The sequence below is a fragment of the Streptomyces griseoviridis genome (assembly GCF_005222485.1).
Classification (GTDB): domain Bacteria; phylum Actinomycetota; class Actinomycetes; order Streptomycetales; family Streptomycetaceae; genus Streptomyces; species Streptomyces hintoniae.
On record NZ_CP029078.1, the window covers coordinates 4117183 to 4173668 of the forward strand.

The following is a 56486-nucleotide window of genomic DNA, read 5'->3' on the forward strand; positions in this document are numbered from 1 at the left end:
CCCACATGACCGTCCGGCCGGATCAGCGCCGTGCGGATCTCGGCCCACGCCCCCTCCCGCTTCGCCAGGCGGAGCGCGTGGCGGCGGGTACCGGCCGGGATCATCCGGTCCTCCCCGGCGACGGCGGAGCCGCCCGCGCCGCCCATCCCAGCGGCCTCGGCGACCTGAGCCACCTGCGCCACCTCAGCCGCCCCAGCCGCGGCCTCCGTCCCGCCCGTGAAATCGAGCAGCACGTGGGTGCCCTCCCGTAGCAGGGCGAACAAACTTGTGCCGTCCTCGAAGGGCAGGTCGGGAGCGCGGGTGCCGGTCAGCGGGTGCGCCGGGGACGCGGGCGGGTAGTGGACGTCGAGCGCCGCCAACTGCTCCGCCAACCCCCTTGCGAACTGCGGCTGTTCGCTCATCGCCGTCGAGAGGTGGTCCCGCAGCGCCTGGGTCTCCACCGACCAGGCCGCCATCAGCGCGGTCTGCGCCCGGGTGGACGCCAGCAGCCGGGCACCCACCGGGTGGCGCTCCCCGTGGTAGCTGTCGAGCAGGCCCTCGGACGCCGTCCCGCGCACCGTCGCCGCCAGCTTCCAGCCGAGGTTCGTCGCGTCCTGGAAGCCGACGTTGAGGCCCACCCCGCCGGTCGGGAAGTGCATGTGCGCCGCGTCGCCCGCGAGCAGCACCCGGCCCTTCCGGTAGACCTCGGCCTGCCGGGTCGCGTTGCCGAAGCGGGAGATCCAGTACGGGTCATGGATGCCGAAGTCGGTGCCGAAGACCCGCACCACCCTCGACCTCATCTCCTCCAACGTCAACTCACCCGGATACGCCGAGACTTGGTCCTCCGGTGCCAGGCCGACGAAGCGGGTCAGACCGCCCGGCATCGGCACCGCCATCACCCCGCCCTCCGCGCCGAACCGGCTCACCGCGCCCCCGGCCGACGACAGGTCGGCCACCACGTCACCGAGCCACCCCCACAGGCTCGCGTCCGTGCCGGGGAAGTCGATGCCCGCCGCCGCCCTGACCGCACTGCGGGTGCCGTCGCACCCCACCACGTACCGGGCCTCGACGACGTGGTCACCGGCCGGGCCCGCCACCTCCACGCGGACCGCGTCGGGCCCCTGCGTCAGGCCCGTCACCCGGTGGCCGCGCAGAATCCGCGCGCCCCGGGACCGCGCGTGCGCCTCAAGGAGTTCCTCCGTGCGGGCCTGCGGCAGGAACAGCGTGAAGGGGTAGGGCGTGTCGAGGCTCCGGAAGTCGAGGCGGCTGTCCAGCGCCCCGAAGTGGCCGGTGGGCAGCGGGAATCCGGCGCCGACGAACGCGTCCGCGAGGCCGCGCATCCCCAGGATCTCGACCGTCCGCGGGTGGACGGTGAGCGCCTTGGAGTACGGGTCGCGCTCGCCCCTCGCCTCCAGAACGGTCACCGGCACGCCCTGGAGCCGCAGCTCCGCCGCCAGCCACAGGCCCGTGGGCCCCGCCCCCACGATGACGATCTCTTCCGTCGCGTCCATCACACACTCACCCTTTCTTGGTCGCTGACCAATTACCCGAGCCAGTAAAATAGGTCAATGACCAATAAGCAAGTCCCGTCCGCCGCCGCCCCGGCCCCCCGCACCCGGCTGACCCCCGCCACCGTCGTGGCCGCGGCCCTGCGGCTCCTCGACGACGAGGGCCTCGACACGGTCACCACACGGGCCGTCGCGGACCGGCTCGGCGTGCGCATGAACACCGTGCTGTGGCACGTCAAGACGAAACGGCGGCTCCTGGAGCTGATGGCCGACGGCATCGCCGGCACCATCACCTACGACGGGCTGCCCGAGGACCCGGCCGAACGCGCGCTGGAGCTGATCCGCCGCTACCGGCGCTCACTCCTCGCCCACCGGGACGGCGCCGCGCTGGTCACCGGCACCTACGCGGCCGAACCGCACACCCTGCGCTTCGCCGACACCGTCATCGGCGCCCTCACCGAGCACACCGGCTCGGTGGAGACCTCGGCGCGGACCTGCTTCGCCCTCATCTACTTCACCCTCGGCCTCACCCAGGAGGAACAGGCGATGGCCGACGCGGACCCCGGCCGACTGGACGAAGCCGTCACCAGCGGCCACTACCCCGCCCTGCTCGCCGCCCGCGCCGCCCTCGCCCAGGGCACCTTCCCCGACCGCTTCGAGGACGGCATCCGACGCATCCTCGGCTGACGGCGAGGCGGTACGGGCGCCAACGCCGGACGCCGTCACCGCATGCCGGGGCCGGGCGCCGGCTTCCTGCCCCGCGCGCCCGGCCCCGGCGTCACGCCGCCCGCCGACTCCTCAACTCGCCGTGCAGGTGAGCCCGTTCACACTCCCCCCGCCCGGCGCCGCGCCGAACCCGAAGCTCGCCGAACCGCCCACCGCCAGCGCGCCGTTGTGCGCGGCGTTCGTCACCGTCACCGCCGCGCCCGTCTGGGTGTACGAGCCGTTCCACAGGCTGGTGACCTGCTGCCCGCCGCTGAAGGTCCAGCCCACCTTCCACGACGTCAGCGCCGTCGTACCGGTATTGGTGACCTTCACGTCGCCGTTGAAGCCGCTGCCCCAGTCGCTGCTGACCGTGTACGACGCCGAGCAGGCCGCGCCCGTGCCGCCGCCACCACCGCCGCCACCGCCACCGCCGCTGGGGAAGCCCGCCGCCTTGATGCTCGCCAGGTAGCCGTCCTTCACCGTGTCGACCGTCTGCCAGTCGTCCTTCAGGATGCCGCCGGTGTCACCGGAGTTGGGGTTCCAGGACCAGAACGTCCAGTGGAAGGAGTCACCGCCGTACGTCGACGTCGGCCGCAGGTACGCCACCAGCGCCGCCAGCCACTTCTGGTCCACCGTCGACTGGAGCGTGGTCCCGAACTCCCCCACCCAGACCGGCGCGATGTTCTGCTTGAAGATGTAGCCCCAGTACTTGTCCCAGACGCCCGGCATGTTGTTCGGGAACGTCGGGTCGCTGAACCAGCTCTGCTGGGCCACGCTGGTGGCGTAGTCGTGCGCCGAGTACACCACCCGGTTGGCGACGCTGAGTTGGACCGGGTACTGGCCCACACCCATCAGGTTGCCGCCCCACCAGCCGGAGACGCCGTTGAACGTCTGGACGCCCTCGACGAAGATCAGCAGGTCGGGGTTGACGGACAGCACCGCGTTGCCCGCCCGCTGGGCCGCGAGCCGCCAGTCCGTCGCCGTGTCGCCGCAGCCCCAGCAGGCCGGATCGTGCGGCTCGTTGTGGATGTCGATGCCGACGACCGTGGTCTGGCCCGCGTAACGGGTCGCCAGCGCCTTGAGGTTGGTGACCCACGTCGACTCCGGTACCGACGCCGTGTACCAGAGCGCGGACTGGCCGGCGGCGTCCGGGCGGTGCCGGTCGAGGATCACCTTGAGGCCGTCCTGACCCGCGTACGCCACGATCTTGTCCATCACCTGGAGGGAGTTGAGGCCCTGGAGGTCGGCGTTCTTGCCGCTGGAGAAGTCGATGCTGTTGGGGACCGCGCCGCTCTTGAAGATGTCGTCGCTGTAGGGCAGCCGGATCGTGTTGTACCCGAGCGTCCGCATCTGGTCGATCATGCTCTTGTAGTCCCGGGACCACAGGCCGTGGACGACGTTGTTGCTGGTCTCGAAGCCGAACCAGTTGATGCCCGCGATCCGGACCGGCTGCCCGGCCGCGTCCAGGATCTGCCGGCCGCTGGTGTGCCAGTACCCGGCGCCCGCGTCCGCCCGCGCCACCGCCCCGGCCGGGTCGGTCGCCGCCCCGGCCGGTGGGGCGCCAGGGCCGAGGCCGAGGGACAGCGGGAGCAGGAGCGCGGCCGCGCAGAGCAATCTGCGCGCGCCGCGGAGGGCGTTACCGCCGAACGTGGAGCTGCGTGACATGTCGCTGCTTCCTCTCCGGAGTGCGGGTCCGGAATGCAGATGGGAGCGCTCCCACCACCCGCCGAGTCCATGGAAGCCAGCTATCAGGGACACGTCAAGGACTACGGCGTCACTTGCGACGCGTCAGCCGTCGCAGGCCGAGGAACGCCGCGACCACGGCCGCCACCGCCACCAGCCCCGCCACCTTGAAGTCACCCACGCCACCAGCGCCGTTGTCCCCGGACGCCTGCGAACCACCGTCCGAGGAAGGCGACTTGGCGGAGCCCGCGCCACCGGGCGCGTCCTTCACCTGGACCGGGCTCTGCGCGCCCTCGCTGCCGAAGAGGAGCTTCGTGCCGTCGACGGAGTACGTCACCGACTCGCCCTGCCGCTGGAGCGGCACCTCGAGACGGCCCCCGCGCTTGATCTCGCCGCCGTTCCAGTCGTACCAGATCCCGCCGAAGTAGCCGCGCACGGCGAGCTGTTCGCCGTTGGGGGAGATCGCCGCGTCGGTGGCCCACAGGTCGACCGGGGCGATCGGGCGGAAGATGTTGGCGCCGGTCGCGGAGAGCGTGGCGGGGCCCTGGTAGAGGTGGCCGCCGTCCTCGTCCTTGTCGATGATGTAGACACGGCCGGTCTTCGGGTCGACGACCATCGACTCGGCGTTGCGCGCCCCGTCCTCGTACTTGACGACGAACTGGGTGGCCCTGACCGTCTGGTCCTGAAGCGTCTTCGGCTCGGGCAGCCGGTAGATCCACACGTACGGCCAGGTGCCGCCGAGGTTGTCGCCGATGTCACCGACGTAGATCTGGTTGTCGGGGCCGATGGAGATCGCCTCGACGTCGCGCGGGGAACCGATGCCGCTGAGGGTGACCCTGGCCACCGTCTCGCCGGTGCGGCCGTCGACGGCGTAGATGTACGGGCCGTCGCTGCTGTCGTTGTGGGTCCAGTAGACGCCGGGGTGCAAGCGCGAGGCGGCCAGTCCGCTCGACTCGGCGATCCGGGGGTCCTTGATGGTGAACCCGCCGTCCCCTTCGGCGGCGGCCGGGGTGGCGGAGACGCCGAACAGGGACCCGGAGACTGCGGCAAGCACGGCGAGTACGGCGAACGGTCGGCGCATGGGCCAAGCCTGCCACTGCCGGCCGCCGCCCTCGGCCACGGACCGCCCCTGCCGCCGCCCGCCACCGGCTCCACCCGCCCGCATGTACGTTTCCTCCCGCTCTGCTCCCGTCCGGGTGTCCGGCCTCACACCCCGGCGGGACGGCCGGTCGTCCATCATGAGCGGATGCTCAGGTTCATGCCCGTCGGCGACTCCATGACGATCGGAAGCGCGGGTGACCACACCTGGCGGTACCGGATCTGGCAGCACCTGTGCGCCACGCACGACGGCCCGTTCACCCTCGTCGGCCCGCGCGAGACGCTCTACGACCCGTCCACCGACGCGCCGACCTCGTACCGGTACGCCGACCCCGGCTTCCCGCGCGGGCACCTGGCCGGCTGGGGCGAGGGCTGGACCCACCTGGCCCCGCTGATCGGCGACGCCGTCCGCGAGACCCGCGCGGACGTGCTGCTCGTCTCCCTCGGCCTGATCGACCTCGGCTTCTACACCAACCCCTGGCAGACGGCACAGAACGTCCGCGCCTTCGTCGCCGGGGCCCGCGCGGCCGCGCCGCGGGTCCGGATGGTGGTGCTGCCGGTCGTACCGAACATCCGGTGCGCCGCGGACGACTCCTTCGCCGCCGAGGTCGCCCTCTTCAACGAACTCCTCGCGAAGGCCGTCGCCGACCTGGACGAGCCCCGCTCACCGCTGCTGCTGGCGTCGGTCCCGCCGTCGTACGACCTCCACCGGCACACCTACGACGGCACCCACCCGAACCCGGCGGGCGAACACCAGATCGCGGCGGCCTTCGCGAACGCCCTGCACCAGGGCTGGGGGGTCGGAGCCGGGTACGACGGGTAGGGGCAGCCCCGGGACGGCGAGCACCGCGGCCGACCGTGCCCGAGGCATATGCGGCGGTAGCCGTGTCCCGGGCGACCTTCGTATCGTTGTACCGCGCGGTGGCACTTGTGCATGGTGCCGCCGGGGAAGAGCGCCACGATGGCCGTCCTTGAAGACAGGATCGCGATGGCCGATACCAACAGCCCCAGCTTGGACGAGTGGTTCGAGCGGCTGGAACGGATGCCCGTCCCCGAAGGATTCAGGGTCGAGATCGTCGGGGGCAGCGTCCACATCACACCGCAGCGGGACTCTCACTGGGAGATCATCCGCCGGACGGTACGGGCGGTCGAGGACAGGTTCGGGATGGACGTGCGCGTCTTCTCCGACGTCCGCATCGACTTCCCCGGGAACGACAACGGCTTCTGCCCCGACGTAGCCAAGCTCCGCGCCTCCGCCGAGAAGGACGAGCGGGGCCGCTGGAGCCACGAGGACGTCGAGTTCGTCGCCGAGGTGATCTCCCAGGGCACCGCCGCCAACGACTACGGCCCGAAGAAGACCGCCTACGCCGTCGCCGAGGTCCCCGTCTACCTCGTCGTCGACCCGTACCAGGGCCGCTGCTACGCCCACACCGACCCGAAGGACGGCGACTACGCCACCTGTACCCGGGTCGACTTCGGCGGTGGCGTCGACCTGACCGGGACCGTCGTCGACCTCATCCTCGACACCGCCGACTTCCCGCGCGAGTGACCGTGTCCCTTGCCTAGAGCGCACTCCACGACGTTGGCTTGGTGACCATGAAGTACACGCAGCTGGGACGTACCGGACTCGAAGTCAGCCGCCTGGTCCTCGGCACCATGAACTTCGGGCCGCAGACCGACGAAGCCGACAGCCACACGATCATGGACGCGGCGCTGGACGCGGGCATCAACTTCTTCGACACCGCCAATGTGTACGGCTGGGGCGAGAACAAGGGCCGCACCGAGAGCATCATCGGCACCTGGTTCGCCCAGGGCGGCGACCGGCGCGACAAGGTCGTGCTCGCCACCAAGGTGTACGGGAACATGGGCCCCGAGGGCGACGCCTGGCCCAACCACCACAAGCTCTCCGCGCTGAACATCCGGCGCGCGGTGGACGCCAGCCTCAAGCGGCTCCAGACCGACCACATCGACGTCTACCAGTTCCACCACGTCGACCGTCAGACCCCGCTCGACGAGATCTGGCAGGCCATCGACGTCCTCGTGCAGCAGGGGAAGATCCTCTACGTCGGGTCGTCCAACTTCCCCGGCTACAAGATCGCCCAGGCCAACGAGATCGCCGCCAGGCGCGGCGGCACCATCGGCCTCGTCAGCGAACAGTGCCTGTACAACCTGGCCGAACGGCGGGCCGAGATGGAGGTGATCCCGGCCGCGCGGGAGTACGGGCTCGGGGTCATCCCCTGGTCGCCGCTGCACGGCGGTCTGCTGGGCGGGGTCATCAGGAAGCAGACCGAGGGCGGGCGCCGGGCCAGTGGCCGGGCCGCCGAGACCCTCGCCGACCCCAAGAGCCGCGCGCAGATCCAGTCCTACGAGGACCTGCTCGACAAGCACGGCATCGAGCCCGGTGAGGCGGCCCTGGCCTGGCTGCTGACCAGGCCGGGCGTGACCGGCCCGATCGTCGGCCCCCGCACCGCCGACCAGCTCGCGTCGGCGGTCCGCGCGGTGGACCTGGAGCTGTCCGAGGAGCTGCTCGCCTCCCTGGACGAGATCTTCCCCGGCCCCGGTCCGTCCCCGGAGGCCTTCGCCTGGTGACCTGAACGGCCGTGCGCCACGGCGGGGACCCGGGGCGCACGGCCGGAAGTTCCGCGGGGGGGGCGGCGGGGCGGCGAGACCGCGCGCGGCGGCTCGACGATCGTCCGTCCGACGACGACCGGGACTCTCCCGGCGTCGCCGCCGGGGCTCACCCGCGGGAGCCCGACCGGCTCCCACCTGCGGTCAGCCGTCGCCGCCGGGGCTCACCCGCGGCGGCCCGGTCGGCTCCCACCCGCGGTCAGCCACCCTCGCACCGCACCCCGCGCGGCGCTCCCGACCGACCGCCGGGGGCGCCCGTCGGCTACCTGCCGACCGCCGCCGCCACCGCGACCACCACGAACATCAGCACGAGCGCACCGGCCATGATCCGGTTCCGGGTTTTCGGGTCCACGCGGTCGAGCCTAGCCGCCCGCGCCCGGCGGCCCTCCGCCGACCACCCCCGGTGACCGGGAGCGGCCGGCGGGGCTCACGCCGCGGCCAGTTGCTCCCTGGCCTCCCTCGGCACGAACCGGACGTGCGGATGGCCGCCGTTCCAGCCGACCGAGAGCCGCAGGTTGCCGACCCGGGTGAGGACCAGGCCGATGGCGACCGCGGCGACCGCCGAGACCACCCCGCCGACGGCGAGGCCCGCGCGGACGCCGTACGCGTCCGTGACCCAGCCGGCGATCGGGGCGCCCACCGGGGAGCCGCCCAGGAACACCATCATGTAGAGGGCCAGCACCCGGCCGCGCATCGCGGGGTCGGTGGACATCTGGATGCTGGTGTTCGCCGTGACGTTGATCGTCATGCCGAACATCCCGATCGGCGCCATCAGCAGCGCGAACAGCCAGAGCGACGGCGCCCCCGAGGCGAGGATCTCGAAGACGCCGAAGGCGAGCGCCGCCGCGATCATGACCCGCATCCTGGCCGTGCCGCGCCGGGCCGCGAGCAGCGCGCCGACCAGGGAACCGACCGCCATCAGCGTGTTGAAGAGGCTGTAGGAGCCGGCGCCCGCGTGGAAGACGTCGTCCGCGAACGCCGAGAGGTACACGGGGAAGTTGAAGCCGAAGGTGCCGATGAAACCGACGAGCACGATCGTCCAGATCAGGTCGGGCCGCCCGGCGACATAGTGCAGCCCCTCCCGCAGCTGGCCCTTGCCGCGCGGGGTGCGGCGCGCGGCGTGCAGGTCGCGGCCGCGCATCAGCAGCAGACCGGTGATGGGCGCGACGAACGACACTCCGTTGAGCAGGAACGCCCAGCCGGTGCCGACGCCGGTGATGAGCAGCCCCGCGACGGCGGGACCAACCAGGCGGGCCGACTGGAAGTTCGCCGAGTTGAGGCTGACCGCGTTCTGGAGCTGGTCGGGGCCGACCATCTCGGAGACGAACGACTGCCGGGCCGGGTTGTCGACGACCGTGGCGAGGCCGACGGCGAACGCGGCGAGGTAGACGTGCCAGACCTGGACGTGACCGCTGAGGGTGAGCGCGGCGAGCGCGAGGCCGGTGAGGGCCATCGCCGTCTGGGTGAAGAGGAGCGTGGGCCGGCGGGGCAGCCGGTCGACGAGGACACCGCCGTACAGGCCGAAGAGGAGCATCGGCAGGAACTGGAGGGCCGTCGTGACGCCGACGGCCGTGGCGGAACCGGTGAGGCTGAGGACCAGCCAGTCCTGGGCGATGCGCTGCATCCAGGTGCCTATGTTGGAGACGACCTGGCCGGCGAAGAACAGGCGGTAGTTCCTGATCCGCAGGGAGCTGAACATCGAGGACGGGCGGGGGCGCTCGGGGGCGGGCGGGGATTCGTGGGTGGCCGGTGCGGGGGCGGAGTCTGCTCCGGGTCCCGAACTCAAAAGGGTCGCCTCCTCGTGGGGCTGGGTTACAGGTGTGCGAGCTTCTCCAGCACGGGGGCGGCGGCGCGGATCTTCGCCCACTCGTCCTCGTCCAGGTCCTCGACCAGATGGGCCAGGAAGGCGTTCCGCTTGCGGCGGCTCTCCTCGAGCATGGCCTCGGCCTGTTCGGTCTTGGTGACGACCTTCTGGCGCCGGTCCTCGGGGTGCGGCTCGAGTCGGACCAGACCCTTGGCCTCGAGCAGCGCGACGATGCGGGTCATCGACGGCGGCTGCACGTGCTCCTTGCGGGCCAGTTCGCCCGGGGTGGCGCTGCCGCAGACGGAGAGGGTGCCGAGCACCGACATCTCGGTGGGGCTGAGCGACTCGTCGACCCGCTGGTGCTTGAGTCGACGGGACAGCCGCATCACGGCTGACCGGAGGGAATTCACGGCGGCGGCATCGTCGCCATGGCTGAGGTCCGACATTCCTTTAGCGTAACTCATTACTCTCGCTAAGTACCAGCGGGAACGCGGGACCGTTCCCGTGACTCCCGCCACTGAACCCTTTCGTCACCCGTACGGGTGAGCCGGTTCCGAAAACCGACCCGGGGGCCCGGCCCGTCCGGCAACCCTCATGGACATGAGGACCGACGTGCTCAGCCTGCGGATAGACGGGGAGCTGCTGGAGCGGCTCAGGGGCCATGCGGCGAAAAGGGGAATGAGCGTCCAGGACTACGTGGTCAGGACGCTCATTCGGGACGACTTCGACGAGCGGTTCAAGACCGCCGTCGACGAGACGGACCGGTTCTACGGGGCCGACCGGATCACCTGAGACCCGGGCCGGGCGCCCACCCGGTCCGCCGGATCAGGTGAGGCCGAGGGCTGGCATCAGGTAGTAGAACGCGAAGACCGCCGAGACCGCGTACATCGCCACCGGCACCTCCTTGGCGCGGCCCGCCGCCAGGCGCAGGACCACGAAGGTGATGAAGCCCATGCCGATGCCGTTGGTGATGGAGTAGGTGAACGGCATCATCAGCATCGTCACGAAGGCCGGGACGGCGATGGTGGCGTCCGACCAGTCGATCTCCCTGATCGAGCCGGACAGGATCAGGAAGCCGACCGCGAGCAGCGCCGGGGTGGCCGCCTGCGACGGGACCATGGTGGCGATCGGCGTCAGGAACAGCGCGACGGCGAAGAGGGCGCCGGTGACGATGTTCGCGAAGCCGGTGCGCGCGCCCTCGCCGACCCCGGCCGTGGACTCCACGAAGCAGGTGGTGGCGGAGGAGGAGCTGGCGCCGCCGGCCGCGACGGCGATGCCGTCGACGAAGAGGACCTTGTTGATGCCGGGCATCTGGCCCTCGGCGTCGGTCAGCTTCGCCTCGTCGGAGACGCCCATGATCGTGCCCATCGCGTCGAAGAAGCACGACAGCAGGACCGTGAAGACGAAGAGGACGCCGGTCAGCACGCCGACCTTCTCGAAGCCGCCGAACAGGCTGAACTTCCCGATCAGGCCGAAGTCCGGGGTGGCGACCGGGTTCCCCGGCCACTTCGGCGTCGTCAGGCCCCAGGACGGGACCTTGGCGACGGCGTTGATGATCACCGCGAGGACCGTCATCGCGACGATCGAGATCAGGATGGCGCCCGACACCTTGCGCACGATCAGCGCCAGCGTCAGCAGCGCGCCGAGGACGAAGACCAGCACCGGCCACCCGTTCAGGTGACCGTCGCCGCCGAGCTGGAGCGGGACGGTGGTCTGGGCGGCGTCCGGGATGCGGGAGACGAAACCGGAGTCGACCAGGCCGATCAGCATGATGAAGAGGCCGATACCGATGGAGATGGCCTTGCGCAGGCCGTACGGGACGGCGCTCATGACGCGCTCGCGCAGCCCGGTCGCCACCAGCAGCATCACGATGAAGCCCGCGAGGACCACCATGCCCATGGCGTCCGGCCAGCTCATCCGGGGGGCGAGCTGGAGCGCGACGACCGAGTTGACGCCGAGGCCGGCCGCGAGCGCGATCGGGACGTTGCCGATGACGCCCATCAGGAGCGTGGTGAACGCGGCCGTCACGGCCGTCGCCGTCACCAGCTGGCCGTTGTCGAGGTGATGCCCGTACATGTCCTTCGCGCTGCCGAGGATGATCGGGTTCAGCACGATGATGTAGGCCATCGCGAAGAAGGTGGCGAAGCCGCCGCGGATCTCGCGCGGGAGGGTGCTGCCCCGCTCGGAGATCTTGAAGTAGCGGTCGAGCGCGCCGTACGCGGGCCGTGACCCCGGCTGCTCGGGGGTGGGGACCTGGGCAGGGGCCGAGGTGGACATGGAGGTTCCTACGAGCAGAAGTGGACAGAGAGAAACGGTTTCAGTATGAACATATGAATCCTGTAAACGCTATCTCCGCGCGTAGACACCGGGCGCCGCCCGCACGGCCGGGCACCGGCCGCGGTACGGACCGGGGCCGGGGACCTGCGCCGCCGCGCCGGGGCGGGCGCCTCGTAAGCTGTGCCCATGGCGAAGTGGACCCCAACGCACGAGGCGCCGGAGCCCCTGGAGGGCCCCGTGGTCGCCACCATCATCGGCGGCACCCTCCTGTGGTTCGTCCTCTTCCTGGTACAGCTCCCCTTCTACGGCTGGTTCGCCGACCACGACCACACCTGGTGGCTGTGGACCTGCCTGGCCGGCGCCGGGCTCGGCCTGATCGGGATCTGGTACGTGCGCGGCCGGGACGCCGCGCTCAAACGCGCGGCCGCCGCGGAGGGTGCTCCGCCCACCGGGTGAGCCTCCACCGCCCGACCCGTACAACCAGGGCATCACTCCCCCGCCGGGACTCTCGTCCTCTGGGCGGATCTTCGGGGCACTCGGCGGGTGAAGCCGCAAAACCGCACGTACCGTCGGACGCATGACGCACATCGACGCGGGCGCCGAACTCGACCCGGTGCACCCCGTGCCCCTGCCGGTGTCCGTGCACGGACTCAGCACCGCCGAGGTCGCCGAACGGACCGCCCGCGGCGAGGTCAACGACGTACCGGTGCGCTCCAGCAGGTCGCTGCCCGAGATCGTCCGCGCCAACGTCTTCACCCGGTTCAACGCGATCATCGGCGTGCTCTGGCTGATCATGCTGTTCGTCGCGCCGTTCCAGGACAGCCTGTTCGGCTACGTCATCCTCGCCAACACCGGCATCGGCATCGTCCAGGAGTGGCGGGCGAAGAAGACCCTCGACTCCCTCGCCGTGATCGGCGAGGCGAAGCCGACGGTACGGCGCGACGGCGCCGCCACCGCCGTCAGCACCTCCGCGATCGTGCTCGACGACGTCATCGAGATCGGCCCGGGGGACAAGGCCGTCGTCGACGGCGTGTGCGTCGAGGCGGACGGCCTGGAGATCGACGAGTCCCTCCTCACCGGCGAGGCCGACCCGGTGGTCAAACGGCCGGGCGACCCGGTGATGTCCGGCAGCTTCGTGGTCGCGGGCGGCGGCGCGTTCCGGGCGACCAAGGTCGGCCGCGCGGCCTACGCGGCCCAACTCGCCGAAGAGGCGTCCCGCTTCACCCTCGTCCACTCCGAACTGCGCACCGGCATCTCCACCATCCTCAAGTACGTGACCTGGATGATGATCCCGACCGCGATCGGCCTCATCATCAGCCAACTCGTCGTCAAGCAGCACGCGTTCAAGGACTCGGTGGCGCGGACCGTCGGCGGGATCGTGCCGATGGTCCCCGAGGGGCTGGTGCTGCTCACCTCCGTGGCCTTCGCGATCGGTGTGATCCGGCTCGGCCGCAAGCAGTGCCTGGTGCAGGAACTCCCCGCGATCGAGGGGCTGGCCCGCGTCGACACCGTCTGCCTCGACAAGACCGGCACCCTCACCGAGGGCGGCATGGACGTCACCGACCTGCGCCTGCTCGACGGCGCCGACGAACCGTACGTACGTGCCGTGCTCGGCGCGCTGGGCGAGTCCGACCCGCGGCCCAACGCGTCCCTGAAGGCCGTCGTCGACGCCTACCCGGCCCCCGACGGCTGGCGCTGCACCGAGTCGCTGCCCTTCTCCTCCGCCCGCAAGTACAGCGGCGCCGGGTTCAGCGAGAGCGACGGCGACACGAGCACCTGGCTCCTCGGCGCGCCCGACGTGCTGCTCGCCGACGACGACCCGGCGCTCACCGAGACCGGGCGCCTCAACGAACAGGGGCTGCGGGTGCTGCTGCTGGCGCGCGCCGTACGGGATCTCGACGACCCCGAGGTCGCCCGGGGCGTCAGGCCCACCGCGCTCGTCGTCCTGGAGCAGCGGCTGCGGCCCGACGCGGCGGACACCCTGCGCTACTTCGCCGACCAGGACGTGCACGCGAAGGTCATCTCGGGCGACAACGCGGTGTCGGTGGGCGCCGTCGCCGGCAAGCTCGGCCTCAGCGGGACGACGGTCGACGCCCGGCACCTGCCCGCCGAGCGGGGCGAGATGGCGGCGGCCCTGGACGAGGGCACGGTGTTCGGGCGGGTCACCCCGCAGCAGAAGCGGGACATGGTGGGCGCCCTCCAGTCCCGCGGGCACACGGTCGCGATGACCGGGGACGGCGTGAACGACGTCCTCGCCCTCAAGGACGCCGACATCGGCGTCTCGATGGGCTCAGGCTCGGAGGCCACCAGGGCGGTCGCGCAGATCGTGCTGCTGGACAACAGCTTCGCCACCCTGCCCTCGGTGGTGGCGGAGGGCAGGCGGGTCATCGGCAACATCACCCGGGTCGCGACGCTCTTCCTGGTGAAGACCGTCTACTCGGTGCTGCTGGCGATCCTGGTGGTCTGCTGGCAGGTCGAGTACCCGTTCCTGCCGCGGCACTTGACGCTGCTGTCCACCCTGACCATCGGCGTCCCCGCGTTCTTCCTCGCCCTCGCGCCCAACAAGGAGCGGGCGAAACCCCACTTCGTGCGGCGGGTGATGCGGTACTCGATCCCGGGCGGGGTGATCGCCGGGGTGGCGACCTTCGTCACCTATCTGATCGCCCGTCACCACTACACGGGCAGCGGCTCGCTGGGCGCCGAGACCAGCGCCGCCACCCTGACCCTGTTCCTGATCTCGATGTGGGTGCTGGCCATCATCGCCCGCCCCTACACCTGGTGGAAGGTGGTCCTGGTGGCGTCGATGGGCGCGGCCTTCGTCGTCGTCCTCATCGTCCCGTGGCTCCAGCACTTCTTCGCGCTGAAGCTGGTGGGCGTGACGATGCCGTGGCTCGCGGTCGCCATCGCGGCGGTCGCGGCGGTCGTCCTGGAGGTGCTGTGGAGAGGGATCGACCGCCGCTTCGCCGTCTAGGGCCGCTTACTTGACGTCGACGTAGTCACCCGTGGCGTTGACCGCGGGGGTCGTCGAGGTGCCCGCGTAGGAGTAGCGGAAGTAGCCGTCGACGGTCGCCTTCGTGGTCGTCTTCACGACGCCCGTCGAGTTCGACTTGACGGTCTTCAGCGTGGTGTACGTGCTGGCGCTCTTCTTGCGGAACTGGAGCTTCACCGGCTGCACGGTGTAGCCGGCGTACTTGCCGGTCTCCCAGTTGGCGCGGCTCAGCTTGCCGGTGACGGTGATCGTCTTGCCCTTCTTCACCGGCTCGGGGGTGGCGTCGACCGTCAGCTTCGAGGCGCGCTGCACGTTGAAGGACTTCGCGGACTCCTTCAGGACGTAGTCGCTGTCCTTGCCGGTGGCGATCGCCCACACCTTCCAGGAACCGGCCACCTTGTTGATCAGGTTGAAGCCCGGCTCCAGGTCGTAGGTCGACTTGCAGGTCTTCGTCGTCGCGTTGACGGTGGTGCAGGTGGCGCGGCCGTCACGGCTGTTGGCCACGGCACCGCTGTCGGACGAGTCGATCGTCGAGCCGTGGTACAGGATCGCCTGCGCCCAGTCGACGCCCGCGGCGTCCTTGACGGTGAAGGTGACGGTGATGGTCTTCTTCGCGGTCGGCCCGACGACGACCGCCTTGCCGGCGTTCACGACGACGTTCGAGATGGCCGTGTCGCCCTCGACCTCGTCGGCGTGCGCCGCCGGAACAGCGAGAGCGGACAGGGCGAGGGCGCCGGAAACGGCGGCCACGGTGGCGCGAATACGCATGTGCATCCCCACGTAGAGGGGTCCCGGCGCTCGTCATCCCCCAACGGCGCGTCGCATCACCGGGACCCGACTGATCATCCGAGCCAAGCGGCTCGGATGATCAGATCCACGAGCGTGTCGAATGGTTGTACGGGTGGTGGCGATTCCGTGCGGAATTTTCGATGAGCGCCGGGGGCGGGGGTCGGGGAGCGGGGGTCGGGGAGCGGGGGCTTGGTCGCGGTGGACGGCCGTTCCGTGGGTAGCCCGTGCCGTCGGTGGACGGCCCCGTTCAGTCGAACCAGCGGTCCCTCGCCAGTTCGTCCGTCCTCGACGGGTCCTCCAGCAGGGCCGCCACCTCGAAGCGGCGCGGCCACTGGCGGGTCGCCCAGGACAGCGCCGCCGCCACGCCTTCCAGGGTGGCCGCGTGCAGGACGCCGTCCCTGGTGACGCGCCAGTCCAACTCGGTTCCGTCCACGACCAGTTCCTCGTGCTCCACGTACGCGGCGGGCGTACCCGGGCCCAGCAGGACCCGCACCGCGTCCGGCACCTCGTGCTCGGTGCCCTCGGAGTCGACCTCCGCCGTCACCGACTCGCTCAGCCGCCGCACCTGGAACAGCTCCGCCAGCTCCGCCGCCCGCGCCGGGCTGACCGGCAGCAGCGGCACGCCCTCCGTGAAGGGAAGCAGGTCAGGAGAGTCGACGACCATCGTCTCCGCGGCGTCCACCACCTCGATGCGGCCGTCCACGACCGCCCGCAGCTCGTCGGGGAGGGTCACCTGGTCCGGGTCGAGGTCGGCCAACGCGGTGTAGAGGGCGTGGAGTTGCGCGGGCGTGACCGTGCGGTCCCGGTCCGCGAGCCGGTCGAGCAGCTCCGCCGCGCCGCCCGGCTCCGCGAGGAGCGCCGCCACCGAGGTGCGCACGCCCAGGGCGCGCAGCACCTGCTCGTCGTCGAAGCCGGTCGCGTCCGCCTCGTCGTAGAGGCCGCGCAGCAGCGGGTCGCCGCCCGCCGCGAGCAGGCCGGCCGGGCGGCGGCCGTCGAGGACCGGGTTGCCCCGCAGCCACCACGCCGTGTAGGAGCGGACCGCCTCGTGGGTGCCGTCGGGCAGCAGGACCCGGACCGGCTGGGTGAGGGCGTCGCGGAACGGCGGTCGCGCGAGCATCGCCAGCGCCTGCGGCCAGTTGTCCTCGTCCACCAGGTCGAGGTCACGCACCGCCACCAGCTCGGTCGCCACCGGCGGGACCGGTGAGTCGGGGAAGCGGTCGAGGACGTCCTCGCTCCACACGTCGACGGCGTCCAGCAGTCCGGCGTCGTCGGGTTCCGCGAAGTCACCTTCCCTGGGGTCGAGTTCGTCCGGGTCGAGGACCACGTCGGTGGCCCGCACCAGGGCGAACGTGGCGAGCACCCCGCAGGCGGCCAGTGGCTGTTCGCCCCACCTGTCGGCCAACTGCTGTTCAACGGCGGCGAGTTCGCCCTCGCGGATCACCTGTGCGAACGGGCTTCCCGGGAGGACCAGTTCGCCCGCGGGCGCCAGTTCGCCGTCCTCGTCGCGCAGCGCCAGCGCGCCGAGCCACGGCTCGTCGCCCGGCTCAAGGGCCGCGTCCCGCGCCAGCGTCAGGACCGTGTCCGCCAACTCGTCGGCGTCCAGGGTGTCCTGCTCCCAGTCGAGGCCGCCGTCGTCGTCGAGCGAGGCCGCCACCGCCGCCCGCACCTGCGGGGTCGTCAGCACCGCGCGGGGGGTCGCCGGGAGCGCGCCCAGCTTCTCCAGGAGCGGGTGCGCGGCGTCCGGGTGGGCGACCTTCAGGCCCAGGCGGGCCAGCGCCTCGGGGTCCGCGGTCGCCTCGTCGGGCGCGGGCAGCAGCACCTGGCGGGGGCCGATCGTCGTCCTGCCGTCCGCCAGCGGCACCGGCAGCCCCGAGAGGCGGTCGGGGTCCACCCCGGCCAGGCTCTCGTACAGGCGCCACCACCAGTCCGGGTCCTTCTCCAGGCCCGCGAGGCGGTCCACCGCGTCCGCGAGCGACAGCCGGGCCACGCCCAGCGTGCGCAGCTCCGACCGGCGTTCGAGTCCCGCGGGCAGCAGGGTCGGGAGCACCTCGGCCAGGACCCGGACGGTGTCGGCGCCCGCGCCCTCCACGATCTCGGCGTCCCTGGGGCGCAGGGCCCGCGGGATGCCGTCGGCCTCGTCCTCGGTGGCGTCGGCGTCGCCGGTCTCCGCCGCCGGCGGGAGGAACGCCGTGCGGGGCAGCAGGTCGAGGACGGCCTGCCGCAGGGCTCCGTCCAGTTCGCCCTGGCCGAGCGGGCCGGGCACCAGGTCGATGGCGGCCGTCGTCACCGGCCGCCAGGCGGCGAGGAGTTCGACGTACGCGTCGGCCGCCCGGCGCACCAGGAAGTCGGTCAGCGGGCCGGGCGCCGTGTGCCTGCGGGTGGTGTCCAGGGGGAACGAGCCGATCAGCAGGGCCGGGACGCCCAACGGCTCCTCGCTGGGGGTGGGGGCGTGCACGACGGCGCTGGTGCGGGGGCGGGCCGGGGCGCCGTCCGGGGCCGTCGGCACCGCCCAGGTCACCGACCAGTGCGGGCGCAGGCGCTCCTCCAGGGGGCGGTCGGCCAGCAGGTCGGGGGTGAGGGGGCCCTGGGCGGAGTGGGTGCGCCAGTGGGTGGTGCCGTGGCGGGAGTCCTCGATGACGGTGACGGTGACGTCCGAGGCGGCCGAGGGCGCCGTCGTCCTGCGGAGGGTGCGGGTCTCCTCCGTCTCGATCACCACCTCGTCGAGGCCGGGGAGCGCCAGCAGGAGGGCGTCGTCGACCGTGTCGAGGAGGCGGGCGGCGAGGTCGGCCGCCGCGGGGTCGCGCAGCGGGAGGATGACGGCCGTGTCGTACGGGTCGGGTGCCGTGCCCTGCGCCGCGAACGGCAGCCTCAGCAGCGGGAGATGGCCGTCCCTGCGGCGGATCTCGTCGCCGAGCCCCGGGCTGTGGCGGGCGGTGTCGGCGGCCAGTTCGCGGGCCTCGGACAGGGACCAGCGGACACCGCCGTGGCGGCCCACCACCGCGGGTTCGTCGGTGACCGCGAGGACGGCCGCGAAGCCGACGCCGAAGCGGCCGACCGCGCCCTCCGCGGTGTCACGCTTGGCGGAGGCGCGGAGGGTGGAGAGGGACTCGACGCCCGCCGCGTCCAGGGGGGCGCCGGTGTTGGCGGCCACCAGGACGTCGTCGCGGAGGGTGAGGCGCAGCCGTCCTGGGACGCCCGCGCGGGCGGCGGCGTCGGCGGCGTTCTGGGCCAGCTCGACGACCAGGCGGTCGCGGTAGCCGCCCAGGGCGAGGTCCTCCTCCGCGTTGGAGTCCTCACGGAACCGGGCGGGGCTGGTGGCCCAGGCGTCGAGCACGCCGCGCCGCAGCCGGGCCGTCCCGAAGGGGTCAGCGCCCTCGGGGGCGGGGCGCACGAACTTGCTCACGTTGGTTCTCCTCGTCGACGACGACTGAAGGTACCGCGCCCGGCTGGTGGGGGTCGGGGCCGCGGGGGTGCGACGAGGTCCGCCCCTCGGCGCGCCGTCGGGTGCGGGGCGCCGAGGGGATCCGCGACGCGGTCGGGGCGGCCGAGCGACGCGCGGTGGCCGGCCGGCCGGGAGATCGCGTCGTCGCGGCGGGCGGCGAAGCGTCTCTGGATCCCGGGCCGCACGGAGGTGATGGGCGTGGTGCTCCGGTTGACGTCGGCCGAGGTCAGGTCGCCGGTGGCGGCACGTTCCGGGCGCGGCGGGGCCGAGGCCGCCCGGCGACACGGAGGAACTCCGCCGGCGGGGTAGCGCCCCCGGAAGGCTCCCGAAGGGACGACCGCCCGTGATCGGCCTCGCGGACCGGACCTGACCTGACGGGACCGCGGCAGCGGTACGCGCGGCCTCGCACCGGCCGGCCGAGGCGCTGGACGCCCCCGGCTGCCGGCCCGGCTGCCGGAACCTGCGCCAGACCTCCACGTCTCCTGGCACCCCGGTCCTCGCGACCACCGGCCACCCCGCCCGCACGGCGGAGCACCGAGGCCCGTCGACGGACCGGAGGGCCGCCGGCGCCGCTCGGGTGCGGCGGGCAGCGGGGTCTTCAACGTCCGGGTGGGTTCGGGCGGTTGGGGACGCGGCCCGTTCAGGGCCGATGCCCGAAGGGGGCGGGGTCCGGGAGCCGCAGCCCCCGGCCGTCGTCCCTCTCGCGCGTCACGAGTGGCCCAGGTCCGCCGCTGTCTCGTCGTCCTGGGGTGGGACCGAGCCCGTGTCCTGGGTCGGGCGGAGGGGGAAGGGGTCGACCCGGGTCTCGTCGATCACCGGCTGGGCCGGCTGGGGTGGTGTGGGCATCACCGCCGCCTCCGAGTGGCCGCCGCAGCCGTACGCCAGGGAGACCACCCTGCCGTCCGCCGGGGCGAACTCGTTGGCGCAGACGCCGAACGCCTGGCCCAGGGTGCCGCCGATGGGCTGGAGGAAGCCGCAGCTGACGCAGGTGGCCGGGGCCGCCTGGGCCATCGGGGTCTTCGCGCCGAACGCCTCGTCCCAGCGGTCCGCCGCGATGTGCAGGCCGTAGCGGGAGAGCACCCGCGCCCGCCGCAGGCCCAGTTCCTCGGCGACGGACGCGATGGAGCCCCGGGTCGGCGCGGCCGGCAGGTGGGCCGGGACCACCGGGGTGACCTCCGCGTCCTCCGCCTCGACCAGTTCGGCCATGTCGGCGGAGAGCGGCGAGTTCGGCGTCGGCTCGTCGGCGCCCGTGTAGCCGGGGTCGAGGCGCTCGTCGTCGGTGTAGCCGGACTCCAGGCGGGCGTCGTCGGCGTCGGTGGGGAGCAGGTCCCCCGGGCCCATGTCGCCGGGGCGCAGCCGCTCGCTCCACGGCACCCACTCCGGTGCGAGCAGCGCGTCGGAGCCGGGGAGCAGGACCACCTCGTCCAGCGTGACGATCTTCGCGCGGGAGGCGCGGGCCACCGTCACGGCCCAGCGCCAGCCCCGGTACCCGAGTTCCTTGCACTCGAAGTAGTGCGTGACAACACGGTCGCCCTCGCTCACGAGGCCGGCGTGCTCGCCGACCACGCCGGGTGCGGCCGCCTCCTCCGCGGCGGACCGGGCGAGGTCGACGGCCTCGGCGCACAGGCGGTCGGTGGTGCGGCTTCGCGTTGTCGCTGCGCTCACAGGTATCGCTTCTCTCCTACGCCGTCTCTCGATGCGCCGGCCTGAAGGCGGTGGACGCGGACGGAGCGGACCGCAGGACCGCGTCGACGTCCGCGCCCGATCGCGCTCGGGCGCACCTCATCCATCCATTCTGCGGGATGACCGAGAGGCGCGCGGCCGAGAACGTTCGCCACGGCGCGCTACGCACGCTACCTGCTCGCGACCGCTCGGCCTACACCGACGGGACGTTTCCCCGTGACTCGCCCTCATCGGCGACCGGCCAAGTCGGCCCTCGGACGGCCATACGCGCGGTAACCGCACTACGCACGGCCTTCTCGGGGCACTATGACGGGGTGGCAGCCGCAAGGACGCCCCAGGGTGCCGCCCGAGTCGGTGAAACCCGGGGCAGGGGTCGTGGTGGCGGTTCGGGCCGGTTCGGCGGGTCCGTCCGCGCGATCGGCCGTGCGCTGCGCTTCCCGGTGACCGGTGCGGGGCGCGGGATCAGGAAGGTCACGCACGCCCACGGCGCCGGGGAGTCGGGGCTCGGCAAGCTGATCGAGCTGCACGCGGTGAACGGCGCGGGCGACGTCATGATCACCGTCGCGCTCGCCTCCACCGTCTTCTTCTCGGTCCCCACCGACGAGGCGCGCGGGCGTGTCGCGCTCTACCTGGCGATCACGATGGCGCCCTTCACGGTGCTGGCGCCGGTGATCGGGCCGCTCCTCGACCGGCTCCCGCACGGCCGCAGGGCCGCCATGGCGGGCGCGATGCTGGCCCGCGCGCTCCTCGCCCTGATCATCTCCGGTGCCGCCGCCACCGGCAGCCTGGAGCTGTATCCCGCCGCCCTCGGGGTGCTCGTCGCCTCCAAGGCCTACGGCGTCGTGCGCAGCGCCGTGGTGCCCCGGCTGCTGCCGCCCCGGTTCTCGCTGGTCAAGGCCAACTCCCGGGTCACTCTCGGCGGGCTCCTCGCCACCGGTGTGGCCGCTCCCGTCGGGGCCGGGCTCCAGGCGCTGGGGCCGCGCTATCCGCTCTACGGCGCCTTCGTGATCTTCATGGCCGGCACCTTCCTGTCGTTCACGCTGCCCCGGAAGGTCGACTCGGCCAAGGGCGAGTCGTTCGCGCTGCTGGCCGGCGAAGGGCGCCAGGAGCCGGCCGCCAGACGGCCGGGGCTGCGGACCGTCGGGGCCGCCGTCACGCACGCCCTGGGCGCCAACGCCTCGCTGCGCTGGCTCTCCGGTTTCCTCACCTTCTTCCTGGCCTTCCTGCTGCGCGACCATCCCCTCACCGGGTCGAGCGCCGCCGTCTCGCTGGGCATAGTGGCCGTCTCGGCGGGGGCGGGCAACGCGATCGGCACGGCGGTGGGTGCCTGGCTGCGGGCCCGCGCCCCGGAGGTGATCATCGTGTTCGTGGTGGCGTTCGTGCTCGGCGCCGCGATCACCGCGGCCGTCTTCTTCGGCGCCTTCCTGGTCGCCTGCCTGGCCGCCGTCGCCGGTTTCTCCCAGGCCCTCGCCAAGCTCTCCCTGGACGCGCTGATCCAGCGGGACGTGCCGGAAGCGGTGCGGACGTCGGCGTTCGCCCGCTCAGAAACGCTTCTGCAGGTGTCCTGGGTGCTCGGCGGCGCCATCGGCATCGTCATGCCCCTGAACGGCACCCTGGGGCTCTGCACGGCCGCCGCGGTCATCGCCGCCGGGTGGCTGCTGACCGCCCGCGGGCTGCTCCGCTCGGCCAGGACGGGCGGCGGCGGACCCCGCGTGGTGTGACGCGCGGGCACCACGCCGCACCCCACGTGGGGGCCGGGGCGGGCCCGCCCGATAGCCTTCGGCCATGACCTCGATGCAATCCGCTGTGCGACGCCGCCGCGCCGTCGCCGCCGTCGGCGCTGTTGGTGCCGGGCTGCTCGTCCTGTCGGCCTGCGACAAGCCCACCCCGGTGGCGACGATCACCGTCGGCAGCTCCTCGGTCAACGAGGGCGCCACCTGCGGGGGCGAGAGCGCGTCCCTCAGCTCCGCCGAGCTGGCGAAGTGCCTGAAGGACACCGACATCGCGTCCATCAAGGTCGACCCCGACGAGACCGTGCGCTTCGGTGTCGACCCGGCCATCGCCGACAAGCGCTGGACGATCCTGATGAACGGCCAGCCGCTCACCGAGGACAGCGACAAGACGTACCGGACCATCCCCGGCAGCGTCTTCTTCAACGCCCAGTACGGCGCCCAGGGCGACTCCACCCTGGTCACCATCAAGGCCGCCGACGGCAAGTCCAGCAGCCAGAAGGTCACCGGGCTGTGGTCGTTCCGGCTGAAGAAGGACGACTGATCCCGCGGGTGCTGGTGGCCACCGCCGTTCCTGCCGAACAGGACGCGGTGGCACGGTCGTTCACCGCTGACGAGCCGCGTGGGACGCGGCTCGCCGGGGGCGTCGCGCTCCGCAGGTCCGCGGGGTTCGACCTGCTCGTCGTCGGGGTGGGACCGGGCAGCGCGGGGGCCCGTACCGGGGCCGCGCTCACCGCGGCCGCGCTCGCCGGCGAACCGTACGGGCTCGTCGTCTCCGCCGGGATCGGCGGCGGCTTCCCGCCGCACGCGCCGGTCGGCTCGCTCGTCGTCGCCGACGCGATCACCGCGGCCGACCTGGGCGCCGAGACCGCCGACGGCTTCGTGCCGGTCACGGAGCTCGGCTTCGGGACCGTCACCCACCGTCCGCCGGAAACACTCGTACGGGAGCTCACAGCCGTCTCAGGAGCCCTCTCGGGGACCGTCCTGACCGTCTCCACCGTCACCGGCACCGCCGAACGCGCCGCCCTGCTGCGCGCCCGCCACCCGCACGCCCTCGCCGAGGCGATGGAGGGGTTCGGGGTCGCCGAGGCCGCCGCCGCGGCCGGTCTGCCGGTCCTGGAGATCCGCGCGGTCTCCAATCCGGTGGGCCCGCGGGACCGCGCCGCCTGGCGCATCGCCGACGCCCTCGCCGCACTGACCGAGGGTTTCGGGAAGTTCGCACCCGTCCTCGGGAGTTGGAATCCGTATGACCTCTGACCGCACGCCGTTGCAGATCGCCTTCTCGCCCTGCCCCAACGACACCTTCGTCTTCGACGCGCTCGCCCACGGCCGGATTCCCGGCGCCCCCGCGCTCGACGTCACGTTCGCCGACATCGACATCACCAACGGCCGCGCCGAACGCGGCGAGTTGGACGTCCTGAAGGTGTCCTACGCGGTCCTGCCCTATGTGCTCGACGAGTACGCGCTGCTGCCCTGCGGCGGCGCCCTGGGTCGCGGCTGCGGGCCGCTGGTGCTCACCCGGGAGGCGGGCGCCGACCTCACCGGACGCACGGTCGCCGTGCCCAGCGAGAAGTCGACCGCCTATCTGCTGTTCAGGCTGTGGGCCGCCGACACCGTCCCCGGCGGGGTCGGCGAGATCGTCGTCATGCCGTTCCACGAGATCATGCCCGCCGTGCGGGACGGCAAGGTCGACGCCGGTCTCGTCATCCACGAGGCCCGCTTCACGTACCAGAACTACGGGCTGCACAAGCTCGCCGACATGGGCGAGCACTGGGAGTCCACCACCGGGCTGCCGATCCCGCTCGGCGCGATCATCGCCAGGCGCTCTCTGGGCGCCGAGACCCTCACCGGCCTCGCCGACGCCATCCGCGCCTCGGTGCGCGCCGCCTGGGACGACCCGGAGGCGTCCCGCGGATACGTGATGGAACACGCCCAGGAAATGGACCCGGCGGTCGCCGACCAGCACATCGGGCTGTACGTCAACGAGTTCACGGCGGATCTCGGCGAGGACGGCTACGCGGCCGTGCGCGGACTGCTCACCCGCGCCGCGGCCGAGGGACTGGTACCGCCCCTCGGCCCGAACGCCCTGGATTTCCCGTGACGGAACCCCGCGGGAAGGAAAAGGGAGACGCCGGCTCGCCGCACGATCCGAACGGCAGGCCCTAAACGTCGAGCTGATCGGCGACCGCGCGCAGCAGACCCGCGATCTTCTTGCCCGCCGCCTTGTCGGGATAGCGGCCGCGCTCCAGCATCGGCGTGATGTTCTCCAGGAGCGTCGTCAGATCCTGCACGATGGAGGCCAGTTCGTCGGGCTTGCGGCGCTGGGCCGCCGCGACCGATGGCGTCGGATCGAGAATGACGACCGAAAGGGCCTGGTCACCGCGTTGACCGGCGACGACGCCGAACTCGACGCGCTGGCCCGGCTTGAGCGCGTCGACGCCGTCGGGGAGGACCGAGGAATGGACGAAGACGTCACCGCCGTCGTCGCGGGAGAGAAAGCCGAAGCCCTTCTCGCTGTTGAACCACTTGACCTTGCCGGTAGGCACGTCTGTCCTCGTCCTCGTACTTGTCGGAAAACTGCTTCGGGAAACGGCTCTTGAGAGCACTCGGGCGGGTCGACCACGACCCGCCGGTACCCAGGCTAATGGTCTCGGGGCCGGTGACAAGACGTCACCCGGTTGTTCCTTCGCGCTGGGAACTACCCTGGTCCCGTGCCTGACAAAACCCAAACGAATTCCGCCGCGCCCGGCGACCGACTGATCCGCGCCGGTGCCGTCCTCTTCTTCGTCGGCGCGGTGGCGACCCTGGTCACCGTGGCTCCGCTGTTCCTCCACGCGACGCCCTTTCCGACCTACATGTTCGGACTGAGCATGCTGATGGGCGTCGGATTCCTCGTCGCCTGCGGCGGTGTGCTCCGCTCGATCTCGGCGGGCCGCCGTCAGGCCCGCGCGGGCAGGTAGTCCTCGGTCAGCCAGCGCGGGAACAGGGTGAGGTCGGCGAGGACCACGTCCGCGCCCGCCGCCCGCAGCCCGTCGGCGTCGATCGGCCCGGTCGCCACCGCCACCGAGAGGGCGCCCGCCGTGCGGGCCCCGCGGACGTCCCCGACATGGTCGCCGACGTACACGGCCGCGCCGTGCTCCCGCAGCGCCAGCGCCTTCCGCTCGGCCCACAGGTCGCCGACGACCTCGTCGGGGTCGAGCCCGAGGTGCGCCAGGTGCAGCTTCGCGTTCGGCTCGAACTTGGCGGTCACGACGAGCGTCCGCCCGCCGGCCGCCCGCACCGCGTCGATCGCCTCCCGGGCGCCCGGCAGCGCGGGCGAGGCGGCGATGGCGATCTCCGGGTACATCGAGCGGTACAGGTCCGCCATCTCCGGTATCCGCTCCGCCGGGAACCAGTTGATCAGCTCGTCCGCGAGCGGCGGGCCGAGGCGGGTGACGGCGAGATCGGCGTCGATGTACGTCCCGGTCCGCTCCGCAAGCGCCTGGTAGCAGGCGCGGATGCCGGGCCGGGAATCGATCAACGTCATGTCGAGGTCGAACCCGACCGTGGGCGCCGAGGAGCCGTGCGGGGCGGAGGGACCGGGCGAGGCGGGCGAGGCGGGGGTGGTCATATCGGCCATTGTGCTCATACCTTGCGCTGCGAGCGCCAGAGCACGTAGAGCGCCGACAGGACCGCCGCGCCCCGCACCACCCAGGGCCAGGTCTGCGCGAGGGCGTCGTTCATATGGCCCTGCGCGATGGGGCTCCCCCAGCGGCCGACGCTGCGGCCCCAGAGCCAGACGGCGCCCGCGGTGACGGCCAGGCCGGGCATCCCCATCACGGCCCACTTCGACTCGTTCTGCGTCAGCCGCCTGGACAGGTAGGCGATCAGCCAGCCCCCCAGCAGCGCCGCCCAGTTGCCGAGGACCGCGCCGACGACGAGGAGCCCCGCGGCGACCAGCAGGAGCGGGTTGCTCCAGTTCCCGGCCGGCAGCGGCACCCCGAACCGGCGGCGGACCGCGGCGGTCTCCGGCTCCGCCTCGACGACGGCGGGCCCGGCGTCCGCGTCCTTCGCGGCCTGCGCCTCACGGGCCGTGCGCTCCTCGCCGGTCTCCTTGCGCAGCGACGGCCTGAGCAGCTCCGGGATCTCGATGCCGCCGACGAACCCCTCGACCTGGTCCCCCAGCGGCGTCCTGTCCACCCGCCACCAGTCGGCGGGGTAGGCGTCCGCCGCGGGGAGACCCGCGGCGGCGGGCGGCAGCGGGGGCTCGGGCGGCCGCGGGGCCGGCTCCTTCTCGGTGCGGGGGCGCGGGACGACCCGGCGCAGGCCCTTGGCGCGCACGGGCCTCGGCCCCTCGCCGTCCCGCTGCACGGGCACCTCGGTGGACGGCGGCCGCGGTCCCGCCGGGGCGCTGCCGTCGGCGGCCTCGACCACCTCGTCCGGGGTGCCGATCCGGTCGAGGATGCGGCGGACGGCGGCGGGCGAGTCGACGGTCGTCTTGGCGCGCCGCCTGTCGATCTCGTTGCGCAGCTCCGACACCAGCCGCATCCGCGCGCCCGACGGCAGCTGCCGCTGGTGCGCGACGTCGCCGACGCGGCTCAGATACTCGTAGACGACCTGGTCGCTCTCGATCCCCACGAAGTCCCCTCCGGGGCGGGTGCGTTGGATACCCCGACGCCACGACGGTAGCGCAGGTCACGGGCGACGGGGAGGCCGGTCCGGGAGGCGGGCGGCGGGCGGACCGCCGCCGGGAGGCGGTCCCGGGGCGGTCCCGGGGCCGTCCCGAGGTCGTGCCGGGGCAGGGGGACGGCCGCCGTGACGCCCCGCGGGCGTCACAGGCACCCGCTAACGTAGGTCGGATGAGCAACCCGTCCACGTCGCCCCGGTCCCTCGCGGAAGCGCTCCGCTCGCGGGACGACGCGGCCCTGGCCGTGCTGCTGCGCAGCCGGCCCGATCTCATCACGCCCGTCCCCTCCGACCTGACGCAGCTCGCGACCCGGGCCGGCACCCGGGCCTCCGTGGTGCGGGCGCTCGAACGCCTCGACCGGTTCGCGCTCCAGACCGCCGAGGCGCTGGCGGTGGCCGCCGACCCGGCCCCCTACGACGAACTCCTCGCGCTGATGACCGGCGACGACGGTGACGACACGGTCGCCGCCGCGCTTCCCCGCGCCGTCGCCACCCTGCGGGAACAGGCCCTGGTGTGGGGCGGCGACGACCGGCTCCGGCTGGTGCGCACCGCCCGCGAACTGCTCGCGCCGACCCCCCAGCACCCGTCCCCCACCGGGCTCGGACCCGGGGTGCGGGAGGCGACGGCGGGGATGTCGCCGGGGCGCGTCCAGGAGATCGTGACCGCCGCCGGGCTGCCGTCGACGCACGACGCGGTCTCCGCCGTCGCCGCGCTGACCGGCCTCTTCACCGACCGGCGCCGGATGGCGGAGCTGCTCGCCGGGCTTCCCGAGGAGTCGCTCGACGTGCTGGAGCGGCTGGTGTGGGGGCCGCCGTACGGGCAGGTCAGCGCGGAGCCCGCGGCCCGGCTGCGGCGGCTCCTGGACCGGGGGCTGCTGCTGCCGACGGCGCCGGGGACCGTCGTCCTGCCCCGGGAGGCCGCCCTGCATCTGCGCGGCGGGCGCGCGCACCGGACCGTCGAGCCGCTGCCGCCCGCGCTCGACGCGGCCGGCACGCACCGGCCGCGGGTGGTGGACGCGACGGCGGCGGGCCAGGCCCACATGGCGCTGGCGACCGTCGAGGAACTGCTCAAGGAGTGGGACGAGGGCGGGCCCGCGGTGCTGCGCGCCGGCGGGCTCAGCATGCGCGACCTCAAGCGGACGGCGGTCGCCCTCGACGTGCCCGAGCCGGTCGGCGCGTTCTGGGTGGAGCTGGCGTACGCGGCCGGCCTGCTGGCCTCCGACGGCGAGGCCGACGAGCGGTACGCGGCGACCCCGGAGGCGGACGCCTGGCTGGAACGGCCGGCCGCCGAGCGGTGGGCGCGGCTCGCCGAGACATGGCTGACGGCGACCAGGACGCCGGGGCTCGTCGGCGGGCGGGACGCCAAGGACCGTTCGCTGTCCGCGCTCGGCCCGGGGCTCGACCGGTCCGCCGCGCCCGAGGTGCGGCACCGGGTGCTGACCCTGCTGGCCGCGCTGCCCGAGGGCACCGCCCCGACGCCCGACTCGGTCCTCGCCCGGCTGCGCTGGGAACGGCCCCTGCGCGGACCCCAGCCGCAGCAGAGCCCGCAGCCCGGCGCCCCGCAGGACGACGACCTGCGGGCCAGGCTGGCCCGCTGGACCCTCACCGAGGCTGAGCTGCTGGGCGTCACCGGCCGCGGCGCCCTCTCCACCCAGGGCCGGGCCCTGCTGGGGCTCACGGACCCGGCGGGCCCGCACGGGACGCACCCGGCTGGGCTCCCGGGAACGGCTACCGGTACGGCGCCGGAAGCCGGGGCGGGCGCGGCGGGGCTCGATCTGGGGCCGGGGGACAAGCTTCCCGCCCGTCATGTGGCCGGCGGCGCCGTCGCGGGCCCCCTGACGGGCGCCACCGGGCCGCTCCCGCCCGCCGCGCAGGCCGTCGCCACGGCCGCCGCCGGGCGGCTGCTCGCGCCGCTGCTGCCCGAGCCGCTCGACCACGTGCTGCTCCAGGCCGACCTGACGGCGGTGGCTCCAGGCCCGCTCGAACGGCCGCTGGCGGCGATGCTCGGCGTGCTCGCCGACGTGGAGTCGAAGGGCGGGGCGACGGTGTACCGGTTCACGCCCGGCTCCGTGCGGCGGGCGCTCGACGCCGGGCAGACCGCCACCGACCTGCACGCCTTCCTCGCCGCGCACGCGCGCACGCCGGTGCCGCAGCCGCTGACGTATCTGATCGACGACGTGGCCCGCAGGCACGGGCGGCTGCGGGTGGGCGCGGCCTCGGCCTATCTGCGGTGCGACGACGACGCGCTGCTCACCGAGATCCTCGCCGACAAGCGGGCCCAGCCGCTGCGGCTGCGCCGTCTCGCGCCGACGGTCCTGGCGACCCAGGCCGATCCGGCGGCGCTGCTCGACGGGCTGCGCGCGATGGGGTTCGCGCCCGCCGCCGAGTCGGCGGAGGGCGATGTGGTGATCACCAGGCCGGACGCCCACCGCACGCCGCCGCGCACCGCTCCGGCGCCGGTACCCGACGGCCCGCCGACGCCGGACGGCACGCTGCTGACGGCGGCGATCCGGGCGATCCGCGCGGGCGACCTGGCCGCCACGACGCCCCGCAAGCCGTCGCCTGCCGGCGTCGAGGACGGCCCGGGGCCCGGTGAACTCCCGCGCACCAGCGCGGCGGAGACCCTCGCCACCGTGCAGGCGGCCGTCCTCACCGGCGAGGCGGTGTGGATCGGCTTCGTCAACGCCGAGGGCGGCGCGAGCCAGCGGGTGATCGCCCCGATCCGGGTGGAGGGCGGCTTCGTGACGGCGTACGACCACACGGCGGACGAGGTGCGGACGTTCCCGCTGCACCGGGTGACCGGGGTGGCCGAACTGGCCGAGGGCGACGGCGGCGAGGGCGACGACGGCAACGGCTCCTAGGCGGGCCGCTGCGGGCGGCTCGCTGGGCTCGCCTCGGAACGGCGCGCCTCGGGTCGTTCACGCCACGGCGGGCTCCTCCGGGGCGAGTTGGTCAGGGAGCGGGGTGCTGTGGGTGACGATCAGGCCCGAGACCGCTCGGGTCAGGGACACGTACAGGCGGCGCAGGCCGGTGCGTTCGTCGGGTTCGGCGTCGACCACCGCCCGCGGCTCGTCGAGGACGACGTAGTCGTACTCCAGGCCCTTGGCCAGGGACGCCGGGACCAGGGTGAGGCGGGTGTCGGCCGTCGTCTCCTCGCCGGGCGCCAGATGGCCGATGCCCGCCTCGGCCAGGGCCCGTTCCAGGTCGGGGACGCGGGCGTCGGCGGCGATCAGGCCGGTGGAGCCCTCGTTGGCCAGCAACTCCCGGCAGGCGGCGACCACTTCGGCGGTGCCGGTGACGGCGCGCACGGCGAAGAAGCCGGGGTTCTCGCGCACCGAGGCGACCGGGGTGAGGCCGGGCGCGATGTGCGGCAGGAGCCTGGAGGCGTAGGTGATGACGTCTGTGGGGACGCGGAACCCGGCCGTCAGCTCCTCGATCACGCCGTCCGCCTTGCCGAGGTGGGCCAGCGCCTCGTCCCAACTCCGGGTCGCCCAGGGGGTGGTGCCCTGCGCGAGGTCGCCGAGGACGGTCGCCGAGCCGGTGGTGCAGCGGCGGCCGACGGCGCGGTACTGCATCGGGGAGAGGTCCTGGGCCTCGTCGAGGACGACATGGCCGAGGGAGTGGGTGCGCTGCACGATGTCGGTCGTCTCGTCGATCAACACGGCTTCGGCCGCCGACCAGTTGGCCGACCGCACGCTGCGCACCGGCTTCGCCCGCAGGAGGGTCCCGCGCTCCTCCTCGGTGAGGATGCCGTCGGCGTGCTCGGCGAGGAAGTCGGCGTCGGTGAGCAGCCGCAGGACGAGTCGGGCGGGGTCGACGGGCGGCCAGATCTGTTTCACTGCGGCCTTGACGGCGGTGTTGCGGGCCACGGCGTCCTGCACCCGGTCGTCCGGTGCCTCGCCGGAGCGCTCCATCTGGACCAGCACGGCGTGCGCGATGCGCTGCGGGAGTGCCTCGCGGGCGGCGCCGTAGCGGATGCCGCGGTCGAGCAACTCCTTGACGATGGTCTCCAGTTCGTGGGCCGGTACCCGCCAGCGGCGTGATCCGCGCACCACCATCACCGGTTCGGTGGGGAGGGTGACATGGGAGTAGACGGCGCGGCGCAGCACCTCGGCCATCCGGGCGTCGCCCTTGATGACGGCGGCCGGGGCGTCGTCGGTGCCGGTCACCTCGACATGGCCGACCAGGTCGTCGACGGTCGCCTGCTGGACCGCCAACTCGCCGAGCGCGGGCAGCACTTGCTCGATGTAGTGGAGGAAGGAGCGGTTCGGTCCGATGACCAGGGTGCCGGTGCGGGCCAGCCGCTCGCGGTGGGCGTAGAGGAGGTAGGCGACCCGGTGCAGGCCGACGGCCGTCTTACCGGTGCCTGGTCCGCCCTGCACGCAGACGGTGCCGCCGAGGCCGCTGCGGACGATCTCGTCCTGTTCGGGCTGGATCGTCGCGACGATGTCCCGCATCGGGCCGACGCGCGGGCGCTCGATCTCCCGCTGGAGGAGCCTGCTGGTGCGGGCCGCCTCCGCCGGGTCGGAGAGGTGTTCGTCCTCGTAGGCGGTGAGGTCGCCGCCGGTGTAGCCGAAGCGGCGGCGCAGCCCGACGTCCATCGGGTCCTTCTTGGAGGCCCGGTAGAACGGCTGCGAGACCGGTGCCCGCCAGTCGATGACCATGGGGTCGCCGTCGCTGTCGTGGACGTGCCTGCGCCCGATGTAGAACCGCTCGCCCTCGGCGCCCTCGGCCCGCTCGGCGCCGGGCGCGTGCAGGTAGTCGAGGCGGCCGAAGAAGAGCGGGGTGTGGCTGAGGTCGGCGAGCGCCTTGATGCGTTCGTCGATCTGGCGGGCGAGGATCTGGGCGTTCACCCAGTTCGCGGTGACGTCGGCGATGTCGAGGGACTCGACGTCCTCGCGCATGGCGCGCAGCGCGGAGCGGGACTCGGCGAGGTGGGAGCGCTCGCGGGCGAGCGGGTCGTCGTCGGGGGCGGGCACGGACGGTGACGCGGACAAGGGGGTGCCTCCGAGGGGCCTGCGGCGGATGCGCGCGGGGGGTGCGCGCGGGACGGCATGCCGGCCGGTTTCCGTCCGGTCGGCGGCACTCCTGGGGGAGGCGGGCAAGGCGGAGAGTGTAGGGCAGGGGTGGATGTGGGGGCCAACCGTTTTCGCGGCCCCGCGGTCGCCCGTCTGTCGGCCCCTCGGCGTGAGAGGGGTGCGCGGGAGGGGTGCGAGGGGCCCGGGTGGCGGCTCCCCTAGGGGACGGGGGTCCCTCTTCCGGGGGAAGGGTGTCTGTCCAGGGGTGGAGAGGGTCTCCACCCAGGTTCGGCCCACAGACCGATGCGGTCCTTATGTCCCGAAAGCCACCATGGGGACATGAGCGCAGCCATTCTCCACCCAGCCCCCGTCCCGTCCCGGCCGCGCGGTGCCTCGGCCGTCACGGGCAGCCACCCCCACCGCCTCGGGGACGCCCTGCGGGCCGTCAAGGTCTTCGCGGGCGCGGCCTTCGACGTCGTCATACTCGGCGAGTACGGCGAGGAGGCGGGCGTGCGTCGCAGGTGACCGTCTAGGGTCACCGGGTGACCCGCCGATCACGGACAGCGACCTCCGTTCTCCTGCTCTCCGTCTCGCTCTGCTGCTTCGCCGCCCTCTGCCTCGCGCACGGCGTGCCGATGGCCGACGTGCTGGTCTACCGGGCCGAGGGCGAGGCCGTCCTGCACGGCGGCGACCTGTACGGCTTCACGGTCACCGAGTGGCGGCTGCCTGCCACCTACCCCCCGTTCGCGGCGCTGCTGTTCGTCCCGGCGGCCTTGCTGCCCGTCCCGGTCCTGAAGGTGGTCTTCCTCGCGGGCAACGCGCTCCTGCTCGCCTGGTTCGTCCGTCTCTCCGCCCGGCTGGCCGGGCGGGCGCTGCCGCTGCCGTCGCTGTGCGCGGTGACCGGGCTCGCGCTGTGGCTGGAACCCGTCTTCCAGACCGTGCTGTTCGGGCAGGTCAACCTGGCGCTCGCGGGCCTGGTGCTGTGGGACCTGACCCGTCCGCCGGGGGCGCGGCTGCGGGGGGCGGCGATCGGGGTGGCGGCGGGGATCAAGCTGACGCCCGCCGTGTTCCTGGTGCACCTGCTGCTGCGACGGCGCTACCGGGAGGCCGCGACGGCGGCGGGGGCGATGGCCGCGACCGTCGTCCTCGGGCTGCTGGTGCTGCCGTCCGCGACCGTGGACTTCTTCACCCGGCGCCTGTACGAGACGGGCCGGGTCGGCAAGGTGTGGATCATCGACAACCAGTCGCTGTCCGGCCTGATCGCGCGGACCCTCGGCGACCCGGCCCCGGGGCCGCTGTGGGCGCTGCCGGTGCTGGCGGTCGGGGTGCTGGGACTGTGGTGGGTGGGGCGGGCGGGGCTGCGCGCCGGGCGGGCCGGCCGGGCCGGGGACGAGCGGTACGGGGTGCTGGTGGCGGCGTTCACCGGGCTGCTGGTGTCGCCGATCAGCTGGTCGCACCACTGGGTGTGGTGCGTGCCGCTGCTCGCCGTGCTGCTGGCGGACGGGCGGCGGCGCCTCGCCGTCGCGGTGGCGGCGGTGTTCACGGCGCGCACGATGTGGCTGCTGCCGCACGCCGGGGACCTCGATCTGCGGTTCCCGTGGTGGCAGCAGCCGCTGGCGGCGCCGTACCCGCTGCTGGGGCTCGGCCTGCTCGGCTGCGCCTGGCTCGGCTACTTCTCCTCGGCGAGGAGTTCGTCGGCGTCGACGATCCGGTACGCGTACCCCTGCTCGGCGAGGAAGCGCTGGCGGTGGGCGGCGAAGTCCTGGTCGACGGTGTCGCGGGCGACGACGGAGTAGAAGTGCGCCTGGTGGCCGTCGGCCTTGGGCCGCAGCACCCGGCCGAGGCGCTGGGCCTCCTCCTGGCGTGATCCGAACGTCCCGGAGACCTGGACGGCGACGGTCGCCTCCGGCAGGTCGATGGAGAAGTTGGCGACCTTGGAGACCACGAGGACGCTGATCTCGCCCTCGCGGAAGGCGCCGAACAGCTTCTCCCGCTGGGCGTTGCTGGTCTCGCCCTTGATGACGGGCGCGTCGAGGTGTTCGCCGAGTTCGTCGAGCTGGTCGATGTACTGGCCGATGACGAGGATCTGCTGGCCGGCGAAGCGGCGCACGATCGCCTCGGTGACCTTCCGCTTGGTGGCGGTGGTGGCGCAGAAGCGGTACTTCTCCTCCGTCTCGGCGGTGGCGTAGGCGATCCGCTCGCTGTCGGTGAGGTTGACGCGCACCTCGACGCAGTCGGCGGGGGCGATGTAGCCCTGGGCCTCGATCTCCTTCCAGGGCGCGTCGAAGCGCTTGGGCCCGATGAGGGAGAACACGTCCGACTCGCGGCCGTCCTCGCGCACGAGGGTGGCGGTCAGGCCGAGCCTGCGCCTGGCCTGGAGGTCGGCGGTGAACTTGAAGACGGGCGCGGGCAGCAGATGCACCTCGTCGTAGAGGATGAGGCCCCAGTCCCGGGAGTCGAACAGCTCCAGGTGCGGGTAGACGCCCTTCCGCCGGGTCGTCAGCACCTGGTAGGTGGCGATGGTGACGGGCCTGATCTCCTTCTTCGTGCCGCTGTACTCGCCGATCTCCTCCTCGGTGAGGGAGGTCCGCTTGATCAGCTCGTGCTTCCACTGGCGGGCCGAGACGGTGTTGGTGACGAGGATGAGCGTGGTGGACCTGGCCTGCGCCATGGCCCCGGCGCCGACCAGCGTCTTGCCCGCGCCGCAGGGCAGTACGACGACGCCGCTGCCGCCGTGCCAGAAGTTCTCGACGGCCTGCTTCTGGTAGGGGCGCAGCGCCCAGCCGTCCTCGACCAGGTCGATCGCGTGCGCCTCGCCGTCGACGTATCCGGCGAGGTCCTCGGCGGGCCAGCCCAGCTTGAGCAGGGTCTGCTTGATCTGGCCGCGCTCGGAGGGGTGGACGGCGACGGTGTCGGCGTCGATGCGGGCGCCGACCAGCGGGGCGACCCGCTTCGAGCGCAGCACCTCTTCGAGGACCGGGCGGTCGGTGGTGGTGAGGACGAGGCCGTGCGTGGGGTGTTTGCTGAGGGTGAGCCGGCCGTAGCGGTCCATCGTCTCGGCGACGTCGACGAGCAGGGCGTGCGGCACGGGGTAGCGGCTGAACTGCACGAGGGCGTCCACGACCTGCTCGGCGTCGTGGCCGGCCGCGCGCGCGTTCCACAGGCCCAGCGGGGTCACCCGGTAGGTGTGGATGTGCTCGGGCGCCCGCTCCAACTCCGCGAAGGGGGCGATGGCGCGACGGCACTCGTCGGCCTGCTCGTGGTCGACCTCCAGGAGCAGGGTCTTGTCTGACTGAACGATCAGCGGACCATTCACGCGCGGCACACCCTTTCCGATCCGGCCGACGTCCGGCCAAACCTCCAGTGTGCCCTAACCGGCGGGGCGGACCGTGGCGCGTGGGTCACAGCCACGGTCGCCGCCCCCGTCCCCGTCACGGTTCCCGTCCGCGTCCCTGCCCCCGCCCCCGTCCCGGTCCCGGTCGCCGTCCCCTCCACGGTCGCAGCACCGGCCGGATCGGGGCGGCCGGGTCAGGTGGAGCCAGGCCGGGTCAGGTGCCGTCCACCGCGTGCCGCCACTCGGCGACCGCCGCCGCCGACACCGGGCCGGTCCAGCCGTCGGGGCGGGCCGCGCCGCCGATGTGGAAGGCGTCGAGGCCACGGGCGCGCAGCCGCGGGAGATGGGCGAGGCAGAGGCCGCCGCCGACCAGGATCTGCGGTGCGTAGCCGGGCTCGCCGCGCCGGTCCGCCTCGGCGAGGAGGACGGGGAGGCCGTCGTCGACTCCCGCGGCGGAACCGGCCGTCAGGTAGGTGTCGAGGCCGGGGACGCCGTCGAGCTGTTTGCGCAGGGCGTCGCGGTCGGCCGCGTGGTCGAGGGCGCGGTGGAAGGTCCAGGAGCAGCCGTCCAGCGCGTCGGCCAGCAGCTCGACGGCGCGCAGGTCGACTCCGCCGTCGTCGCCGAGGAACCCGAGCACGAACTCCCGCGCGCCCGACTCCCGCAGCTGCCCGGCGGTGCGGACCAGGCGGTCCAGGTCGGCGGCGGAACCGGCCGAGAAGCCGTCCGCCAGCCTCAGCATCACGCGCAGCGGGATGTCGACGGCGGCCCGGATCGAGGCGAACGTGCCGGGCGACGGGGTGAGTCCGTCGGCCGCCATGTCGGTGACCAGTTCCAGCCGGTCGGCGCCTCCGGCCTGGGCGGCGACGGCGTCCTCGGCGTCGAGGGCGATCACCTCCAGGACTGCACGCTTGCTCATGGGTCCCCACTCCTGCTATAGGTCTAGTCCAATTCAGGGTACGCCTCTCTCCGCCGCCGCTCACCAAGGAGCCCGGCGATCGGCCGAAGATCGCCCCTCGCGCGCGCCCGCGAGGACCCGCGCCGACCGGGAGGGAAGGGACGGGAAGGACCTGAAGAGGAGGGCGTGACGGGAGAATGCGGGCATGGCCGATCTCGACGCACTGCGCTCCCGCTGGCAGCACACCCTGCTCGCCGCCCGCGACGACGGACCCCACGGCACCCGCGACGGCGGGCCCGCCGCCGGCCCTCCGCCCGAACCCTCGCGCTACGCCGACGAGTTGCTGCGCCGCTGGTCCGAGCCGCAGCGGCGGTACCACACGGTGGCGCATCTGACGGCGGTCCTCGACCACGTCGACCTGCTGGCCGAGTACGCCGCCGACCCGCTCGCCGTGCGGCTCGCGGCCTGGTTCCACGACGCCGTCTACCTGCCGGAGCGGTCCACCAACGAGGAGCGCTCGGCCCGGCTCGCCGAGCGGGCGCTGCCCGAGGCGGGGGTGGGCGCGGCGCGGACGGCGGAGGTGGCGCGGCTGGTCCGGCTGACGCTCACCCACGACCCCGCCGACGACGACCGGGACGGCCAGGTGCTCTGCGACGCCGACCTGGCGATCCTCGCGGCGCCCCCGTCGGCGTACGCCGCGTACACGGCGGCCGTCAGGCAGGAGTACCACTTCGTGCCCGACGACGACTTCAGGACCGGCAGGTCCGCGATCCTGCGCGCCCTCCTCGACCTGCCCCGGCTGTTCAGGACCCCGCACGGGGCACGGGAGTGGGAGGCGACGGCGCGCTACAACCTCACCACCGAACTGGAAATGCTGTCGACCGGAGGCGGGACGGAAGCCTAGGGTGCGGGCCATGCTGGGCGATGGCGCGGACCGGGTGGACGAGGCGGTCGCGGGGTGCGTGGGCACCCTGCGGGGCGCGGTGGAACGGGACTGGACGGAGGTGCGGGCGGCGGGGCTCGAATGGAGCTGCCACGAGACGGCGACGCACATCGCGGACGATCTGCTCGCCTACGCCGCCAACCTGGCCGGACGCGCCCAGGACGGCTACGTCCCCTTCGAGCTCAGGCTCGACGACGGGACCGGCAACGCGGGTCTGCTCCAGGTGATCGAGACGACCGGCGCCCTGCTGACCGCCGCCGTGCGCACCGCGCCGCGCGAGGCCCGCGGGTTCCACCCGTACCCGTTCCGCAGCGCCGACCGGCGAGGTTTCGCGGCGATGGGGGTCGCCGAGATCCTGCTGCACACGCACGACATCGCGGGCGCGCTCGGCCTCGCCCACGAACCGGACGCCGATCTCGCCGAGTTCGTGCTCACCCAGCTCTTTCCGCGGGTCAGGCCCGACACCGACCCGTGGCGCACCCTGCTGTGGGCCACCGGGCGCGGCGAGCTGCCCGGCCGGGCGGCCGTCACCGCGTGGCGCTGGAGCAACGACCTGGTGCTGCCGGCCGGCCGGCTCGTCCTGCACGGCGTCACGCCCGCGGGCGCGGCCGATCTCGCGGTGGGCGGCGACGGCGGGTTCGCGTGGCTGGACGGCGGGCCCTTCCAGGGCACGAGGGACGCGGCGGGGATGGTCCTGAAGGCGTACCGGGCGGGCGTGCACCGGCCGGAGTTCGGACTCTTCGTGCTGGTGCGCCGCGAGGACGGCCTCGCGGTCGGCGGCCTCGGCTTCCACGGCGTCCCGGACGAGGAGGGCCGCGCGGAGATCGGCTACGACCTCGTCGAGGGCGCCCGCGGGCACGGCTACGCGACGGAGGCGCTGGACGCCCTCGCCGGGTGGGCGCTGGCCAGGGACGACGTGCGGTCGCTGTGCGCGCTGGTCGAGGAGGAGAACGCGGCGTCCCAACGCGTCGTGGCCCGCGCCGGTTTCGTCCGCGCGGACGGCCCCGTCGACGCGGCGGGCCAGGAGTCGCAACCGCCGTTGCGGCTGTACCTGCGTACTAGCAGCCCGGCGGCGTCCGACGGCCCTTCCGGCGTCTGAGCCCGGCCTCCGTCAGGAGCCGCACCACCTCCCGGCTGCTGACCCGGACCGCGCCCGCCCGCACCGCGTCCGCGTACCGGTGGGCGGGCAGGTCGTAGTGGTCGCGTTCGAAAGCGCGCCGGGGCACGGCCAACTCCTCGGCGAACCGGTGCAGTTCGTCGTAGGAGACGTCGCTCACCAGGTGGGACCAGAGCCGCCCGTGCCCCGGCCAGGTCGGCGGGTCGATGTACACCGTCATGACGAGGCGGACCCGAGACCCGCGCCGCCCAGGGCGCCCACCGGCGCGACCTTCACGCCGGCCTGGTGGCAGACCCAGTGCGGGTCGGCGCCCAGCTCGGGCTCGACCTCGAGGGCGTGCGGGTCGCCGCCCTCGCAGACCGGGCAGAGCGGCCAGCGGCCGTACCGCTCCAGGAGGGCGTCCTGCACGTCCTGGGCGACGAGACCCGCCACGAACGCGGCGCCCTCCGGCCACTGCCCGACCCACCAGCGGCGCTGGACGACGGACTCCTCGACCATCGACACGATGTCCGCCTGGCCGACCTCGCCCGCGACCAGGTCGGCCAGCACGAGGGCGCGTGCCGCGTGCAACGCCTGTTCCAGGGGGTCGATGGGTTCCATGCCCCCCATTGTGCGCACTCTTGACCCCACCACCGAAACGAAAATATCTTTCAGGAGTGACCCAGGACGTGAAGGAAGTTTTCGCTCCACCCGGGACCGCACCGCCCCGGGCGGCGCCGAAGCAGGCCCCGCCCACCCAGACCCCGCCCACGCCGGCCGCCGCCCAGGCGCCGCCGGCCCCGGCCGCCCTCGCCGCCAAGGTCCGCACGCTCGCGCCCTCCATGACGCGTTCCATGCAGCGCGTCGCCGAGGCCGTGGCCGGTGACCCGGCCGGGTGCGCCGCCCTCACCGTCACCGGGCTCGCGGGGCTGACCGGCACCAGCGAGGCCACCGTCGTCCGCACCGCCCGGCTGCTCGGCTACCCCGGGTACCGCGATCTGCGGCTCGCGCTCGCGGGGCTCGCCGCGCACCAGCAGTCCGGGCGGGCGCCCGCGATCACCACGGACATCGCGGTGGACGACCCGATCGCCGACGTCGTCGCGAAACTCGCCTACGACGAGCAGCAGACCCTCGCCGACACCGCGGCCGGTCTCGACACCGCGCAGCTCGGCGCGGCCGTCGCCGCGGTGGCCGGGGCCAGGCGCACCGACGTGTACGGGGTCGGGGCGTCGGGGCTGGTCGCCCAGGACCTCACCCAGAAGCTGCTGCGGATCGGGCTGATAGCCCAGGCGCACAGCGATCCGCACCTCGCGGTCACCAACGCGGTGCAGCTGCGCGCCGGTGACGTGGCGATAGCGATCACGCACTCGGGCTCCACCGGGGACGTCATCGAGCCGCTGCGGGTCGCCTTCGAGCGCGGGGCGACGACGGTGGCGATCACCGGCCGTCCCGACGGTCCCGTCACCCAGTACGCCGACCATGTGCTGACCACGTCCACGGCCCGCGAGAGCGAACTGCGCCCGGCCGCGATGTCGTCCAGGACCAGTCAACTGCTGGTCGTGGACTGCCTGTTCGTGGGCGTGGCGCAGGGCACCTACGAGACGGCGGCACCGGCCCTCTCCGCGTCCTACGAGGCCCTGGCCCACCGCCACCGCCGCTGACCCCACACATCTCGCCCGTCCCGCACATCTCGCACGTCCCGCACGCCCCGCACGCCCCGCACGCCCCGCACGCCCCGCACCGACGTGCACCGCACCACCCCGGGGGCGCGGGCGACCGCGCGACCAGCCACCGCGCGCCCGCCCCGGCCCCCCGTCACCACCTCCCGACCCGCCGCGCGCCCCGCACACCGAAATGAGCCGCACGCCCATGACTCCCACGTCCGACCCGCGTGGTCTCCGAGCCGAGCTGGAAACCCTGACCACGGAGGCGTTCCGCCCGGAACTCGCCGACATCGACCGCCTGCCCACGGCGGAGATCGCCCGCCTGATGAACGCGGAGGACACCACCGTCCCCGCCGCGGTCGCCACCGCGCTGCCGCGCATCGCCGCCGCCATCGACGCCGTCGCCGCCCGGATGGCGCGCGGCGGCCGGCTGGTCTACGCGGGCGCGGGCACCGCCGGGCGGCTCGGGGTGCTGGACGCCTCCGAGTGCCCGCCGACCTTCAACACGGGACCCGGGCAGGTCGTCGGGCTGATCGCGGGCGGCCCCGAGGCGATGGTGACGTCCGTCGAGGGCGCCGAGGACTCCGCCGAGCTGGCCCGCGCCGACCTCGACGCCCTCAAGATCGGCCCCGACGACACGGTGGTCGGCGTCTCCGCGTCCGGCCGCACCCCGTACGCGATCGGCGCCGTGGCGCACGCGCGGGCGGCCGGCGCGCTGACCGTCGGCCTCTCCTGCAACGCGGGCAGCCCGCTGGCCGCCGCGGCCGAGCACGGCATCGAGGTGGTCGTCGGCCCGGAACTCCTCACCGGCTCCACCCGGCTGAAGGCGGGCACGGCGCAGAAGCTGGTCCTCAACATGATCTCGACGATCACGATGATCCGGCTGGGCAAGACGTACGGGAACCTCATGGTCGACGTGCGGGCCTCGAACGAGAAGCTGCGGGCCCGCTCCCGGCGGATCGTCGCGCTGGCCACCGGGGCGGGGGACGACGAGATCGAGCGCGCCCTCACCGCCACCGGCGGCGAGGTGAAGCCGGCGATCCTGGTGGTGCTCGGCGGGGTGGACGGCCCTACGGCCGCCCGCCTTCTGGAGGAGTCCGGGGGCCTCCTGCGCGCCGCGCTCAGGGCGGCGGCCGACTGACCCGCACGCTCGGGGGGTGCCTACCTCGGACCCGTACACCAGCACCGCCGCCGCCCTGCTCCCGCTCCTCGGCGGGCCCGCGAACATCACCTCCGCCGCCCACTGCATGACCCGTCTGCGCCTCGGTCTCGCCGATGCCTCCCTGGTCGACGAGGAGGGGGTGCGGGCGGTGCCCGGGGTGCTGGGCGTGGTGACCGACGGGGAGACGTACCAGGTCATCCTCGGCCCCGGCGCGGTCGCCAAGGTCACCGCCGGGCTCCGGACGATGCTGGCGGACGCGAGCCACGACAGCCCGCCCGGGGCGGGCACCCCGGCGACCGGAACCCCCCAGGCCGCCGCCCCCGCGACCGGCACCGCCGGGGAGCTGGCCGCCGTCGGCGCCGGGCTCAGAAAGGCGCGCGCCCGGCGCAACGCCACGCCCCTCAAGGGCGCGCTGCGCCGGATCGCGGACGTCTTCGTGCCGCTCATCCCCGCCCTCATCGGCTGCGGGGTGCTCGCCGGGCTCAACGGGCTGCTGGTGAACGCCGGTTGGCTGCCGTGGCTGACGCCCGCGCTGACCGCCGTCGCCGCCGGGTTCATGGCGCTGATCGCGGTGTTCGTCGGCTACAACACGGCGAAGGTGTTCGGCGGGACGCCCGTCCTCGGCGGGGCGGTCGCGGCCGTCGTCGTGTATCCGGGGGTCGCGAAGGTGACGGCGTTCGGGGTGGCGCTCGCCCCCGGGCAGGGCGGGGTGCTCGGCGCGATGGCGGCGGCGCTGCTCGGGGTGGCCGTGGAGCGGTGGTGCCGCGGCCGGGTGCCCGACACCCTGGACGTGCTGCTGACCCCGACCCTGACCGTCCTGGTCGCGGGCCTCGGCACGCTGTACGGGCTGATGTACGCGGCCGGTGTGGTGTCGTCGGCGATCGGGCACGCGGCCGACTGGCTGCTGGTGACGACCGGCCCGTTCGCCGGTCTGGTCCTCGGCGGCCTCTTCCTGCCGCTGGTGATGCTCGGCCTGCACCAGGCCCTGATCCCCATCCACACCACGCTCATCGAGCAGCAGGGCTACACCGTCCTGCTGCCGCTGCTGGCGATGGCGGGCGCCGGGCAGGTGGGCGCGGCGGTGGCGGTGTACGTGCGGCTGCGGCAGGACACGTCGGTGAGGACGACGATCAGGTCGGCGCTCCCGGCGGGGCTGCTGGGGGTCGGCGAACCGCTCATCTACGGCGTCTCGCTGCCGCTCGGCCGCCCGTTCCTGACCGCGTGCGTGGGCGGGGCGGCGGGCGGCGCGTTCGTCGGGTTCTTCGCGCTGCTCGGGGACCGCGTCGGCGCGACGGCGATCGGCCCGTCCGGGTGGGCCCTGTTCCCCCTGCTGGCGGGGAACAGGGGCCCGCTGGCGACGGCGGCGATCTACGCGGGCGGTCTGCTGACCGGCTACGCCGTCGGCTTCCTCGCGACCTACGCCGGGTTCAGCGGCGCGGTGCCGCTGCCGGAACGGCCGGAGGGGTCCGGAGGGGCGGAGGGGGCTGAGGCGGCGGAGGGGGTTAAGGCGTCGGAGCGGTCGCGACGGCCCGACGGGTCGGACGGGCCGGATGGGTCGGATGGGTCGGATGGGTCCCCGAGATCCGCGCGATCCACGCGATGAAGTCGCCCGGGTCGTCGTCGGCGCCGTGCCCGGCGTCCCAGTAGTAGCGCAGGTCGACGTCGTCGCCGAGGTTCTCCAGGCGGGCCGCGAGGACGGCGGCGACCGTCAGGGAGGTGTCGCTGTCCTTGGTGCCGAGGCGGATCCACCAGTGCCGGGAGCGGTGCGGGTTGACCTGGTCCACCAGGTGGTACATCGGGTTCATCCGGTGGAGCGTGCCGGGGAGGTCGGCGTCGAGCCTGGCCCCGGGGCCGTCGGCGTGGCGCAGCGCGTAGGGCGTGAAGTGGCGGGCGGCGGTGGTGCCGGTGCCGAAGAGGTTGCACTCGGGGGTCGAGAGGTCGAAGGCGTCGAACGCGGGCGCGTCCTTCTTGCGGGCGCCGGCATGGGCGAGGAAGCCGGCCCAGGTGAAGGTGGCGTCCGTGCCGTCCCAGCCGAGGAACGGGTGCGCGGCCAGGTAGGCGGCCCTGTCGGCGTCGGAGAGGGCGGCGAGATACCGGGTGGCCGAGGGTTCCAGGTGGGCGCGGACCAGGTGGGCGTCGAGGTTGCGGGCGGTGAGGCGGCCGGTTCCCGGCGCGGTCAGGCGGAGTTCGGCGAGGTGGTCGGTGAACTGGGCCTTCAGCGCGGCGGACACGGTCGCGTCGACGGTCGAGCCGTCGGCGAGCGGATTGCCGCCCCAGCACCACTCGTAGGCCATGTCGGCGTGTTCGAGGTCGGTGATCGGGCACCAGTCGGCGCTGGCGAAGACCGCGTCGGAGGCGTCGGCCGCCCTCAGCTCCCGCAGCGCCGCCACGTACAGGGGGCTGTCGCCCGAGGCGCCGAGCAGCGCGGAGAGCGCGCCGCCCGCGCTGGTGCCGGACGACACGATCCGTTCGACGTTCCCGGGGATGCGCCCCCGGTTGTGCCGCACGTACCGGACGGCCGCCTTGAGGTCGACGATCGCGGCGGGCGCGGTGCCGTAGTAGGCGCCGGAGGAGTCGACGAGGGTGCGGCCTCGGGCGCCGGGCTCGACGACGACGTACCCGGCGAGGAGCGCGAGGAGGGTGCGGCTCGGGCCGCCGCTCCCGCCACCCGGTCCCCCGGGTCCCCCGGGTCCGCCCGGTCCGCCGGGGCCGCCGCCCGCGCCGATGCCGGTCGCGTCCGCCACCGAGGACGGCAGGTAGCCGCCGACGGAGTTGGCGAACAGGATGGGCGCGTCGGTGGCGTCCACGGCCGTCCCGTCGACCGAGACCGGCACGCTGACGTTGAGGCCCTGGTAGGCGGGGGCGACCGGGTCGGCCACATAGCGGGCGACCTTGTGGAAGCGGTAGACGACCTGGTGGGCGGTGCCCTCGGGGTCGGTGACGCCGACGGTCAGCTCGGTGTGGGCGGCCGGGTCGAAGACCAGCGGGTCCTCGGTGGACCGCGTCGCGGCGCGGGCGGCGCTCGCGCCGACCGCGGGGACCGCCGCCGCGGCGGCCGTCGCGGTGAGCCCCATGACCACGGTTCTGCGCTTCACTCGCTTCACTTCCGTCTCCTTCGCGGGTGGCTCGTGTCTGTGGACGGCTGGTGCGGCACGAGTGCAGCAGCGCTGTCTGAGGAGTCGCTGTGAAGACGATGAGTTGTCGCCAAAGTTGTCAACAATCACTGGTCGCGGGTCCGAAGTTGGCCGGTTCCCGGAGTCGGCGGGACAATCGGGACCGCCCGCCCCCGCGACCGGTGCCCCTGCGGCCCCCGTCCGCGCCACCGACGTCCCGCCGCGCCGCCCCTGGCGCGCCCACGAGAACGGAGCCCGCTGTGAACCACGCCCAGCTCACGGCCCTGGGCCGCGCCCTTCGCCTCGTCGGCGAACACGGCGACGCGCTCACCGGCGACACGCCCGACACCCGCCTGCACGAGGTCAAGGCCGACCTGCGGCGGGCCCTCGATCTGCTGGACGAGAGCGTCGGCGGGGGCGCCCCCACCACCCGGTGCGCCGAGCACCCGCAGGGCCCGGTGGACGAGAGCGCCCCGGACCGCTGCCTGCTCTGCGAGACCCGGCGCAGGGCCGCCCGCCGCTCCGAGTACCAGGGCGGCCCGCGCCCCGAGCGGCCCGACCCCGGCGCCTCGGCGCCGACCCGCTACGGCGTCCGCGCCGACCGGCCGCAGGCCCAGCAGCGCTGGCTGCCCGAGCAGTGGAACGGCCGCGAGTGGGAGCTGTGCGGCACCCCGCGCCGGGACCGGCACGAGGCGGAGCTGTATCTCGCGGCCCAGCGGCGCGGCTCACGCCCGGCGATGGCGTACCGGCTGGTCCACGAGTTCACCGACTACGAGGTGCTGCGGGTGTGGGGCACCCCGGTCAAGGTCGACATCGAACCACTGGGAAACCTGGGCGGCCTCTGACCCCCGCCCGCCGGGCCCCCGCGGGCCCCCCGCCTCCCGGCTCAGCCGAGCAGCGGGAGCGCGGGGAAGTCGTGGCCCTCCCAGAGGCGGCCGCTGCGCTCCTGCGGGTAGTCGGTGACCTTCGGGGCGTCGTCGAGGACCAGGGTGGGGCGGTGCTTCTCGTCGTACTCGGGCCAGCCGGGGTCGCCGGTGCGGGCGAACGACGTCCAGGCGGCGCGGAAGCGCGCCGAGAGCGCCTCGGCCTCGGGGGTGACCTCCGCGCCGGCGAACAGGAGCGCGCCCAGGTCGGCGTCGTACGTGCCGAACAGCAGCGGGATGTCCAGGCCGTGGCAGGCGCCGAGGACCCCGCCGTTGCCCGGCGCGGGCCAGGCCAGCTCGTAGACGTGCGCCCGGCCGCCGCCCGCGAGCTGGGCCTCGGCCAGCCGCTGGGTGGGCAGCGCGAACAGCCAGTCGGTCTGCACCCGCTCGTACAGCTCGTCGGGCGTGGCGCCGGGGTAGGCGGCCCGGTAGGCGCGCTCGCCCTCGGCGCCGCCCGGCGCGAAGAGGCGCAGCGTCTCGGCGGCCCGCTCCTCGGTGACGGTGCCGAGCAGGCCGCCCATGGCCATGAAGAGGCGGAACTCGTCGCGGTTGTGGCCGACCAGCAGGCCGACGTCACGGCCCGCGCCCGACGCCAGCGCCTGCCACGGGGTGGTGGGCAGGACCTCGCCGTCGACGACCGGCGAGTAGGCGGTGACGGTGGGCGCGGCCCGGCCCCAGCGGTCCAGGTGCCGCATCATCTTCCCGCTCAACGGGGAGACGGCGAGGGCGAGTTCGCGTGGTTCGACGGTGGCGAGGTCGGCGGCCGTGGGGCGCAGTCCGGCCTCGGCCGCGAGGGCGGCCGCGATGTCGCGGGCCAGTTCGGGGGAGAAGAAGGTGCCGGGGACGCTCTGCACGATCGCCCGGTGGAACAGGCCGCGGGCCGTGTCCATGGCCAGCAGCGCGGCGACGCTGCCGCCGCCCGCGGACTCGCCGAAGACGGTGACCTGGTCGGGGTCGCCGCCGAACGCGGCGATGTTCTCCCGCACCCACTCCAGGGCGGCGACCTGGTCGAGCAGGCCCCGGTTGGCGGGGGCGCCCTCGATCTGGGCGAACCCCTCCATGCCGAGGCGGTAGTTGAGGCTGACGACGACGAGGTCGCCGGCGCGGGCGACGCGGTGGGCGTCGTAGCCGGGGCTGCCGGAGTGGCCGAGCTTGTAGGCGCCGCCGTGGATCCACACCATCACCGGGCGGCGGGCGGCCGGGTCGGGTTCGGGCGTCCACACGTTGACCGTGAGCCAGGTGTCGCCCTCGGGTCCTTCGAGGCGGCCGGTGCGGCCCTGGACGCCGAAGTCCTGCGGGGGCGGCGGGCCGAACGCGGACGCGTCCCGGACGCCGTCCCAGGGTGCCGCCGGGCGGGGCGCGGCGAACCGGGCCGTTCCGACGGGCGGTGCGGCGAAGGGAATTCCCCGGAATACCGCGAGTCCGTGTTCCCGCCGGCCGCGCACGGCGCCGGTGGCGGTGCGCACCACGGGTTCCGCGGTTGATCGTTCCGGCTCCGTCGCGTCGATCGCGGGCATGGCCACTCGCCTCCGTAGAACGCGCCGTCAGAGGGCTCCACGATATCGACGGGGGTGACTCCCGAGAACGCGGCCCCCATTGCGCTCTTCGGCCACTACGGCGAATTCGCGCCATCGGACGGTAAGAAAGAGACAGGGAATTCGGCGGGGCCGCCCACCGGACACCGTTCCGCTGATAAGGCGCCGCCGGGAACGCACGGGCGGGAACGCGCGGGCGGTGCGGAATTCGGCGCCCGGGAATGCGGGCAAGAGGAACGGCCGGGACCTCGGTTCGTTCGAGGTCCCGGCCGCTTCTCGGGTTTATCCGGAAGATCAGCGGAGGGTCTTCAGGGCCGACGCCTCGTACGCCTGGAGCTCGCCGGTGCGGCCGTCGAGTACCTTCCGCGCCCAGAGCGGGTCCTGGAGCAGCGCGCGGCCGACGGCGACCAGGTCGTACTCGTCGCGCTCCAGGGCGTCGAGCAGGTCGTCGATGCCCCGGGTCGAGGAGCCCTCGCCGCGGAACGCCGAGAAGAAGTCGCCGTCGAGGCCGACCGAGCCGACGGTGACGACGGGCCTGCCGGTGAGCTTCTTGGTCCAGCCCGCGAGGTTGAGGTCGGAGCCGTCGAACTCGGGCTCCCAGTAGCGGCGGGTGGAGGCGTGGAAGGCGTCGACGCCCGCGGCGGCCAGCGGCGCGAGGATCGCCTCCAGCTCCTGCGGGGTCTCGGCGAGCCGCGCCTGGTAGGCGTCCTGCTTCCACTGCGAGTAGCGGAACAGGATCGGGAACCCGGCGGAGACCTTCTCGCGCACGGCGGCGACGATCTCGGCGGCGAACTTCGTGCGGGCGACCGGGTCGCCGCCGTAGGAGTCGGTGCGGCGGTTGGTGCCCGCCCACAGGAACTGGTCGAGGAGGTAGCCGTGGGCGCCGTGCAGCTCGATGCCGTCGAAGCCGATGCGCTCGGCGGCGGCCGCCGCCTCGGCGAACGCGTCGATGACGTCGTCCAGGTCGTCCTGGGTCATGGCCCTGCCGGTGGGCTCGTCGGCGCCGATGCGCAGCCCGGAGGGGCCGACGGCGGGGGCGTCGGCGAACGGCGGCTGGCCCTGCTCGCGGACCATGCCGATGTGCCACAGCTGCGGGACGATGGTGCCGCCCGCCGCGTGCACCTCAGCGGCGACCTTGGCCCATCCGGCGAGCTGCTCCTCGCCGTGGAAGCGCGGGATGCTGTCGCTCAGCCCCGCGGACGGGTGCCCGACGTAGGTGCCCTCGGTGACGATCAGGCCGACGCCCGCGGCGGCGCGGCGGGCGTAGTACGAGACGACGTCGTCGCCCGGGATGCCGCCCGGGGAGAACTCCCGCGTCATGGGCGCCATCACGATCCGGTTCGGGACCGTGAGGCCGTTCAGGGAGACGGGCCGGGAGAGGATCTCGGCGGCGCGGGAGGGGGCGGAGGGTGTGACGCTCACGTGGGGGCTCCTGGTGGCGAGGTAAGGGCCGTGAGGACCGCGGTCACGGACCGGCGGCGGGCGGTCGGCCGGCGGTCCGGTGCCGCCGACCGGGCGGTATATGCACACGCATCGACCACCTCCCCCCTCAACGGCACGGCCCGGCCCGCCATTCCGCCCCAGGAGCCCCGGACGTGTGATCCAGGCCACTCCGCACCGGCCGAGTCGCGGGCGGCCCGCACGCCGCGGCCACCGGTTCGGGTGCCGCTCGGCCGATGCGCCCTCCCGTCCCGCGCCCATGTGGAAGGGTCCGGCCCATGACGACGTCCCCGCAGCGATGGCTGCCCCGCGAAGAATGGATCAAGACCCAGCCACAGGCCCTGCTCGCGTCGTGCGTCCTGCTGCGGGACCCCCGGGGCCGGATGCTGCTGCTGCGCTACGGTCCGGGCCAGCCCGCCTCCGGCACCTGGTGGCTGCCCGGCGGGATGCTCGACCCCGGCGAGGACCCGTGGACGGCGGCGCGGCGCGAGGTCGGCGAGGAGACCGGCCTCGCGGTCGGGGGAGCGCCGAGGCTGATCGGCGTCGACCACCGCGCGGACGTCGGGGGCACGGGGCCGGTGCTCGACTGCTTCTTCGACGGCGGCACCGTCGGGGAAGAGGCCCGGGTCCGGCTCAGCGCCGAGCACGACGGGCACGCCTTCGTCGGCGTCGACGAGCTGGCGGGGCTCGCCCTCACCGGGCCCGTCCGCACCCTGGAGGCGCTGTGCGCCGCCGCCCTGGGCGGGAGCGTCGCGTATCTGCGGGAGGGGCTGCCGCACGAGGCGGCCGGCGTCGGCGGCTGACCGGAAACGCCCGAGGGCGGCACCCTCCGCTCACGCGGGGAGTGCCGCCCTCGGTCGGTACGACGGGACGGACCGATCCTCGGAAGGATCAGAAGTCCATGTCACCGCCCGGCATGCCGCCCGGGGCCGCGGCGGCGGCCTTCTCCGGCTTGTCGGCGATGACGGCCTCGGTGGTGAGGAACAGCGCGGCGATCGACGCGGCGTTCTGCAGCGCGGAGCGCGTCACCTTCGCCGGGTCGATGATGCCCTCGGCGATCATGTCGACGTACTCACCGGTCGCGGCGTTCAGGCCGTGGCCGACGGGAAGGTTGCGCACCTTCTCGACGATGACGCCACCCTCGAGACCACCGTTGACGGCGATCTGCTTGAGCGGGGCCTCCAGGGCGAGCTTCACGGCGTTGGCGCCGGTCGCCTCGTCACCCGTCAGCTCCAGCTTCTCGAAGACCGAGGAGGCCTGGAGCAGGGCCACGCCACCACCGGCGACGATGCCCTCCTCGACGGCCGCCTTCGCGTTGCGCACGGCGTCCTCGATGCGGTGCTTGCGCTCCTTCAGCTCGACCTCGGTCGCGGCACCGGCCTTGATGACGGCGACGCCACCGGCGAGCTTCGCCAGGCGCTCCTGGAGCTTCTCGCGGTCGTAGTCGCTGTCCGAGTTCTCGATCTCGGCGCGGATCTGGTTGACGCGGCCCTGGACCTGGTCGCTGTCACCGGAGCCGTCGACGATCGTCGTCTCGTCCTTGGTGATGACGACCTTGCGGGCGCGGCCGAGCAGGTCGAGACCGGCGTTCTCCAGCTTGAGGCCGACCTCCTCGGAGATGACCTCGCCGCCCGTGAGGATGGCGATGTCGCCGAGCATGGCCTTGCGGCGGTCGCCGAAGCCCGGGGCCTTGACGGCGACGGACTTGAAGGTGCCGCGGATCTTGTTGACGACCAGCGTCGACAGGGCCTCGCCCTCGACGTCCTCAGCGATGATCAGCAGCGGCTTGCCCGACTGCATGACCTTCTCCAGGAGCGGGAGCAGGTCCTTGACGGAGCCGATCTTGGAGTTGGCGATGAGGATGTACGGGTCGTCGAGCGACGCCTCCATCCGCTCCATGTCGGTGGCGAAGTACGCCGAGATGTAGCCCTTGTCGAAGCGCATGCCCTCGGTGAGCTCAAGCTCGAGACCGAAGGTCTGCGACTCCTCGACGGTGATGACGCCTTCCTTGCCGACCTTGTCCATGGCCTCGGCGATCAGCTCGCCGATCTGGGTGTCGGCGGCGGAGATGGAGGCCGTCGAAGCGATCTGCTCCTTGGTCTCGACATCCTTCGCCTGCTCGAGCAGGGCACCGGAGACGGCCTCGACGGCCTTCTCGATACCGCGCTTGAGGGCCATCGGGTTGGCGCCGGCGGCTACGTTGCGCAGGCCCTCCTTGACCAGGGCCTGGGCGAGAACGGTGGCGGTGGTCGTGCCGTCGCCCGCGACGTCGTCCGTCTTCTTGGCGACTTCCTTGACCAGCTCGGCGCCGATCTTCTCGTACGGGTCCTCGAGCTCGATCTCCTTGGCGATGGAGACACCATCGTTGGTGATCGTGGGGGCGCCCCACTTCTTCTCGAGGACGACGTTGCGGCCCTTGGGGCCGAGCGTCACCTTGACGGCGTCCGCGAGCTGGTTCATGCCGCGCTCGAGGCCGCGCCGCGCCTCCTCGTCGAACGCGATGATCTTGGCCATGTGAAGTGGTCCCTCCAGGACTGGGGGTGATTCCTTCGGACCGCGCCCGCGCCCGCGACGGACGGCCTGCCGGCCTCGTGGTTCCTTGCCCCACACGGCCTGCGGGCCTCACCGACCCGGTCCTCGTTGTCACTCTCACCTTCAGAGTGCTAACGCCAATGATTAGCACTCGACCCATGCGAGTGCAAGCGCCCCCGGGGGATCGGTCGGCGGTGACGCGGCGGGCGGACGCCGTCGATCACGCCGCGCGCCCGGCGCGCACGACGGGCGCGCGGGACAGGTGCGCGGCTCGCGCGCGCGGAAGGCGCGCAGGCCGAAGGGCCCGCACCCCGGGAGGTACGGGCCCTTCAACAGAAGACGTCGCTTGCGGCTGGTTCGGTTGGTCGCGCGATCAGGCGGTGACGCGAACCATGTCGGCCTGCGGGCCTTTCTGACCCTGCGAGATCTCGAATTCCACCCGCTGGCCCTCTTCCAGGGTGCGGTAACCGTCCATCTGGATCGCGCTGTAGTGGACGAAAACATCCGCACCACCGTCGACCGCGATGAAGCCGTACCCCTTCTCCGCGTTGAACCACTTGACGGTGCCCTGAGCCATGCCTAACTCCCCTATTACTGGCCCTTGCACAGATCCGCACTTCGCGGATCCGGGTCAGACCTCACCCCCCATTGGCACTGGGGGCGTGCGCCGGAACGCGTCGACCGCGGCCGAATGTATCTGCCCGACTGCCGTCTGCAACAGGTCAATCGGACGAGAATTCTGGACGGAAGGGGTCCGGAATGTTGCGAGAATTCAACCCAATTCGGGGCAAGTCGGGCCCGACAAAAGGCACAGAACACGCAAAATACCCGCACACTTTGGCTACTTCTTGTCGCGGCGGAAGCCGGAACTCAGGGGCGCGTCACGCGCGGAATGGTGCGGGTTCCCCAACTCTACCGCGCTCAACCCTACAGAATTGCCCCCTCCGTTTCTCTCACGGAGGGGGCAATTCGATGAACTCTCGGTGATCGGCGTTACCCTAGGTAACAAAACCGGTCGACCGGCCTGTCAGCCGCCGGCGACGGCCGGGATGATGGAGATGCCCGCGCCGTCCGGGGTAGCCGTCTGGAGCCCCTGCTCGAAGCGGACGTCGTCGTCGTTGACGTAGACGTTCACGAACCGGCGCAGCGCGCCCTGGTCGTCGAGGACCCGGGCGGAGATGCCCGCGTGGTTCTTCTCCAGGTCGGCGATGACCTCGCCGAGGGTCGCGCCCTCGGCGAGGACCTCGGCCCGGCCGCCCGTGTAGGTGCGCAGGATGGTCGGGATGCGGACGGAGACGCTCATGCGAGGCCAGCCTCTCGGAAGGAGTCGAGGTTCGGGCGGATGGTGGCGGTCAGGCCGGTGCCGGCCACCGCGTCGAGGGTCTTGAGGCCGTCACCGGTGTTCAGCACGACGGTGGTGAGCGACGGGTCGAGGAGACCGGCGTCGATCAGCTTCTTCGTGACGCCGACGGTCACGCCGCCCGCCGTCTCCGCGAAGATGCCCTCGGTGCGGGCGAGCAGCTTGATCGCGTCCACGACCTGCTCGTCCGTGACGTCGTCCACGGCGCCGCCGGTGCGGCGGGCGATGTCGAGGACGTAGGGGCCGTCGGCCGGGTTGCCGATGGCGAGCGACTTGGCGATGGTGTTCGGCTTCTGCGGCCTGACCACGTCGTGGCCCGCCTTGTAGGCCACCGACACCGGGGAGCAGCCCTCGGCCTGCGCGCCGAAGATCTTGTAGGGCCGGTCCTCGACCAGGCCCAGCTTGATCAGCTCCTGGAGCCCCTTGTCGATCTTGGTGAGCTGGGAGCCCGAGGCGATCGGGACGACCAGCTGGTCGGGCAGCCGCCAGCCGAGCTGCTCGCAGATCTCGTACGCCAGGGTCTTGGAGCCCTCCGCGTAGTAGGGCCGCAGGTTGACGTTGACGAAGCCCCAGCCCTCGCCGGCCGGGTCGCCGATCAGCTCGGAGCAGAAGCGGTTCACATCGTCGTAGTTGCCTTCGATGCCGATCAGCTCGCCGCCGTAGACGGCGGCCATGACGACCTTGCCCTGCTCCAGGTCGTGCGGGATGAACACGCAGGAGCGGAAACCGGCCCGCGCGGCGGCGGCGCCGACCGCGCCGGCCAGGTTGCCGGTGGAGGAGCAGGACAGGGTGGTGAAGCCGAAGGCGCGGGCCGCCTCGAGGGCCTGGGCGACGACCCGGTCCTTGAAGGAGTGGGTCGGGTTGCCCGAGTCGTCCTTCACGTACAGGCCGCCGGTGACGCCCAGCTCGCGGGCCAGGTTGTCGGCGCGCACGAGCTTGGTCCAGCCCGGGTTGATGTTGGGCTTCTCGGCCACGTCGGCGGGGACGGGCAGCAGCGGCGCGTAGCGCCAGATGTTCGCGGGTCCCGCCTCGATCCGCTTGCGCAGTTCCTCGGTGTCGTACGCGGAGAAGTCGTAGGCGATCTCCAGCGGCCCGAAACACTCCTCGCAGGCGAAGACCGGACCGAGGGGCACCCGGTGGCCGCACTCCCGGCAACTCAGCGCGGCGGCGGGCCCAAGGTCTACGGTGGGGTTCGTGGCGGTTTCGGCAGTCTGCACAGCCATGTGAGGCGAGGCCCTTTCTCCTCATCTTCCTCACGACGCGTTTCGCCGTGAGACGGATTTGGCACCTTCCCGAGCCGGGAGCCTCGCGTGATGATCAACAGTGATCCACGAGACCGGCTGGAGGGTTGCCGGGGCTTCATCGGGCCGTTTCCCTCTGCCCCTCTGGATGAGCGGTATGCGGTTGTGTCTGCTGTTGTGGGCGCCGGTGGACCCCGACATGCGATGGTCACCAGCGTTGTTCAAGACTGTAACCGAAGGCCAGGACAGTTGAGATAGTCGTCCGAACCGCGAGATGGATCACACGATCCGCTCGCCGAGTGAACGCTAAGGAGCCGCGCACTGTGCTGAACGAAGTCGAGCGCTGGCTGACCACCCGCTCCTGGTCCGTGACCGATCGCCCGCTGCACCGCGTCCTGGCCGCCAAGCGCGCCACAGGGCAGACGGTCAGCGTGGTGCTGCCCGCGCTCAACGAGGAGGAGACCGTCGGCGACATCGTCGCCGTCATACGGCACGACCTGATGCGGCAGGTCCCGCTGGTCGACGAGATCGTTGTCGTCGACTCCGGGTCGACCGACCGCACCTCCGAGGTGGCCGCCGCCGCGGGCGCCCGGGTCGTGCACCGCGACGAGATCCTGCCCCGGCTGCCCGCCGTGCCCGGCAAGGGCGAGGTGCTGTGGCGCTCCCTGCTGGTCACCAGCGGGGACATCGTGTGCTTCGTCGACGCCGACCTCAAGGAGTTCTCGTCCGACTTCGTGCTCGGCATCGTGGGGCCGCTGCTCACCGAACCCGGGGTCGATCTGGTCAAGGCGATGTACGACCGTCCGCTGCGCGGCGCCGCCGGGCAGGGCGGCCGGGTCACCGAGCTGATGGCCCGCCCGCTGCTGAACATGCACTGGCCGCAGTTGGCCGGTTTCGTACAGCCGCTCGGCGGTGAGTACGCGGCCAGGCGCTCGCTGCTCGAACAGCTGCCGTTCCCGGTCGGGTACGGCGTGGAGCTGGGGATGCTGGTCGACGCGCTGCACCTGGTGGGCCTCGACGCCCTCGCCCAGGTCGACGTCGGGGTGCGCGTCCACCGCCACCAGGACGGCCAGGCGCTGGGCCGGATGGCCGCCGCGATCTACCGGACCGCGCAGCTGCGGCTGGCCCGCGGCCATCTGATCCGGCCCGCGCTCACCCAGTTCGAACGCGGCGAGGACGGATTCGAGCCGCGCACCTACTCGGTGGACACGGAGGAGCGGCCGCCGATGACGGAGATCGCCGAGTACGCGGCCCGCAAGGTGGCCTGAGCGCCGCCCGCGTTACCCGGATCACCGTTCGTATACGTCCTCACCTGGCCGCGTCCGTACGTTTGAGCGTTTCCGGGCGTGGCTAGGTTGAGGCGTATGGCTCCCTCCCCCGACGCCGCAGCCCAGGTGCTGGTCGCGTCCAACCGCGGTCCGGTCTCGTACGACGTTCAGGACGACGGGACGCTCGCCTCCCGGCGCGGCGGCGGCGGACTCGTCTCAGGGCTCTCGGCCATCGGGCCGGACGCGGACGCGCTCTGGGTCTGCGCGGCGCTCTCCGACGGCGACCGCGAGGCGGTGCGGCGCGGGGTCGGCGAGGACGGCGTGCGGATGCTGGACATCCCGGCGGACGTGTACGCCGACGCCTACAACGGCGTCGCGAACTCGGTGCTCTGGTTCGTCCACCACATGCTGTACCAGACGCCCGTCGAGCCGGTCTTCGACGCGGAGTTCCGCCGCCAGTGGGCGTCGTACGAGAGCTACAACCGGGCCTTCGCCGAGGCGCTCGCCGAGTCGGCGGCCGAGGGCGCCGCGGTGCTGGTGCAGGACTACCACCTGAGCCTGGTGCCCGGCATGCTCCGCGCGCTCCGCCCCGATCTGCGGATCGGGCACTTCTCGCACACCCCGTGGGCGCCGCCCGAGTACTTCAGGATGCTGCCCGACGACATCGCCGAGCAGCTGCTGCGCGGGATGCTCGGCGCCGACCGGCTCGGCTTCCTCACCGAGCGGTGGGCCGCCGCCTTCCGGGCCTGCTGCGCGGACCGGGTCGGCGGCCTCGGCACCACCGAGACCGGGGTGCACGGGCTGGGCGCCGACGCGGACTTCCTGCGCCGCCGCGCGCACGAGGCGGACGTCGAGGAGCGGATCGTCGCGCTGCGCGAGGAGGTCGGCGCGGGCCGCCGGACGATCGTGCGGGTGGACAGGACCGAGCTGTCGAAGAACATCGTGCGCGGCCTGCTCTCCTACCGGCAGCTCCTCGACGAGCGGCCCGAGTGGCGGGAGCGGGTCGTGCACGTGGCGTTCGCCTATCCGTCGCGGCAGGACCTCGCGGTGTACCGGGAGTACACGGCGGAGGTGCAGCGGCTGGCCGAGGAGATCAACTCCGGGTACGGGACGGCGTCCTGGACCCCGGTCGTGCTCCATGTGAAGGACGACTTCGCGCGCTCGCTGGCCGCGTACCGGATCGCCGACGTGGCGCTCGTCAACCCGATCCGCGACGGCATGAACCTGGTCGCCAAGGAGGTGCCCGTGGTCTCCGACGAGGGGTGCGCGCTGGTGCTCTCCCGGGAGGCGGGGGCGTTCGAGGAGCTGGGCGAGGACGCGCTCGTGGTGAACCCCTACGACGTGACGGCGACCGCCCGCGCCCTGCACGAGGCGCTGACGATGCCCAAGGCGGAGCGCGCGGAGCGCGCCAAGCGCCTGTCGGCCGCGGCGACGGCGCTGCCTCCCTCGCAGTGGTTCCTCGACCAGCTGAACGCGCTGCGGGGCCCGCTGGGCTGATCGGGGGGCGGGCCCCGGCGGGCGGTCAGGCCAGGTGGTGGGCGAGGGTGCGCAGCAGGGTGACCAGGCCGTGCGGTCCCTCGACCACCAGGTCGGAGCGGTCGCGCAGCTCGGTCACCTCGTCGCTGCCGCTGCACACCAGCAGGCCGGGGGTGCCGTCGGAGCGGAGTTTGTCGACGGCCGCGAAGGCGGGGAGGTCGCCGAGGTCGTCGCCGCCGTAGAGGACGGACGTCGCGGAGAGCCGGTGGACGTGGTCCAGGAGGGCGACGCCCTTGTCCATGCCGGGCGGGCGCAGCTCCAGGACCATCCGGCCGGGTTCGACCACGAGGCCGTGCCGGGCGGCGAGGTCGGTGAGGGGGGCGCGCAGCGCCTCGAAGGCGGCCTGCGGGTCGCCCGCCCTGCGGGTGTGGACGGCGACGGCCCGGCCCTTCTCCTCGATCCAGGTGCCGCGCCAGGCGCCGATGCTGTCGAGGAAGCCGGGCAGT

Annotated in this window: 49 protein-coding genes, 1 pseudogene and 1 riboswitch (3 of these 51 cut by a window edge); of the genes and pseudogenes, 25 read left to right on the forward strand and 25 right to left on the reverse strand. The window is 73.2% G+C overall.

Features of this window, described 5'->3' with window-relative positions:
• On the forward strand, positions 1-9 hold the end of the coding sequence (locus DDJ31_RS17355) for a hypothetical protein (RefSeq protein WP_127179377.1). The gene continues 465 nt to the left of window position 1, outside the view; only the last 9 of its 474 coding nucleotides appear in the window; the start codon falls outside the window, past its left edge; the stop codon is at positions 7-9.
• Here DDJ31_RS17355 and DDJ31_RS17360 read toward each other — a convergent pair.
• Positions 1-1490, reverse strand: partial view of an FAD-dependent monooxygenase gene (locus DDJ31_RS17360; protein ID WP_127179376.1) — the 5' portion only. Its footprint begins 16 nt before the window's first position; 1490 of the gene's 1506 nt are visible here — the first part of the coding sequence; the start codon lies at positions 1488-1490; its stop codon lies off the left edge, out of view. The genes DDJ31_RS17355 and DDJ31_RS17360 overlap by 25 nt on opposite strands.
• A 57-nt stretch (positions 1491-1547) precedes the next feature.
• Here DDJ31_RS17360 and DDJ31_RS17365 point away from each other — a divergent pair, with 57 nt between their 5' ends.
• Positions 1548-2174 carry a TetR/AcrR family transcriptional regulator C-terminal domain-containing protein gene (locus DDJ31_RS17365; protein WP_127179375.1) on the forward strand — a complete coding sequence of 209 codons (627 nt, stop codon included), beginning with the start codon at positions 1548-1550 and terminating at the stop codon, positions 2172-2174.
• 111 nt (positions 2175-2285) lie between these two features.
• On the opposite strand, the gene DDJ31_RS17370 is transcribed toward DDJ31_RS17365, so the two are convergent.
• Together DDJ31_RS17370 and DDJ31_RS17375 are read right to left on the reverse strand one after the other, a co-directional pair.
• Positions 2286-3857 carry a cellulase family glycosylhydrolase gene (locus DDJ31_RS17370; RefSeq protein ID WP_127179374.1) on the reverse strand — a complete coding sequence of 524 codons (1572 nt, stop codon included), beginning with the start codon at positions 3855-3857 and terminating at the stop codon, positions 2286-2288.
• Positions 3858-3966: 109 nt separating this feature from the next.
• Entirely contained in the window at positions 3967-4956 is a 990-nt protein-coding gene (locus tag DDJ31_RS17375; RefSeq protein WP_127179373.1) for a WD40 repeat domain-containing protein, read from the reverse strand.
• 165 nt (positions 4957-5121) lie between these two features.
• Here DDJ31_RS17375 and DDJ31_RS17380 point away from each other — a divergent pair, with 165 nt between their 5' ends.
• The 3 genes from DDJ31_RS17380 (at position 5122) to DDJ31_RS17390 (ending at position 7562) form a co-directional block, all read left to right on the forward strand.
• On the forward strand, positions 5122-5796 hold the full coding sequence (locus DDJ31_RS17380; protein WP_127179372.1) for a GDSL-type esterase/lipase family protein: 675 nt from the start codon (positions 5122-5124) through the stop codon (positions 5794-5796).
• Positions 5797-5934: 138 nt separating this feature from the next.
• Positions 5935-6522, forward strand: a complete 588-nt coding sequence (locus DDJ31_RS17385; protein ID WP_127179371.1) for a Uma2 family endonuclease — start codon at positions 5935-5937, stop codon at positions 6520-6522.
• A 47-nt stretch (positions 6523-6569) separates the two neighbouring features.
• The gene (locus DDJ31_RS17390) at positions 6570-7562 is read left to right on the forward strand and encodes an aldo/keto reductase (RefSeq protein ID WP_127179370.1); all 993 of its coding nucleotides are present in this window, start codon (positions 6570-6572) and stop codon (positions 7560-7562) included.
• A gap of 466 nt (positions 7563-8028) precedes the next feature.
• On the opposite strand, the gene DDJ31_RS17395 is transcribed toward DDJ31_RS17390, so the two are convergent.
• Together DDJ31_RS17395 and DDJ31_RS17400 are read right to left on the reverse strand one after the other, a co-directional pair.
• Positions 8029-9387: an MFS transporter gene (locus tag DDJ31_RS17395; RefSeq protein WP_127179369.1), complete on the reverse strand. Its 1359-nt coding sequence runs from the start codon at positions 9385-9387 to the stop codon at positions 8029-8031.
• Between the two features lie 26 nt (positions 9388-9413).
• Positions 9414-9851: a MarR family winged helix-turn-helix transcriptional regulator gene (locus DDJ31_RS17400; protein WP_127179368.1), complete on the reverse strand. Its 438-nt coding sequence runs from the start codon at positions 9849-9851 to the stop codon at positions 9414-9416.
• A 148-nt stretch (positions 9852-9999) separates the two neighbouring features.
• Between DDJ31_RS17400 and DDJ31_RS17405 the strand changes: the two genes are divergently transcribed.
• Positions 10000-10197 (forward strand): ribbon-helix-helix protein, CopG family, encoded by a 198-nt coding sequence (locus tag DDJ31_RS17405; RefSeq protein ID WP_127179367.1) that lies wholly within the window; start codon positions 10000-10002, stop codon positions 10195-10197.
• Between the two features lie 33 nt (positions 10198-10230).
• Here DDJ31_RS17405 and DDJ31_RS17410 read toward each other — a convergent pair whose 3' ends face one another.
• Positions 10231-11682: an NCS2 family permease gene (locus DDJ31_RS17410; protein WP_127179366.1), complete on the reverse strand. Its 1452-nt coding sequence runs from the start codon at positions 11680-11682 to the stop codon at positions 10231-10233.
• Between the two features lie 186 nt (positions 11683-11868).
• Between DDJ31_RS17410 and DDJ31_RS17415 the strand changes: the two genes are divergently transcribed.
• Positions 11869-12138 (forward strand): DUF2530 domain-containing protein, encoded by a 270-nt coding sequence (locus DDJ31_RS17415; protein WP_127179365.1) that lies wholly within the window; start codon positions 11869-11871, stop codon positions 12136-12138.
• A 121-nt stretch (positions 12139-12259) separates the two neighbouring features.
• A complete protein-coding gene (locus DDJ31_RS17420; protein WP_127179364.1) occupies positions 12260-14653 on the forward strand; it encodes an HAD-IC family P-type ATPase in 2394 nt (797 codons plus the stop codon).
• Positions 14654-14659: 6 nt separating this feature from the next.
• Here DDJ31_RS17420 and DDJ31_RS17425 read toward each other — a convergent pair whose 3' ends face one another.
• From DDJ31_RS17425 to DDJ31_RS17435, 3 genes are all read right to left on the reverse strand, one after another.
• Positions 14660-15439, reverse strand: a complete 780-nt coding sequence (locus DDJ31_RS17425; RefSeq protein WP_127179363.1) for a calcium-binding protein — start codon at positions 15437-15439, stop codon at positions 14660-14662.
• A gap of 268 nt (positions 15440-15707) precedes the next feature.
• Entirely contained in the window at positions 15708-18863 is a 3156-nt protein-coding gene (locus DDJ31_RS17430) for a sacsin N-terminal ATP-binding-like domain-containing protein (protein WP_127179362.1), read from the reverse strand.
• 747 nt (positions 18864-19610) lie between these two features.
• Positions 19611-20567, reverse strand: a complete 957-nt coding sequence (locus tag DDJ31_RS17435) for a DUF3027 domain-containing protein (protein WP_127179360.1) — start codon at positions 20565-20567, stop codon at positions 19611-19613.
• 332 nt (positions 20568-20899) lie between these two features.
• On the opposite strand from DDJ31_RS17435, the gene DDJ31_RS17440 reads away from it, so the two are divergent.
• The 4 genes from DDJ31_RS17440 (at position 20900) to DDJ31_RS17455 (ending at position 24416) form a co-directional block, all read left to right on the forward strand.
• Positions 20900-22306 (forward strand): MFS transporter, encoded by a 1407-nt coding sequence (locus DDJ31_RS17440; protein WP_127179359.1) that lies wholly within the window; start codon positions 20900-20902, stop codon positions 22304-22306.
• A gap of 64 nt (positions 22307-22370) precedes the next feature.
• Positions 22371-22859 (forward strand): DUF2771 domain-containing protein, encoded by a 489-nt coding sequence (locus DDJ31_RS17445; RefSeq protein ID WP_240678174.1) that lies wholly within the window; start codon positions 22371-22373, stop codon positions 22857-22859.
• Positions 22829-23572, forward strand: coding sequence for a futalosine hydrolase (locus tag DDJ31_RS17450; RefSeq protein ID WP_240678173.1), 744 nt, complete (start codon positions 22829-22831; stop codon positions 23570-23572). Before DDJ31_RS17445 ends, DDJ31_RS17450 begins: the two co-directional genes overlap by 31 nt.
• Positions 23562-24416: a 1,4-dihydroxy-6-naphthoate synthase gene (locus DDJ31_RS17455; RefSeq protein WP_127179358.1), complete on the forward strand. Its 855-nt coding sequence runs from the start codon at positions 23562-23564 to the stop codon at positions 24414-24416. The genes DDJ31_RS17450 and DDJ31_RS17455 overlap by 11 nt, the downstream gene beginning before the upstream one ends.
• 61 nt (positions 24417-24477) lie before the next feature.
• Here DDJ31_RS17455 and DDJ31_RS39675 read toward each other — a convergent pair whose 3' ends face one another.
• Complete coding sequence (locus DDJ31_RS39675; RefSeq protein ID WP_093829197.1) at positions 24478-24861, reverse strand: cold-shock protein; 384 nt, start codon at positions 24859-24861, stop codon at positions 24478-24480.
• Positions 24862-25026: 165 nt separating this feature from the next.
• On the opposite strand from DDJ31_RS39675, the gene DDJ31_RS17465 reads away from it, so the two are divergent.
• Positions 25027-25275: a hypothetical protein gene (locus DDJ31_RS17465; protein ID WP_127179357.1), complete on the forward strand. Its 249-nt coding sequence runs from the start codon at positions 25027-25029 to the stop codon at positions 25273-25275.
• On the opposite strand, the gene DDJ31_RS17470 is transcribed toward DDJ31_RS17465, so the two are convergent.
• Both DDJ31_RS17470 and DDJ31_RS17475 read right to left on the reverse strand, forming a co-directional pair.
• Positions 25254-25925 carry an HAD family hydrolase gene (locus DDJ31_RS17470; RefSeq protein WP_431027842.1) on the reverse strand — a complete coding sequence of 224 codons (672 nt, stop codon included), beginning with the start codon at positions 25923-25925 and terminating at the stop codon, positions 25254-25256. The genes DDJ31_RS17465 and DDJ31_RS17470 overlap by 22 nt on opposite strands.
• A gap of 14 nt (positions 25926-25939) precedes the next feature.
• The gene (locus DDJ31_RS17475) at positions 25940-26932 is read right to left on the reverse strand and encodes a hypothetical protein (protein WP_127179355.1); all 993 of its coding nucleotides are present in this window, start codon (positions 26930-26932) and stop codon (positions 25940-25942) included.
• 221 nt (positions 26933-27153) lie between these two features.
• Here DDJ31_RS17475 and DDJ31_RS17480 point away from each other — a divergent pair, with 221 nt between their 5' ends.
• On the forward strand, positions 27154-29841 hold the full coding sequence (locus DDJ31_RS17480) for a helicase-associated domain-containing protein (RefSeq protein WP_127179354.1): 2688 nt from the start codon (positions 27154-27156) through the stop codon (positions 29839-29841).
• Positions 29842-29898: 57 nt separating this feature from the next.
• Here the strand turns inward: DDJ31_RS17480 and DDJ31_RS17485 are convergent, their stop codons facing one another.
• Positions 29899-31977, reverse strand: coding sequence for a HelD family protein (locus tag DDJ31_RS17485; RefSeq protein WP_171480838.1), 2079 nt, complete (start codon positions 31975-31977; stop codon positions 29899-29901).
• A 360-nt stretch (positions 31978-32337) separates the two neighbouring features.
• On the opposite strand from DDJ31_RS17485, the gene DDJ31_RS17490 reads away from it, so the two are divergent.
• Both DDJ31_RS17490 and DDJ31_RS39195 read left to right on the forward strand, forming a co-directional pair.
• Entirely contained in the window at positions 32338-32523 is a 186-nt protein-coding gene (locus DDJ31_RS17490; protein ID WP_164784946.1) for a hypothetical protein, read from the forward strand.
• A gap of 17 nt (positions 32524-32540) precedes the next feature.
• A pseudogene (locus DDJ31_RS39195) lies at positions 32541-33665 on the forward strand (glycosyltransferase 87 family protein); the annotation flags it as partial.
• A 2-nt stretch (positions 33666-33667) separates the two neighbouring features.
• Here DDJ31_RS39195 and DDJ31_RS17495 read toward each other — a convergent pair.
• A complete protein-coding gene (locus DDJ31_RS17495) occupies positions 33668-35314 on the reverse strand; it encodes a DNA repair helicase XPB (RefSeq protein ID WP_127179352.1) in 1647 nt (548 codons plus the stop codon).
• Between the two features lie 232 nt (positions 35315-35546).
• A complete protein-coding gene (locus DDJ31_RS17500) occupies positions 35547-36248 on the reverse strand; it encodes a copper homeostasis protein CutC (RefSeq protein ID WP_127179351.1) in 702 nt (233 codons plus the stop codon).
• A 184-nt stretch (positions 36249-36432) separates the two neighbouring features.
• Here DDJ31_RS17500 and DDJ31_RS17505 point away from each other — a divergent pair, with 184 nt between their 5' ends.
• Both DDJ31_RS17505 and DDJ31_RS17510 read left to right on the forward strand, forming a co-directional pair.
• Complete coding sequence (locus tag DDJ31_RS17505) at positions 36433-37131, forward strand: HD domain-containing protein (RefSeq protein ID WP_127179350.1); 699 nt, start codon at positions 36433-36435, stop codon at positions 37129-37131.
• 10 nt (positions 37132-37141) lie between these two features.
• On the forward strand, positions 37142-38269 hold the full coding sequence (locus tag DDJ31_RS17510) for a GNAT family N-acetyltransferase (protein WP_127179349.1): 1128 nt from the start codon (positions 37142-37144) through the stop codon (positions 38267-38269).
• Here DDJ31_RS17510 and DDJ31_RS17515 read toward each other — a convergent pair.
• Together DDJ31_RS17515 and DDJ31_RS17520 are read right to left on the reverse strand one after the other, a co-directional pair.
• Positions 38229-38507 (reverse strand): DUF4031 domain-containing protein, encoded by a 279-nt coding sequence (locus DDJ31_RS17515; RefSeq protein WP_127179348.1) that lies wholly within the window; start codon positions 38505-38507, stop codon positions 38229-38231. The genes DDJ31_RS17510 and DDJ31_RS17515 overlap by 41 nt on opposite strands.
• Entirely contained in the window at positions 38504-38887 is a 384-nt protein-coding gene (locus DDJ31_RS17520) for a hypothetical protein (RefSeq protein ID WP_127179347.1), read from the reverse strand. The genes DDJ31_RS17515 and DDJ31_RS17520 overlap by 4 nt, the downstream gene beginning before the upstream one ends.
• A gap of 56 nt (positions 38888-38943) precedes the next feature.
• Between DDJ31_RS17520 and DDJ31_RS17525 the strand changes: the two genes are divergently transcribed.
• The 3 genes from DDJ31_RS17525 to DDJ31_RS17535 all read left to right on the forward strand — a co-directional run bounded on the left by DDJ31_RS17525 (position 38944) and on the right by DDJ31_RS17535 (position 42695).
• On the forward strand, positions 38944-39927 hold the full coding sequence (locus DDJ31_RS17525; RefSeq protein WP_127179346.1) for a MurR/RpiR family transcriptional regulator: 984 nt from the start codon (positions 38944-38946) through the stop codon (positions 39925-39927).
• Between the two features lie 208 nt (positions 39928-40135).
• The gene (gene murQ / locus DDJ31_RS17530; RefSeq protein WP_127179345.1) at positions 40136-41071 is read left to right on the forward strand and encodes an N-acetylmuramic acid 6-phosphate etherase; all 936 of its coding nucleotides are present in this window, start codon (positions 40136-40138) and stop codon (positions 41069-41071) included.
• A 16-nt stretch (positions 41072-41087) separates the two neighbouring features.
• Positions 41088-42695 carry a PTS transporter subunit EIIC gene (locus DDJ31_RS17535; RefSeq protein WP_127179344.1) on the forward strand — a complete coding sequence of 536 codons (1608 nt, stop codon included), beginning with the start codon at positions 41088-41090 and terminating at the stop codon, positions 42693-42695.
• On the opposite strand, the gene DDJ31_RS17540 is transcribed toward DDJ31_RS17535, so the two are convergent.
• The gene (locus tag DDJ31_RS17540) at positions 42595-44166 is read right to left on the reverse strand and encodes a subtype B tannase (protein ID WP_240678421.1); all 1572 of its coding nucleotides are present in this window, start codon (positions 44164-44166) and stop codon (positions 42595-42597) included. The genes DDJ31_RS17535 and DDJ31_RS17540 overlap by 101 nt on opposite strands.
• Before the next feature lie 299 nt (positions 44167-44465).
• Between DDJ31_RS17540 and DDJ31_RS17545 the strand changes: the two genes are divergently transcribed.
• Positions 44466-45050, forward strand: a complete 585-nt coding sequence (locus DDJ31_RS17545; RefSeq protein ID WP_127179342.1) for a hypothetical protein — start codon at positions 44466-44468, stop codon at positions 45048-45050.
• A gap of 41 nt (positions 45051-45091) precedes the next feature.
• Here the strand turns inward: DDJ31_RS17545 and DDJ31_RS17550 are convergent, their stop codons facing one another.
• Both DDJ31_RS17550 and DDJ31_RS17555 read right to left on the reverse strand, forming a co-directional pair.
• Positions 45092-46645, reverse strand: a complete 1554-nt coding sequence (locus tag DDJ31_RS17550) for a carboxylesterase/lipase family protein (RefSeq protein ID WP_127179341.1) — start codon at positions 46643-46645, stop codon at positions 45092-45094.
• 312 nt (positions 46646-46957) lie between these two features.
• Positions 46958-48085 carry an NADH:flavin oxidoreductase gene (locus DDJ31_RS17555; protein ID WP_127179340.1) on the reverse strand — a complete coding sequence of 376 codons (1128 nt, stop codon included), beginning with the start codon at positions 48083-48085 and terminating at the stop codon, positions 46958-46960.
• A 296-nt stretch (positions 48086-48381) separates the two neighbouring features.
• Here DDJ31_RS17555 and DDJ31_RS17560 point away from each other — a divergent pair, with 296 nt between their 5' ends.
• The gene (locus DDJ31_RS17560) at positions 48382-48906 is read left to right on the forward strand and encodes an NUDIX hydrolase (RefSeq protein ID WP_164784945.1); all 525 of its coding nucleotides are present in this window, start codon (positions 48382-48384) and stop codon (positions 48904-48906) included.
• 88 nt (positions 48907-48994) lie between these two features.
• Here the strand turns inward: DDJ31_RS17560 and groL are convergent, their stop codons facing one another.
• The 4 genes from groL to thrC all read right to left on the reverse strand — a co-directional run bounded on the left by groL (position 48995) and on the right by thrC (position 53218).
• Positions 48995-50617 (reverse strand): chaperonin GroEL, encoded by a 1623-nt coding sequence (groL, locus tag DDJ31_RS17565; protein WP_127179338.1) that lies wholly within the window; start codon positions 50615-50617, stop codon positions 48995-48997.
• Positions 50618-51008: 391 nt separating this feature from the next.
• The gene (locus DDJ31_RS17570; RefSeq protein ID WP_004986573.1) at positions 51009-51212 is read right to left on the reverse strand and encodes a cold-shock protein; all 204 of its coding nucleotides are present in this window, start codon (positions 51210-51212) and stop codon (positions 51009-51011) included.
• A 450-nt stretch (positions 51213-51662) separates the two neighbouring features.
• The gene (locus DDJ31_RS17575; RefSeq protein ID WP_127179337.1) at positions 51663-51938 is read right to left on the reverse strand and encodes a MoaD/ThiS family protein; all 276 of its coding nucleotides are present in this window, start codon (positions 51936-51938) and stop codon (positions 51663-51665) included.
• Positions 51935-53218, reverse strand: a complete 1284-nt coding sequence (thrC, locus tag DDJ31_RS17580; RefSeq protein ID WP_164784944.1) for a threonine synthase — start codon at positions 53216-53218, stop codon at positions 51935-51937. Before thrC ends, DDJ31_RS17575 begins: the two co-directional genes overlap by 4 nt.
• 18 nt (positions 53219-53236) lie before the next feature.
• A riboswitch (SAM riboswitch) is annotated at positions 53237-53391 on the reverse strand.
• A gap of 168 nt (positions 53392-53559) precedes the next feature.
• Here thrC and DDJ31_RS17585 point away from each other — a divergent pair.
• A complete protein-coding gene (locus DDJ31_RS17585; RefSeq protein WP_127179336.1) occupies positions 53560-54504 on the forward strand; it encodes a glucosyl-3-phosphoglycerate synthase in 945 nt (314 codons plus the stop codon).
• 96 nt (positions 54505-54600) lie between these two features.
• Positions 54601-56001 (forward strand): alpha,alpha-trehalose-phosphate synthase (UDP-forming), encoded by a 1401-nt coding sequence (locus DDJ31_RS17590; protein ID WP_127179335.1) that lies wholly within the window; start codon positions 54601-54603, stop codon positions 55999-56001.
• A gap of 25 nt (positions 56002-56026) precedes the next feature.
• Here the strand turns inward: DDJ31_RS17590 and otsB are convergent, their stop codons facing one another.
• On the reverse strand, positions 56027-56486 hold the 3' portion of the coding sequence (gene otsB, locus DDJ31_RS17595; protein WP_127179334.1) for a trehalose-phosphatase. Its footprint extends 413 nt past the window's final position; only the last 460 of its 873 coding nucleotides appear in the window; the start codon falls outside the window, past its right edge; it ends in the stop codon at positions 56027-56029.

Excerpts from the sequence above, each read along its gene's own strand:
- DDJ31_RS17575 (WP_127179337.1), bottom strand. The coding sequence starts at position 51,938 with ATGAGCGTCTCCGTCCGCATCCCGACCATCCTGCGCACCTACACGGGC.
- DDJ31_RS17390 (WP_127179370.1), top strand. The coding sequence starts at position 6,570 with ATGAAGTACACGCAGCTGGGACGTACCGGACTCGAAGTCAGCCGCCTG.
- DDJ31_RS17445 (WP_240678174.1), top strand. The coding sequence starts at position 22,371 with ATGACCTCGATGCAATCCGCTGTGCGACGCCGCCGCGCCGTCGCCGCC.
- DDJ31_RS17425 (WP_127179363.1), bottom strand. The coding sequence starts at position 15,439 with ATGCGTATTCGCGCCACCGTGGCCGCCGTTTCCGGCGCCCTCGCCCTG.
- DDJ31_RS17560 (WP_164784945.1), top strand. The coding sequence starts at position 48,382 with ATGACGACGTCCCCGCAGCGATGGCTGCCCCGCGAAGAATGGATCAAG.
- DDJ31_RS17470 (WP_431027842.1), bottom strand. The coding sequence starts at position 25,925 with ATGACCACCCCCGCCTCGCCCGCCTCGCCCGGTCCCTCCGCCCCGCAC.
- DDJ31_RS17410 (WP_127179366.1), bottom strand. The coding sequence starts at position 11,682 with ATGTCCACCTCGGCCCCTGCCCAGGTCCCCACCCCCGAGCAGCCGGGG.
- DDJ31_RS17370 (WP_127179374.1), bottom strand. The coding sequence starts at position 3,857 with ATGTCACGCAGCTCCACGTTCGGCGGTAACGCCCTCCGCGGCGCGCGC.
- DDJ31_RS17365 (WP_127179375.1), top strand. The coding sequence starts at position 1,548 with ATGACCAATAAGCAAGTCCCGTCCGCCGCCGCCCCGGCCCCCCGCACC.
- DDJ31_RS17570 (WP_004986573.1), bottom strand. The coding sequence starts at position 51,212 with ATGGCTCAGGGCACCGTCAAGTGGTTCAACGCGGAGAAGGGGTACGGC.
- DDJ31_RS17405 (WP_127179367.1), top strand. The coding sequence starts at position 10,000 with ATGGACATGAGGACCGACGTGCTCAGCCTGCGGATAGACGGGGAGCTG.
- DDJ31_RS17385 (WP_127179371.1), top strand. The coding sequence starts at position 5,935 with ATGGCCGTCCTTGAAGACAGGATCGCGATGGCCGATACCAACAGCCCC.
- DDJ31_RS17480 (WP_127179354.1), top strand. The coding sequence starts at position 27,154 with ATGAGCAACCCGTCCACGTCGCCCCGGTCCCTCGCGGAAGCGCTCCGC.
- DDJ31_RS17380 (WP_127179372.1), top strand. The coding sequence starts at position 5,122 with ATGCTCAGGTTCATGCCCGTCGGCGACTCCATGACGATCGGAAGCGCG.
- DDJ31_RS17375 (WP_127179373.1), bottom strand. The coding sequence starts at position 4,956 with ATGCGCCGACCGTTCGCCGTACTCGCCGTGCTTGCCGCAGTCTCCGGG.
- DDJ31_RS17510 (WP_127179349.1), top strand. The coding sequence starts at position 37,142 with ATGCTGGGCGATGGCGCGGACCGGGTGGACGAGGCGGTCGCGGGGTGC.
- DDJ31_RS17550 (WP_127179341.1), bottom strand. The coding sequence starts at position 46,645 with ATGCCCGCGATCGACGCGACGGAGCCGGAACGATCAACCGCGGAACCC.
- DDJ31_RS17540 (WP_240678421.1), bottom strand. The coding sequence starts at position 44,166 with ATGGGGCTCACCGCGACGGCCGCCGCGGCGGCGGTCCCCGCGGTCGGC.
- DDJ31_RS17505 (WP_127179350.1), top strand. The coding sequence starts at position 36,433 with ATGGCCGATCTCGACGCACTGCGCTCCCGCTGGCAGCACACCCTGCTC.
- DDJ31_RS17420 (WP_127179364.1), top strand. The coding sequence starts at position 12,260 with ATGACGCACATCGACGCGGGCGCCGAACTCGACCCGGTGCACCCCGTG.
- DDJ31_RS17515 (WP_127179348.1), bottom strand. The coding sequence starts at position 38,507 with ATGACGGTGTACATCGACCCGCCGACCTGGCCGGGGCACGGGCGGCTC.
- DDJ31_RS17590 (WP_127179335.1), top strand. The coding sequence starts at position 54,601 with ATGGCTCCCTCCCCCGACGCCGCAGCCCAGGTGCTGGTCGCGTCCAAC.
- DDJ31_RS17490 (WP_164784946.1), top strand. The coding sequence starts at position 32,338 with ATGAGCGCAGCCATTCTCCACCCAGCCCCCGTCCCGTCCCGGCCGCGC.
- thrC (WP_164784944.1), bottom strand. The coding sequence starts at position 53,218 with ATGGCTGTGCAGACTGCCGAAACCGCCACGAACCCCACCGTAGACCTT.
- groL (WP_127179338.1), bottom strand. The coding sequence starts at position 50,617 with ATGGCCAAGATCATCGCGTTCGACGAGGAGGCGCGGCGCGGCCTCGAG.
- murQ (WP_127179345.1), top strand. The coding sequence starts at position 40,136 with ATGACTCCCACGTCCGACCCGCGTGGTCTCCGAGCCGAGCTGGAAACC.
- DDJ31_RS17400 (WP_127179368.1), bottom strand. The coding sequence starts at position 9,851 with ATGTCGGACCTCAGCCATGGCGACGATGCCGCCGCCGTGAATTCCCTC.
- DDJ31_RS17415 (WP_127179365.1), top strand. The coding sequence starts at position 11,869 with ATGGCGAAGTGGACCCCAACGCACGAGGCGCCGGAGCCCCTGGAGGGC.
- DDJ31_RS17455 (WP_127179358.1), top strand. The coding sequence starts at position 23,562 with ATGACCTCTGACCGCACGCCGTTGCAGATCGCCTTCTCGCCCTGCCCC.
- DDJ31_RS17500 (WP_127179351.1), bottom strand. The coding sequence starts at position 36,248 with ATGAGCAAGCGTGCAGTCCTGGAGGTGATCGCCCTCGACGCCGAGGAC.
- DDJ31_RS17520 (WP_127179347.1), bottom strand. The coding sequence starts at position 38,887 with ATGGAACCCATCGACCCCCTGGAACAGGCGTTGCACGCGGCACGCGCC.